This is a genomic window from Streptomyces sp. NPDC005820 (assembly GCF_040630255.1).
Lineage (GTDB): Bacteria > Actinomycetota > Actinomycetes > Streptomycetales > Streptomycetaceae > Streptomyces.
Map to the genome: position 1 here is coordinate 110,859 of NZ_JBEXXE010000016.1, position 57,145 is coordinate 168,003.

Here is a 57,145-nt window from a genome sequence, read left to right on the forward strand (position 1 = left end):
CTGGCGCAAGCTGCCGTTCCGGGACCCCGGACTGCCGCGCGAGGTGCTGGCCGAGGACTGGAGCGGCCCCGCCGCCGTCCAGCTCTTCGAACGGATGGTCACGACCCTGGAGGGCCGGGCCCTCGCCCATGCCGCCTCCTACTGGTCCACACAGCCGAGGACGCCCGACAGAACGAACGCCGCCGAACCGCTCCAGCGGACCCCCTGACCCTCCTGCGACTCACCGCGGGCCGGGGCCCGGATCGCACATCCTCGTACACCTGGACCGACGGTCGGCCGCCCCGGCAGTGTGTCTCCTGCCGGGGCGGCCGTCGGCGCGGGGTCCGAAGCCGCGTCAGCCGACCGGCGTCGGCCGTGCCGCGAGTTCGGCGCGCAGCTTCGCACCGTCCTCGTCCGCGAGGGCCGCGGCGCGCAGGCTCCTGAGCCGTTCGGCGCCGGTGTCCGAGAGCGGGAGTTCGCGGGCGGCCGCCATCAGCAGGTCGAAGCTCTCGCCGCCGTGGGCGTAGGTGGCTCCGTAGCCCTTGAGGACCTGCTGGCACTCGATGATCTCGCGGGCCAGGGCGGCGTCCTTCGCCGCCGTGGTGCGGACGAGCTCCAGCCAGGCGTCGATCGCCTCCTGCTCCCGGACGAACCGCAGCGACCTGGGGCGCAGCGGCCGCATCCGGGCCAGTACCGCGAGCGCGGTGTAGCCGGTGACGGAGGTCGTGTTGAGCACGATGCCGCGGTCGGTGGCGGTGTGCACGAGCCGTCCGAAGAGTTTCGAGCGCAGCAGGATCGACCCGAGGCCGGCGGGGAGGGTGTCGGTGATCTCCTCCACCTGGGGGTGGAGGTACTCGCGGACCTGTGCGAGGTGTCCGTCGCCGACCTTCGCCTCCTCGCGGACCCGCTCCATGCGGCGGTTGCGGGTCTTCTGCAGGGCGACCTGGATGGTGTCCTGGTAGCACATCCACAGCGCGATGTGCCGGGCGGCCTCGCGGGTCAGCGCCGCGTCGCCGTCGGCGTCGGGGTCGAGGGCGGCCACCGCGGCGACCCGGGTGAGGTACTGGTCGGCGTACTCGGGGCTCTGGTAGACGGCCGTGCGGACGACGCCGTGCAGCGCCGTCGAGCGTGCGGCGGCGGGCAGTTCCGCGGCGCGCAGGGCGTGGGCGGTGAGCGCCGGTCCGACGAGGGAGGCCGGGTCGGTCAGCGCGATCCGGGCGCGTTCGCGTTCGGCGGCCTGCTTGCGGTCCTCGGCGGTCTCCGGTCGGCGGCGTCCGATGGTCACCGGGACCGGCCCGCCGGAGCGGGGCGGGGGCCCGGCCGGCGGTTCGGCGGCCGGCTTCGTGCCCTCGGCCACCTGGTTCGCGGCGTCCGTGTAGGCGAGGGCGAAGGCCTCCAGCGACCGCTCCGCCGCCTTGGGGAAGGACCGGATCGGCGCCTCGAACTGTTCCCGGGTGAACGGCAGGGCGCCGGACCCGGCGAGGGCGCCGTAGAGGGAGGCGCTGATGACGCTCCCCACGCTCTCGGCCATGGTGGCGAAGTCGGCCGCCACCAGGGTCTTCGCGGCGCGCTGCGCGGCGGCGAAGAGTTCGTCGGCGTCCACCCGGCCGTCGCCGGGCGCGATCTTCTCGTCGACGGAGTAGGTCCGGTTGGTCGAGGTGATCAGCGTGGTGCGGTCGGGGGTGGCGAACCCGCGCTGGACGGCGCGACCGCACTCCATGAGTTCGGAGGTGATGACGATGTCGACCTCGCCCGGTGTGGGGAAAAGGCTCAGGATCGGTTCGGTGCGGCCGCCCGAGGGCGCGCCCTCGGGGGGCGGGGGAAGGAGCTCCACGTAGTAGACGGTCGCGCCGGTGCGCTGTGCGACGCCGGCGACCGAGGTGTTCTGCGCGGCCCAGCCGGCGTGTTCGCCGACCTCGACGATCCAGTCGGCCAGGACGCCGCCGCCCTCGCCGCCCATGGCGAGGATCGCCAGGGTGATCGGGCGCTGTCCGCCGCGCCGGCTCGTGCCGTACGTGCTCTGCGACTGTGTCGCGGTCATCGGGCTGTCACCTCGTAACGTGCCGCACGGGCCTCCAGGCCCTTGGATGCCATCGCGATCCAGCGGTTGCGGACCGCGGCGAGGAACCGGTCCCACCGGGTCGGGTTCTGCACGACGTCCGTCCGGTAGAACGACGGACACAGGACCGCGGCGTGCGCGTTGGCCCCGCAGACCCCGCAGCCGACGCAGCTGTCGAGCACGGTGGCGACGGGGTCGGTGCGCAGGGGGTCGGGGTTGTCGGTGATGGTCAGGGACGGGCATCCGGAGATACGGATGCAGGCGTGGTCGCCCGTGCAGGTCTCCGGGTCGACGCCGAACCGTTCGCGGACGACGCGCTTGCCCGCCCTGAGGTCGGCGGTCCGCTGTTTCTTCACCCGGCGCTGCCGGTTGAGCTGGCACTCGCTCTGCGCGACGACCACCTTGGGCCCGGGTTCCCTGGTCGTCAGCGCCTCGACGAAGAGGTCGCGCAGCGCGGAGACCTTGTAGGTGTTGGTGACGGTGCGGCTCCAGCGCACGCCGATGCCCCGCACGGCCTTCTCGATCGGGTGCTTGGTCGAGCGGATCGGGTTGTCGGCCTGTGAGGAGAGGACGTCCTGACCGCCGGTCGCGGCGCTGTAGGCGTTGTCGACCACGACGAGCAGCTGATCGTTCTCGTTGAAGACGGCGTTGCCGACGCCGCTGGTGAGTCCGTTGTGCCAGAAGCCGCCGTCGCCCATGATCGCGATGGTGCGCCGGTCGGCGTCCTTGGAGTTGAGTGCCGAGGCGCCCGCGGACCCCAGGCCGTAACCCATCGTGGTCGCGCCGAGGTTGAACGGTTCGTTGACGGCGAAGAGATGACAGCCGATGTCGGCGCTGATGTGGTGCTGCCCGGTCTCCCGCTCGGCGAGCTTCAGGGCGCTGAAGATCGGGCGTTCGGGGCAGCCGGTGCACAGGCCCGGCGGGCGCTGACGCATCTCGGGTGCGGCGATGCGCGGTGCGAAGGGGCTGGCGGGGTCGGACTCCGGGAGCAGCAGCGAGGGTTCGTGCGCGACCGCCGCCGGGAGGTAGGTGCGGAGGAACTCCGCGACACCCTTGGTCATCGCCGTGGAGGTGTACTCGCCCACCGTGGGCACCAGGTCCTTGCCGTGCAGCACGGTGTCGCTGCCGGCGCGGCGCAGGACGGCGTGCAGGTTCTGCTCGATGTAGTCGGGCTGCCCCTCTTCCAGCAGCAGTACGGCCCTCTTGTCGGCGCAGAAGTCCAGGATCTCGTCGTCCACCACGGGATAGGTGACGTTCATGACGTAGAGGGGCACGCTGGTACGGCCGTACGGGTCGGAGGCGCCGAGCAGTTCGAGGGAGCGGTTGAGGGTGTTGTAGAGCCCGCCCTGGACGATGATGCCGACGTCGGCCGCCCCGTTGCCGAAGACCTCGTTGAGACCGCGTTCCTTGATGAAGCGGACGGCGGCCGGCCAGCGGTCCTCGTGCTTCTCCTTCTCGTGGAGGAAGGTGGCCGGCGGCAGAACGACCCGGCTCAGGTCGCGGCGGGGGTTCTCGATGGCGTCCTTGACGGTCATCCGGGGCCGCCGGTTGTCCTTGGCCGTGAACGTGCCGTGCAGATGGCAGGAGCGCAGGCGCAGTTGCAGCATCACCGGCGTGTTGCTGACCTCCGACAGTTCGAAGCCGGCCTCGACCGCGTCCACGATGGCCCCCAGGTTGGGGCGGGGGTCGAGCAGCCACATCTGGGACTTCATCGCGAAGGCGTGCGAGCGTTCCTGCATGATGCTGGAGCCCTCGCCGTAGTCCTCGCCGACGATGACCAGCGCGCCGCCGGTGACTCCGCCGCTGGAGAGGTTGGCCAGCGCGTCCGAGGCGACGTTCGTGCCGACGGTGGACTTGAAGGTGATCGCGCCCCGCAGCGGCTGGTGGACCGACGCCGCGAGCATCGCGGCCGCCGTCGCCTCGGACGCGCTGTTCTCGAAGTACACGTCCAGTTCGGAGAGCACCTCGTGCGCGTCGCCGAGCACGTCCATCAGATGGGAGATGGGCGCACCCTGGTAGCCGCCGACGTAGGCGACGCCGGACTGCAGAAGCGCCTTGGTCACCGCGAGGATGCCCTCTCCACTGAACGTGGATCCCGCTCCTTGCCGCAGCTTTCCGATCTCGGCGGCGAATGATCGCTCCGCCATCGTTGCCTCCTTGCTCTGGGGAGCCGGCCCCGCGGCCCCGGCTCGAAGATCGCAACCGCGCTGCGGCCGTGGGAGGCCGGCTGGGGCGGATTTCGTGCGATGTTGCGGTGACCTTAGGACCGTGTCCGGGTGCGGGCTATCCGTCCAGCGCGGGATCGGTCCGCTGAGCGCGGAGGGGTCTTCGATCGGCGCGTCCGCGCGGTCATGCTCGTCGCCACGCACAGCACTCCTCCCGGAAGGACCACGCGCATGAGCGACGTCATCACCTCCGCTGTCCACCTGGCGGCGGTCGCCGAACAGCTCGCCTCCGGTTCCATCGAGGTCGTCGACCTCACCGCTCCCCTGCACGCCGGGACCCCGATCCTGGAGCTCCCCGAGTCCATGGGCCAGACGGCCCGTTTCGAGCTCGAGGAGATCAGCCGGTTCGACGACCGCGGTCCGGCCTGGTACTGGAACAACTTCCGCACCGGTGAGCACACGGGCACCCACTTCGACGCGCCGAACCACTGGGTGACCGGGAAGGACCTGGACGACGTCTCCCAGGTTCCGGCCCAGCGGCTCGTCGGCCCCGCGGTGGTCATAGACCGGACGGCCGAGGTGTCGGCCGACCCGGCCCACCTGCTCGACGTCGCCGACCTTCGGGCCTGGCAGGAGGAGCACGGCCCGCTGCCGGAGCGTTCCTGGCTGCTGTACCGCACCGGCTGGTCCCGGTACGCCGACGACCCGGCGGCGTTCGCCAACCTCGGTGAGAACGGCCCCCGCACTCCGGGCCTGACCCCTGCCGCCGCCCGGTACCTGGCCGAGGAGACGGGGATCCTGGGCATGGGCGTCGAGACGGTCGGCACGGACGCCGGTGCGGCGATGGGCTTCGAACCGCCGTTCCCCTGCCACTCGTTCCTGCTCGGTACCGGAAAGTACGGGCTGACCCAGCTCCGCCACCTGGACCGCCTGCCGGTCACGGGGGCGGTCCTGATCGCGGCCCCGCTGCCGATCGTCAACGGTTCCGGGTCCCCGTGCCGTGTACTCGCGCTCGTGCCCCCGCAGGAGGGCTGACCCCGACTGCGGCGTATGACGGGGCCGCCGGCATCCTGCGGGTTGCCGGCGGAGTCGTGTCCCGTTCCCACCGTGGAATCCGAGTTTGCCGTCATCGTCCATAAAGCATTTGGACCGCACGTTACATACATGCATGGCACGGCCACCGGACGGTGCTCCTCGAATTGGAGTCGGTCGACGCGGGCGCTCCCTGCACACGAATCGTCTCCGCGCCGGCTGTCGCCCATGGAGCGTTACGACGGCCCCCGAGGCGCCGTCCGTCGGGCGGAGCCGGACTGCGCCACCAGCCCGCACATGGCCCCGGGTCAGCCGCGCAACGTCTGCGAAGGGTGCTCGCCGAACCTCTCCCGGTAGGCGATGGCAAAGCGGCCCGGGTGGAAGAAGCCCCAGCGATAGGCGACATCCGTGACCGTCACCAGGCCCGGAGCGGCCGCCTTGAGCTCGGCCCGCACCCGGTCCAGCCGCACTTCACGGAGATACGACACGGGTGTCGTCCCGACATGCCGGCGGAAGCCCTCCTGGAGGGCCCGCACGCTCACCCCGACCGCCTCGGCCACGTCCTCCACGGTGAGCGGCTCGGCGGCATGGCACTCGATGATCTCCATCGCCTTGCGGACGGCGAGGGGGGCCACCCGGGGCTGCTCGCCGTGCAGGGCGGGGCTGTAGTTGTGCGGCTGGGCCATCAGCAGTTGCGAGGTCAGCAGCGCATCCAACTGCTTGACGATCAGCTGCCGGCCCAGCATGCCACCGGGGTTGTCCGCATCACGACGCAGCAGGTCGACGACGGCCAGCCATGAGCGGGCGGCCGGCGTGGTGAGGTCCATGCCGAGGTCGAACCGCACCGGCTGCCTGGGCTGCCGGCCGAGCAGCTTGCCCAGGTGCTCCTCCAGCGCGGTCCGGCGCACCCAGACGATCAGCTGGGGGGTGCCCTCGTGCCAGCGCATGGCCAGATGATCGGTGGGTGCGGGCACGGACGCCAGACGGGGCGTCGACACGATCTGCTCACGGCCGCAGGCGATCTCGGCGGCCCCCGCGAGCGGGATCTGGACGAGATAGAAGTCCTCGAGCGCACCCGGCGTGATCATCACATCGGCGCCGTAGTCCAGGTAGTACAGGCCGGTGTCGCCGAACGCCACACCGTGCATCCGCGCGTCCAGCCGCGCCGACCGGTTGACCACACGCAGGTCGTGCGGGCAGAAGGCGCGCCCCACCTGCGCCTGCGCCTCCTCCACCTGAGTGGTGCGGAAGCGCTCGTGCCCCGTCAGTGGGAGCACTTCGGTGGACGACATCAGGACCTCCGGGCGACGGGAGCGGGATCTGGACGGTGCGCCGCGTCATCCGGATAGCGGCTCTGCCCGACCAGGCCTAATTTTTCGGCAACTCCCGACAAAGACCAGGAGACAGCATGAGTGGATTGTCGGTCAAGACCGTTCTGGTTACCGGCGGGTCAACCATTATCGGAAAAGCGGTCGTGCGTGCATTTCACGCAGCCGGGGCGAACGTCGTCGTCGCAGACATCGACAAGGACGGCGGCCTCGAATTGGCAAAGGAAATAGGGGACGGTCTCCTCTTCGTGCCGGCCGACATCACCGACGACGCCCAGGTCGCCGATCTGGTCGCGCAGGCGGTCGACAGGTTCGGCCGGCTGGACATCCTGGTGAACCTGGCGTGCTCGTACGTCGACGACGGCTTCGCCTCCACCCGTGCCCAGTGGCTTGAGGCCCTCGACGTGAACGTGGCCGCCGCGGCCGTGCTCGCCCAAGCCGTGCACCCGCACTTCCTCGCCCAGGGCGGCGGCGCGATCGTCAACTTCACGTCGATCTCCGGCAAGGTCGCCCAGCCGGGTCGCTGGCTGTACCCGGTGAGCAAGGCAGCCCTCGTCCAGCTCACCCGCAACATGGCCGCCGACCTGGCCGCGGACAACATCCGCGTCAATTCGGTGAGTCCCGGCTGGACCTGGTCGAAGGTGATGGACCAACTCACCGGTGGAGACCGGGAGAAGACGAACCGGGTCGCCGCGCCCTTCCATCCGCTGGGCCGCGTGGGCGACCCCGAGGAGGTCGCCCGGGTCGTCACGTTCCTCTGCTCCGACGAGGCGTCCTTCGTCACCGGAGCGGACTGGGCGGTGGACGGCGGCTACTCGGCCATCGGACCCGAGGGCCTGGTCCCCGCGATCCCCCGGCTCGCGGAGTAGCCCCGCTGCGCTCCCAGCGACAACGGCTCCCCGTACGAACCCCGCTCATCCCCCTTCCGGACCGGAGGTCCACCACATGCGCAAGATCACCATCATCGGCGCCGGGCAGGCCGGCCTCCAGCTCGGTGTCGGGCTGCTGGACCACGGCTACGACGTCACCGTCGTCACCAACCGCACCGGGCAGCAGATCCGCGAGGGCCGCGTGATGTCCAGCCAGTGCATGTTCGGCACCGCCCTCGCACACGAGCGGAACCTGGGCCTGGACTTCTGGGACACCAAGTGCCCCCCGGTCGAGGGCATCTCGTTCACCGTGCCGGACGGCCAGGGCGGCCGTGCCTTCACCTGGGCGTCCCGGCTGGACGCGGCGGCCCGCTCCGTGGACCAGCGCGTCAAGATGCCGGCCTGGCTGGAGGAGTTCGAGCGCCGCGGCGGCAAGACCGAGCTGCGCGAAGCCGAGGTCGAGGACCTGGAGTCCTACGCCCGCGACTCCGACCTCGTGATCATCGCCGCGGGCAAGGGCGAGATCGCCGGCCTCTTCGAGCGCGACGCCGCACGGTCGACGTTCGACGCGCCGCAGCGCGCCCTCGCCCTCACCTACGTCACGGGCATGGCGCCCCGGGACGACTTCTCGGCCGTCGGCTTCAACATGATCCCGGGCGTCGGCGAGTACTTCACCTTCCCCGCGCTGACCACCTCCGGCCCCTGCGACATCATGGTCTTCGAGGGCGTGCCCGGCGGCCCCCTCGACTCCTGGAAGGGCATCACCTCCCCCGAGGAGCACCTCGAGCACTCCCTGGAGATCGTCCGCACCCATGTCCCCTGGGAGGCCGAGCGCCTCGGCGACGTCCGGTTGACCGACGCGGGCGGCGTCCTGGCCGGCCGTTTCCCGCCCACCGTGCGCAAGCCCGTCGGACAGCTTCCCTCCGGGGCGCCGGTGCTCGGTCTCGCCGACGTCGTCGTCCTCAACGACCCCATCACCGGGCAGGGTTCGAACAATGCGAGCAAGTGCGCGGCCTCGTACCTCGCGAGCATCCTGGAGCACGGCGACCGGCCGTACGACCGGGCCTTTCTGCAGGAGACCTTCGAGCGGTACTGGGACTACGCCCAGTACGTCGCCACCTGGACGAACGCCCTGCTGGGCGCCCCGCCGGAGCATGTCCTCAAGCTGCTCGGCACCGCGGCCGGCAGCCCGCGCATCGCGCGCCGGTTCACGAACGGTTTCGACGACCCCCGTGACTTCTTCCACTGGTTCATGGACCCCGCGTCCGCCGAGAACTACCTCGCCGCCGTCGCGGCCTGACGCAACATCAGGAGTACGGTCATGAGGAGCATCGCCGTCATCGGCGCGGGGCAGTCGGGTACGCAACTGGCGCTCGGTCTGCTGGACCGCGGCTACGAGGTCACCCTGGTCACCGACCGCGGGCCGGACGAGGTCAGGCGCGGCCGGGTCATGTCCAGCCAGTGCATGTTCGACACGGGTCTGCGCACCGAGCGCGCGCTGGGCCTGGACGACTGGCAGGGGGAGTGCCCGCAGATCTCCGGGATCGCCGTGTCCCTCGTGGGGGAGGACGTCTCGTGGAGCGCGTCGCTGGACGCGCCCGCCCAGTCCGTCGACCAGCGGGTCAAGTGCGCCGCCTGGATGGAGCGTTACGAGCAGTCCGGCGGCAGGCTCGTCGTGCGGGCGGCGACCGCGGCCGACCTGGAGGAGTACGCCCGTACGCACGACCTGGTCGTCGTGGCGACCGGGAAGGGGGAACTGGGCCGGATCTTCCCCCGCGACCCCGAGCGCTCCCCCTACGACCGGCCGCACCGCGCGCTCGCCCTCACCTACGTCACCGGGGCACTCCCCCGCCCCGGCGACACGGCCGTCGACCTGAGGATCGTGCCCGGCGTCGGCGAGTACTTCACGTTCCCCGCGCTCACGGTGACCGGCCCCTGCGAGATCATGGTCTTCGAGGGCGTGCCGGACGGACCGATGGACTGCTGGGACGACGTACGCACACCCGAGCAGCATCTTCGGCGCTCGCTGGAGATCCTGGAGCGCTTCTTCCCCGACGAGTACGAGCGCTGTCGTACGGCGAGCCTCACCGACGAGGGCGGCGTCCTGCGCGGACGGCTGACCCCGACGGTACGCCGGCCGGTCGCCCAACTCCCCTCCGGCCGGCATGTGCTGGGGATGGCCGACGCGATCGTGCTGTGCGATCCCCTCACCGGACAGGGCTCCAACAACGCGGCCCAGGCGGCCGAGCACTACCTGGACAGCATCCTGCGTCACGGTGAGGACGACTTCACACCGGCGTGGATGCGGCGCACCTTCGACGGCTACTGGCGCGGCTGGGCGCAGTGGTCCGTGGCGTGGACGAACGCCCTGCTGGCCGGGCTTCAGCCGCACCAGCGGCAGTTCATCGCCGAGGCGGCCGAGGTCCCCGAGGCGGCGGCCGCCCTCGTGAACGGCTTCGACGATCCCCGCACCCTCTACCCCTGGTGGGCCGAGCCCGCGGAGACCGGGCGGCTACTGGCGGAGAAGCGGGCACAGGTGCGCTCCGCGGTGGACGTACGGGCCCTGCGCCAGGCCCTGGGCCAGTACGCCACCGGTGTCACGGTGGTCACGGCGCGCGCCACCGACGGCCGCAGGGTGGGCATGACGGCGAACTCCTTCACCTCGGTGTCGCTGGATCCGCCCCTGGTGCTGTGGTGCCCCGGAAAGAACCAGCCGAGTACCCCAGACTTCACGTCCGCCACGCACTTCGCGGTCAACATCCTCGCCTCCGACCAGCACCATCTCTCCCGCCAGTTCGCCACCCCGGCCGACGACAAGTTCGCCGGCGCCCGGATCGGCGACGGGGTCGCCGGAACGCCCGTGCTGGAAGGGTCCGTCGCCCGCTTCCAGTGCCGTACCGTGCAGTGCCTCGACGCGGGCGACCACGTCATCGTGATCGGCGAGGTCGAACACTACGACGCCCCTGGGGGCGAACCGCTCGTCTTCCATTCGGGCAGCTACCGCCTCGCGGCCAAGCATCCCGACCTGTGAGACCAGGATGAACTCTCCTGCCGTGCCCGTGCGGCCATCCTCGGCGGCTCGTGCCGTGGGCCGGCGCAGCATCACCGCCGACACCCTCTTCACCGGCGGTGCGTCGACCTCACTCCGTCCGGGCGAGTCGATCACGACCGTCCAAAGGCCGTCCCGGGCTCACCGCTCCGGCCGGGCGTGGCCGCCTTCGACCATGCCGGAGTGAAGACCGTGGGCGACGCACACGGTTCGGCGGTCAGCGCAGCCATGGTGCAGCACGCCGTGGACGTCCACGGCGAACCGGCCTTCTCCGCCGAGGCGTCGGGCAGCCGCGTCCGGCGGTCGGCCGAGCTGCCGGATCATCGCCGGGGTGTTCGACACCGCTTCGGTGTACACCGCATCGCCGTACACCGCGCGGAAAGACCGCGAGTCCCGTAGGGTCGCAGTGCCGCCGCGACAGGAGCGGCGTTGCGGTGTGGCCCCAGCGTTCCTTCGCACGTGTCCGAGCGACGAGGAGTGCCCATGTCAGGACGGTTCGAAGCGACGGTCGAGGTGAACCGGCCCGTCGCGGAGGTGTTCGCCTACCTGGCCGACGGCCGCAACGACCCCCAGTTCAGCCCACGGGTCCTCAAGATCGAGCGCATCCCGGACGCCCCGACCTCCGTGGGCACGATCTTCCGCAGCACGGTCAAGGACGCCGGGATGAAGACCGCGCGCGAGTTCCGCATCACCACCCTCGAAGCCCCCGTGCGGCTCCGGTGGGCCGAGGTCTCGAAGAACACCGTGACGGCGCGCGAGGGCGGCTACGACCTGGAGTCGCTGCCCGACGGCGGAACACGGGTCCGGATCTACAACGTCCTCGAGGGCCACGGCCTGGGGAAGCTCCTCGTCGGCCTGGCGCTCGCCGCGGCTCGCAAGGACGCCGACGCGTTCGGCCACCGGATCAAGGCCGCGGCCGAGGCGGCGATTCCTCCCTCTCCCTGACGTCCCTCGTCCTCGGACAAGGAACCGGTCGGGATCGGCCACCATCGGGTGAAGGCAGCAGCCGCCGCATGGATCTCTCAGATCCAGGTGTCGAGCCACATTCTGGCGTGCCAGTCGGCGTACGGGATCGTCTGCCCGGTGTAGATGGGGAAGAAGTAGATGAAGTTCCACGCGATGAGCAGGAAAAGCGCGCCCGCTGCCGTCGCACCCCGTATACGGCGTTTGGGGGTTGCTCCCGGTGGTCCCAGAAGCGCGGCCAGCATCATCGTCACGGCCAGGCAGAGGTACGGCGCGAAGATGACCGCGTAGAAGGAGAAGACCGTGCGGTCCTGGTAGAGGAACCACGGCAGATAGCCGGCTCCCACCGCGCACAGGATGGCGCCGGCGCGCCAGTCGCGGCGCAGTGCCCAGCGGTAGAGCAGGTACACGAGCGCACAGCATGCCGACCACCACAGCAGCGGCGTGCCGAGGGCGAGGACCGTCTGCGAGCAGGCTGCCGCCGTGTGGCATCCGTCCCGGCCCGACGCGGGTGACTCGTACTGGAAGAGCACGGGGCGGCCGAGGACCAGCCAACTCCACGGGTTGGACTGGTAGTCGTGGGGAGCGTGCAGTCCCACGTTGAACCGGTACACCGCGTACTCGTAGTGCCAGAGGCTGCGCAGCGGGGCCGGTATCCATGACCAGGTGCCGCCGCGGCCGTCGGCCCAGTGCCGGCCGTAGCCGTTGTCGGACAGGAACCAGCCGGTCCAGGTCACCAGATAGGTCGCCACGGCGACCGGGACCAGGGACAGAACCGACCAGCCGGCGTCCTTGCGCAGCACCGCCCGGTACGGGTGGCGGGCCCCGGCGAGGCGACGGGCACCGACATCCCACAGCAGAGTCAGGACCATGAAGAAGGCCAGGACGTACAGGCCGTTCCATTTGGTGGAAGCCGCCAGTCCCAGGCAGAGTCCGGCCGCGAGCCGCCAGGGACGCAGTCCCGTACCCGCGTGGTCACCGGTGAGCTCGTGCGGTCGTACATGACCGTCCTCGCCGGCCGGCAGCGCCGCGGCGAGCCGGGCTCGTGCGTGGTCCCGGTCGATCAGCAGGCATCCGAACGCCGCCAGGACGAAGAACATGACGACCAGGTCGAGCAGAGCGCTGCGGCTCATCACGACGTGCAGGCCGTCCATGGCCATCAGCGCGCCGGCCAGGCAGCCCAGCAGTGTCGAACGGAACAGGCGGCGTCCTATGCGGCACAGCATGAACACCGACAACGTGCCCAGGACGGCTGTCATGAAGCGCCAGCCGAACGGCGTGAGGCCGAACAGCCACTCTCCGAGGGCGATCACCCACTTGCCCGTCGGCGGGTGGGCGACGAAGGATCCGGTGTCGGAGAGGGGGATGACCTGGGGGTGGCCGAGTATCTGGGGGTCGGTGATCTTGCGGTCCGGCCAGGTGCCCTCGTAACCGAGGTGCAGCAGGGACCAGGCGTCCTTGGCGTAGTAGGTCTCGTCGAAGACGAGGTCCCGCGGCCGGTCGAGGTGCCAGAAGCGGATCGCTCCGGCCAGGACGGCGACGAGCAAGGGGCCCAGCCAGTGCATCGCCCTCGCCACGCGGTGGACCCGTGCCGGGGCCATGGGTATGAGCTCCCAGAAGCGGGACGGCCGCTTCGGGAAGGGCGGCACCAGTCGCTCGCGGATGTCGGCTGCGGGGCGTGCGACGTATCCGAATCGACGGAGCCGTGCCTGCCAGTGGTCGGGCGCCGCCGTTGCGGGACGAGGGCCGTCGAGGACAGGGGAACGCGTCGCGTTGCTACTTGTCACCGGATGACCTTAGTCGGGGGCTGCGACGCGGCGGATGGTCCGGGGGGCAGCCATTCGGCCCCGCACGGTCGGTCCTTCCGGTGCAGCCACGGTTCGAGAGCGCCCGCGCCGCGGTCGAGGCGCTGCTGGACCCGGGCGTCACCGCGGTGGTGGCAGCCTCCGACACGCCGGCGCTCGGCTGCTACCACGCCCTGCGTGAGCGCGGGGCCGACCCGGGGCCGGACGTTGCCGTGGCGGGCTTCGACGACTCGCCGATCGCGACACTTCTCTCTCCGGGCCCGACCACGCTCGCCCAGGGTTCCGGCCGGGGGTCAGCGGGGTGTCGGGCCGGGCCAGATGGCCGAGGCGTCGTCGCGGAGCGGATCGGGCAGCCGGAGTGGGCGGACGGGGACCGTGCGGGTCCGTCCGTCCGATGCCACCGTCCACGGGGCGGGCTCTCCCGAGTAGCTGAGGGTCGTCAGGACGAAGACGCCGTCCGCGTAGATCTCCACGTACTCGCCGATCGTGAGGATGCGCAAGGAGGCGGCCGGCTCGCGCAGGACGCTCTCGCCGAGCCTGTCCCCGCCCGGTCCGGTGACCCAGAGGTTCTTGCCGTCGCAGCCGACGACGAGGGCGGGGCCGTCGTCAGCGGTGCGCAGGGTGACCTCGACGCGTCCGACGACACCGATGTCACCGACCGCGTGCAGAGCGGGCTGCTCGGTCGTCTCGCCGAGCCAGCCGTCCAGGCCGGGCCACCATTGCAGACGAGGGGCCTCGTCCGGGGGCGCGACCAGGAGTTTGGGCTGCGCGAGCATCCCGCGGCAGCGTTCCCCGGTGTCGGTGAGGCCGACCCGGCGAGGCGTGGTGTGCAGCACCACCCGCGAGCCGTCGGGCGCGGCGATGACCCGGGGCGCGTAGCTGCCGGTCGGCCCGAGCGGGCCGCGGCGGGTCCACGGGCCGCGCAGCCGGGGCGCCGTCCACGCCTCGAAGCCGCGGGTGGCGCCGATCGAGCCGATCAGCAGCCAGCTGCCGTCGTCGAGGCGTTCCAGGACCGGGCACTCCAGCTCGTCGACGTCGCCCGGGGAGACGAGCGGCGGATGCACGGTCCAGTGCTCCAGGTCGTCGGAGGTGGCCCAGGCGACGCAGCCGCTGACCTCCACGGGCCGTGAGGCGTCCTGGGCGCAGACGACCATCACCCAGCCGTCCGACTCGTCGTCGCGTACGACGAACGGGTCGCGCCAGCCCATGCGGTCACCGGTGAGATACCAGCGCGCGTCCGCCTCCGCGACCGGCCCGGTGCCGTGTCGGCGCCAGCCGGTGCCGTCGGTGCGGTCGGAGTACGCCAGGCCGACCGACTGCAGCGGCCAGCCGTCCGGGGTGAGCCCGGACACGCCCGTGTAGAACATCGCCATGCCGGCGCCGTGCCGGACGGGGTGCATGGTCCACACGGCCTGCTGGTCGAAGCGGCCGGGCAGGCCGTTGCCGAAGGCGGTGCCCTCGGGCCGCCAGGCGACCAGGTCGGCGGAGGTGGCCCTGCCGTAGGAGGTCTCCATCCGCAGATGGTCGAACTCGGGCGTCCAGGGGCCCTGCAGATGCAGCACCGCGTAGCCGCCGTCGTCGTCGCGCAGCACGGCGAAGTCGTTCACGCAGAGGCCGGGTGGGGCGTATCGCATGCGCACTTCCTGTCGGATGTACAGCGCTCAAACGTGTGCGCTGATCAGAGGGTCCGGCGATCTCATTCGGAAATCGGCCCAAGTAAAACTCAACGCAAACGCTTGCGCAACGAGAGGGTCGGGTTTACGGTCACGTCACCCCCAGATCACACCGACGTGAAACCCACGGAAGGACTGGCCCCGTGACGGTCAGCATCACCGACGTCGCCCGCGCCGCCGGCGTCTCCGCATCCACCGTGTCCCGCGCCCTGCGCGGGCAGCCGGGTGTCTCCGACGAGGTACGGGCGCAGATCGCGGCCGTCGCCGCACACCTCGGCTACACCGCCTCGCGGTCGGCCTCCAGCCTGGCCAGCGGGCGCACCTTCACCGTCGGGGTCATCGCGCCCCACGTCGGTCGCTGGTTCTTCGGCACCGTACTGGACGCCGCCGAGAAGGTGCTCAGCGCGGCCGGTTACGACCTGCTGCTGTACAACCTGGGCTCACCCGAGGCGCGCAAGCGATTCTTCACCAAGCTGCCGGTGCGCAAGCGGGTGGACGCGGTGCTGTCGCTGCTGATCCCGGACGAGGAGGAGGCCGCCGCGCTGCGCTCCCTCGGGGTGCCGCTGGCCATGACCGTCGGCGGCCCCCGGGCCGGCTTCACCGTGGTCGGCATCGACGACCACGCCGGCGCCACCGGTGCCGTACGGCATCTGGTGAACCTGGGGCACCGAAGGATCGGCATGATCTCGGGAGCGAGCGAACCGCTGCACTGGACCACCCCGATCCAGCGCCGCCAGGGGTATCTGGACGTGCTGGCCGACGCCGGCATCGCCCACGACGCGGCGCTGGAGGCGGACGGCGCCTACACCGTCGAGGGCGGCGAACACGCCATGACCCAGCTGCTGGCCCTGTCCCGGCCGCCGACCGCGGTGTTCGCGCAGTCCGACGAGATGGCGATGGGCGCGCTGCGGGCGCTGCGCCGCCACCGGCTCGCGGTACCGGAGGACGTGTCCGTGGTCGGCTTCGACGACCACGAACTGGCCGAGGTGATCGGCCTGACCACCGTCGCGCAACCGGTCGCCGGCCAGGGCGCGGAAGCCGCCCGGCTGCTGCTGAACCGGCTCGACGAGCCGGACACCGAGCCGCCCGGCCATGTGCAGATGCCCATCCGTCTGATGCTGCGCGAGACCACGGCCCCGCCCCACCCCCGCGGACCCCGCTGACCGGACCCACACCCCCCTTCCCCCACGCCGTGAAACACCCTCACCCCTCACCCGAACCCTCACCCTCACCCTCACCCTGCACGGAGGCACCACAGCCATGAGCACAGCGGCAAGCAGAAAGCTGCGTCACGCGGCCCGTACAAGCCTGGCCCTCGCCCTTCCCCTCGCGGCCCTGGCCGCCTGCGGGGGCGGCAGCGGCGGCGGTGACGGCTCCGCCGACGCCGGCAGCGGCACGGGGACGATCAAGGTCTGGGCCCACCAGGGACAGAAGAGCGAGGACGCCGCGCTACAGAACGCGGTGAAGTCCTTCAACTCCTCCCAGGGCAAGATCAAGGTCGAGCTGAAGCTGATACCCGGCAACGACTACACCAAGACCATCACCGCCACCGACGCCTCCCAGCTGCCGGACGTGATGGAGTTCGACGGCCCGACCATGGCGAACTTCGTCTACAACAAGAAGCTCGCCCCGATCGACGGCTACGTCTCCGCGAAGACCATGGCCAACGCCACCGACGCCATCAAGGCGCAGGGCGAGATCGACGGCAAACACTACGGGCTCGGCATGTACGACTCCGGGCTCGGCGTCTACGGCAACAAGAAGCTGCTGGACGCGGCCGGGGTGAAGTACCCCACCGGCCTCGCCGACGACTGGACGGCCGCCGAGTTCACGGCGGCGCTCAAGGCGCTGAAGGCCAAGGACTCCGACGGCAAGGTCCTCGACATCCAGGAGGGCAACGGCCTGGCCACCGAGTGGGGCACCTACGGCTTCGCCCCGATCGTCTGGTCGGCCGGCGGCTCCCTGCTCAAGGACGGCAAGGCGGAGGGCGCCCTCGACACCCCGGCCGTGGCATCGGCGCTGAAGACCTTCCAGTCCTGGAAGACGTACGTCGACCCCAACACCGACGGCAACGCCTTCGCCAAGAGCCGGGTCGCCCTCAGCTGGGTCGGCCACTGGATGTACCCCGCCTACAGCCAGGCCCTGGGCGAGGACCTGGTCGTCCTGCCGCTGCCCGGCTTCGGCAACGGTCCCAAGACCGGTCAGGGCTCCTGGGCCTGGGGCATCGGCGCGGGCTCGACGAACGGCAAGGCCGCCGGCGCCTTCCTCGACTACCTCCTCAACGACACCAACGTCGCCGCGATGACGACGGCCAACGGCGCCCCGCCCGCCACGAAGACCGCGCTCGCCAAGAACACCCTCTACAAGGAGGGCGGCCCGCTCCAGCTCTTCGCCGACCAGCTCGCCAAGCCCTGCGGCGACAGCGACATCAGCGCGTCCTGCGTCGCCGTGACCCGCCCGGTCACCGCCGGGTACCCCACCATCACCGCCCAGTTCGGCCAGGCCCTGAACTCCGTCTACGGCGGCGGCGACCCCGAGGACGCCCTGTCCAAGGCCGCCCGCGCCATCGACCAGGACTTCTCCGACAACGCCGGCTACAAGATCCCGTAGGACCCCAGCGGCCGGGGCAGGCACAGGGCGACCGTGCCTGCCCCGCCGGGAACAGGACCCACCCGTGAAAACCGTGGAACCCGCGCACTCCGCGCCGTCGGGCCGGGAGAAGGCCCCGCCGGCACCCTCCGCGCAGCCCTCCCAGCCGGCGCGCAAGAACCGCGACTGGGTGCACGGACTGCTCATGTCCGCTCCCGCCGTCGGCGGTCTCATCGCCTTCGTCGGCGTGCCGTTCGTCTACGCCGTCGTGCTCTCCTTCTACAACGTGCGCCTCGGCTCCCCGCTCGCCCCGACGTTCTTCGGTCTGGAGCAGTACCGGCGGCTGTTCACCGACCCCGACCTGTCCGGCCCCTTCCTCAGGTCCCTGCTGAACAACCTGACCTTCGCCGTAGTCGTCGTCCCCGTACAGACCGGCCTCGCTCTCGCGCTGGCGATCCTGCTGAACCGCAAGCTCAAGGCCATCGGCTTCTTCCGGTCCCTGTTCTTCCTGCCGGTCGTCTTCCCGATGACGCTGGTCGCCGTCATCTGGCGGCTCATCCTCGCCCGCAGCGACCAGGGCATGCTCAACTCCGCGCTGCACGCGGTGACCTTCGGGAACTGGGGCGCCTTCGACTGGCTCGGCGACGCCGCCACCGCCATGGCCTCCGTCATCGTGCTGTCCGTCTGGCAGGGCGTCGGCTTCCAGATGGTCATCCTGCTCGCCGGGCTCCAGCAGATACCGGGCGAGCTCTACGAGGCGGCCCAGCTCGACCGCGCCACGCGATGGCAGCAGTTCCGGCACGTCACCCTGCCCGGCATCCGCGGCACCCTCGTGTTCGTCGCGATGCTCACCTCGGTGCTGTCGTTCCGCGTCTTCGACCAGGTCTACGTCCTCGTCCGCGGCGGCGGCCTCGACGAGGACGCCACCCGCACGGTGATGTACCAGGCCGTCACCACCGCCTTCGACCAGAACAACGTCGGCCAGGCAGCCGCGATCACCGTCGTCTTCTTCCTGATCGTCGTCGCCCTGACCCTGATCCAGCGCCGCGTCGTCCGGCCCGACAACGAGGACTGACCATGAGCACCCCGACGGGCCTCACCCGCACTCCCCTGCGCCGCTTCCTCGACTACGCCGTCCTCGGCGTGCTGGCGTTCCTCTTCATCCTGCCCGCGCTGTACCTGTTCATCGGCAGCTTCAAGCCCTCCGACCAGGTGCTGTCCGGCCTGTCCGGCTTCCTGCCCACCCATCTGACCTTCGACAACTACACCAACGTCCTCAACAGCCTGGACTCCGACAGCACCGGATACTTCTGGCGCTTCCTCGGCGTCTCCGTGCTCCTCGCCTTCGTCGTCGTCACGGGCGGACTCTTCGTCAACTCGATGGCCGCGTACGGGCTGTCACGGCTGAAGTGGCGTGGCCGGCAGGCGGTGTTCACGCTCGTGCTGCTGCTGATGCTGGTCCCGTTCGAGTCGGTGGCCGTCCCGCTCTTCTACCTCTTCAACGACCAGCGCAACACGCTCTTCGTCCAGGCGATCCCGTTCATCGCCAACGCCTTCTCCGTCTACCAGTTCCACACGTTCTTCCGCTCGATCCCACCCAGCATCGAGGAAGCCGCCCGCCTGGACGGCGCCGGTCCCTGGCGCACCTTCTTCGCGATCATCGTCCCGATGTCCAAGCCGGTCTTCGCCTCGGTCGCGATCCTGACCTTCCTCACCCAGTGGGGCTCCTTCCTCTGGCCGGTCCTGATGATCTCCGACCCGTCCGTCCGCCCTCTCCCCCTGGAGATGAGCGTCTTCCAGGGCCAGCTGCCCCCGGACTGGGGCCAGATCCTCGCCTTCGGCGTCCTGCTGGTCCTGCCCGTCCTGATCGTCTTCGCCTTCTTCCAGCGCTGGTTCGTCCAGGGCGTGGCAAGCTCCGCGGTCAAGGGCTGAACAGCCGTGATCCCGCCCCCGGATTCCCCCGGGCGAGGGCGGGCAACCTTGGCGCCGGGTCGTGAGTCACACGAGTGTCAACTGTTTCGTTTCCCCTTGGTCCGGAAGAAGCCGCACTCTCTGTGATGACTCGTACCCGGCTGACCGCGCTCGCCGCGACGGCCGCCCTGGCCGCCGTCGGCGGTCTGATCACCGCCACCCCGGCCGCCGCGGCCGTCACCTGCGCCTCACCCCGCTGGAAGGCGCAGTACTTCGGCAACTCCACCTTCAGCGGCACGCCGAAGCTCACCTCCTGCGACTCCGCCATCGCCGAGAACTACGGGTACGGCGACCCGGCAGGCGTCACGCTCCCCAAGGACGACTTCTCCGTCCGCTGGTCCCTGACCCGGGACTTCGGCTCCGGCGGCCCCTTCCGGCTCTCCGCCGCCACGCAGGACGGCATGCGCGTCTATGTCGACGGGGTGCGGAAGATCGACCTGTGGAGGAACGTCTCCACGACCGCCCGCAGGACCGTCGACCTGACCGTCCCGGCCGGAAAGCACACACTCCGCGTGGACTACGTCGCCTGGACCGGCCGCGCCCAGGCCACGTTCACGTACACCCCGCGCACCGGGGCCGCCGTCGACACCGTCAAGCCGCTCGCCCCGACCGGACTGACCGCCGCGTACGACCGGGGCACCGCGAAGACCACCCTGCGCTGGGCCGCGAACAAGGAGATGGACCTCGCCGGTTACCGCGTGTACCGCCGGCTGGGCACCACCGCGTGGGCGAGGGTCAGCGGTTCGTCGCCGCTCGCCGCCCCCTCGTTCGTGGACGCGACGCCCGCCACGGGCCAGACCTTCCTGTACGAGGTCCGCGCCGTCGACAAGTCGGGCCGCGAGTCCGCCGGCAGCCTCGACACCACCGCCGCGACCGTGGACCGCACGGGCCCGGCGGCGCCGACCGGTCTCACGGTCACCGGCGACGCCTGGTGGGCCACCCTGGCCTGGCAGCAGACCGCCGACGCCGCACAGTACGAGGTGTACGCCGCCTCCGCGGCCGGCGGCCCGTTCGCACTGCTGGGCACGACGACCGCGACGTCGTACCGCACCGACGCCCCCGTGAACACCGCCCGGTACTACCGGGTCCGCGCCCTCGACGCGCTCGGCAACCCGTCGCCGTACGCCGCCGTCACCGGCGACGGCGTCGACCGGACGCCGCCGAAGTCCCCGACCTCCCTCGGCTCCGTCGTCGACGTCGGCTCCACCGAGGTGTACTGGGAGCAGCCCGACGGCTTCTACGAGGACTTCTCCAACGGCGGGACCTACCACGTCTTCCGCTCACCCGGCACCACCCTCGACCCGGCCGCGCTCACCCGTGTGACCTGCGCCGAGTCGAGCGACGAGACCAGCACCGGCGGCATCTGCCACGACCAGGACATGCCCGCGGGCACGTACGTGACGTACGCGGTCGCGGCGGTGGACCCGGCCGGCAACGAGTCGGCGCTGTCCGCCCCGCTCGTCGTGCGCACCGGCGACCGCGTCGCGCCCGGCCCCGTGACCGGCGTGCGAGCCACCCCGCGCGCCGACGGCGTGCTGGTGAGCTGGGCGGCCTCGACCGAGGACGACGTCGAGCGCTACATGGCCTGGACCGGCGCCCGCCAGGCCGACGGCACGGTCAAGTGGCTCAGCTTCACCTCCTGCCGGGAGGGCACGAGCGACCCGCTCGCCGTGCTGTGCGGCGATCTGCCGGACGGCGAGACGTACGTGTACGCCGTCGTCGCCAGGGACCGCTGGGGCAACGCGCTGTCCCCGAGCGACGCGAGGGTCACGCTCGTCGAGGCCACCGAGCTGGACGTCCGCCCGGACCTGACGGTCACCCGGGACTGGGACCTCGGCGGCGTGGGCCACGGCACCGTGATCGGCGGACCCGACGAGGACGGGCCGTCCATCGGCTGGCGGTGCGACAAGGCGGCCGAGTGCGACACCGTCGCGGGCTACCGGGTCAGCCGGTGGAACGCGGCCACGAAGGCGTACGAGCCACTGCACGCCGGACTGTTGCCGGCCCAGACGCGTACCTACACGGACACCACCGCCGCGCGCGGGAGCACGCACTTCTACACACTGCAGGCGGTGCGCGCCGACGGCAGCGTCGCGGGCACGTACGTGTGGAACTGCGTCTTCCAGGACCGCGTCTAGCCGCGCGGCCCCCGTCCCTCGTTAGCCTGTTTCGCCGAGCTCCCACGAATCCTCCACCACCGCGGTGCACACCTTTCTGACCTGTGCAAACGCCCATGCGAAAGTGCTCGATACGCCCGCCCGGGCGACGCGTCTGTCGATCCGTCAGGTTGCGGAGCTGACGCAGCGTCGGTTGCCTCGTCAGTGGCGTGCACAGAGCCGCCGCACCGGACAGGCCGGACGCTGCTCAGTTGGAGGGTTCTCGTGGGCATCACACACGTTGGCATCGGTATCGGCCTGATGGCCGGTGCCCTGGCGCTACAGGTTCCCGTCGCTGCCGCCGTCGGCGACTCCGGTCTCGACATCCGGCAGGCCGCCCACGGCTCCACGGTCACCGTCAGCACCACCGCCTGCGGTGCGGACGTGACCTACGGCAAGGGCGAGTCGGAGGTGGCAGGGGCGTTCCACCTCTTCGAAGGCGAGAGCAAGGGTGTGCTCACCGGCGAGTTCACCCTGCCGGAAGGATCTTCGGCCGACACCGACACCGTCACCGTCAAGTGCCCGCCGCGGATCAGGATCACGGACTCGTACCAGCTCGCCGCACGCCGACCCGACGGTGCCGTCGAGGCCGGTTTCGGACCGACGGGGAGCACGGTCCCGCAGCTCGCCCTGGGCGCGGCGCTGGTCGCCGCGGCAGCGGCCGGGGGGCTGGTGAGGATGCGTCACCGCTCGAGCGCGCAGCGCAACTGACCGCCCGCCTCCTCGCCGCTTCCCGGGCCGGGCCCTGCACCGACCCGGGAGCCACGAGGATTTCAACCGCCTCGCCCACTCCCCCACTCCCCCACTCCAGGCAAAGACCCGACCCCGATGGCCCCCAGGCACACCACCGCCCCTTCCTCTTCCTCGTTCGTCCCTTCAGCCGGGCTTCTCGCCTGGACACTCGTGGCAGGTACCGTGCTGGTGATCGGCGCGCTGCACTACGAGCAGCCCCCACAGCCGTCGGCGGACCAGGCCTTCTCTCCCCTCCCGGGCCCCACCGCGCACCGGGCCGTCGCCCCGGCCGACCCCGCCCTCCCCCCGCTCCCCCGCGCGGAACCACTCCGGCTGCGGATCCCCGCCCTCAACGTCAACGCCCCCCTCACCAAGCTGCACCTCGACTCCTCGGGAGCGCTCGCACCGCCGCCCGCCGACCGTCCCGACCTCGCCGGCTGGTACAGCGAGGGCACGGCTCCGGGCTCGGTCGGAACAGCCGTCACCGCCGGTCATGTGGACCTGCGTACCGGCCACCCGGGCGTCTTCTTCGGGCTCGGCGCCCTGTCCAAGGGCAACATGATCGAGGTCAACCGGGCGGACCGGCGCACAGCCGTGTTCACCGTCGAGGCCGTGGAGGTCTACGACAAGAAGCGCTTCCCGAGCGAGAAGGTGTACGGGAACTCCGGGCGGGCCGAGCTACGGGTGATCACCTGCGGCGGCGGCTACACCCGGCAGAAGGGATACCAGGGCAACGTCGTGGTGTACGCGACGCTCACCGCCGTCAGATGAGGCGGGCGGTCGGAGCGGCGCACGGCGGTCCCGTCAGCCGAGGCCCAGGCGGGTGAGCGCGGTCGTCCAGTCCGTGACGATGGCGCGTTGCGCGGCCGCGAGGGTGACCCTGCCGGAGCAGACCGCGGTGTGCAGCTTCGTCTCCACCGGGTCCTTCAGGTTGTTCACACCGGAGCCCTTCCGGTGGCCGGGGTCGGCCGGCTCCACCCACAGGTTGCGGTAGTCGTTGGGGTCGCCGCCGAGCTGCAGGCTGATCAGGTGGTCGTACTCGGCGTCCCCCATGCGCCCGGTGTAGCCGTAGGAGGCGGCGTTCAGCTTCTTCTCCTTGCCGGTGACGTAGGTGGAGGGGCGGACGCCGGAGGTGTAGCCACCCTTACGGCATATCGTCGACTTCAGATTGGCCTGCGTCACGGCCGGGGAGATCGCACCCGGGGTGCACGCCGGGTCCTCCAGCGGCTCCCCCTTCTCGTACCGATAGTGGCAGCTGCCCGCGGGCGGCTGCTGCTGCACCGTGTACTTCTTCTGCGGGCCGGCGCCGACCGCGATCGATCGCCCCGCCCCTGCGTCACCCGACGCGGAGGCCGACGGCCCCGAAGCGCCGGATGCGGAGGGGTTCGCCGCATCCAGCGGCGAACAGCCCGCCAGGAGCAGGCCGGCCAACAGCGTGGGCGGAGCAATCCGGCGGATGGAGCGCATGACATCCCCTCACGGGCAGGCGACAGCTGAGCAAATGCTGCCCTACGGGGAATTCCACCCGCTGCTCGGGGTGGGGGTCGCCTGGTCGCCCGGCATCCGGGCCCTTTGCGGCCCGGCGGTGTCGGTCACGCCGGTGGTTCGATCGCGAACGTGCCCGGTGCCGGGCGCCTCTCGGCCAGTGCCTCGCCCCCGGCGAGCCGCGCCCGCAGACGGATGACGGTGCCCGGTGTCAGGCCCCTCACCAGGTCGCTCGGTACGGCGAGGCCGAGACGGTGTCCGACCTGCCGGGTCAGCAGGTCGGCGTAGCCGGGGACCGGCCGGGCGTCGAGGACGTCGACGCCCAGCAGGTCCCAGCCGTTCAGCCGTGGGTGCGGGGCGGCCGTGACCAGACGGACGGTCAGCGCGGTGCGGTTCTCGATCGCCTGCACCATGGGCCCTCGCCCTCCGTCCGTCCTCGGTCGCCGGCGGCCCCGAGCCGCGTACCCGTCGCGCGGCAGGGTGCCGCGGGGTCCTAGCCCCGACGGTAGCCGCGGCCGAAGCCCGTGGCGGGTTCCGCGCCCTCCGGCTTGCCGTCGTGCTCCTGGCGCAGACCGCCTTCGAGGAGCGGCTCGGCGCCCCTGCGTCCCTCGCCCGCCATGGCTGTCTCCAGCGCCTCCAGCCGGATCTGCAGGGCGTGGATCATCTCGGCCAGCCCGACCTCGCCGACCGCCTCGGGGCGTGCCGCGGTCAGCCCGACGGGCAGATGGACCGGTCCCGGTACGGTGACCGCGACCGTGGCGGTCATGGTGGGCCCGGACGCGGAGATGCCGGTGACGGAGACGCCGGTCGGGGCGCCCGAGTGGGAGTGGGAGTTCGGGGTGCTCGTGGGGCCGAAGGAGGAGTTCCCCGTCCGTCCCGGGTAGGGGTCGCCGGTGTCGCCGCGGTTCGCCCCCCACTCCAGATCGTGCTCGTTGTCGGCCTGCACCAGCCCCACCATGTAGTGGGTCTCGTCGGAGTTGTCCGGCTGGTGCTCGTCGACGTGCCAGATCAGCAGGCCGTCGCCGGGCAGCGAGACGTCGTAACCGGTGCGCTGGCGGTTCTCGACCAGGAAGTACTCGCTGCCGGGGAGGCCTCCGGTCCACAGCCGGTGCACTTGGTGGCTGTTCTTCACGTCGGGGATCGACAGCGTGGTCGGTCCGGTGACGTTGGACACCGTCGCCCAGCCCTGACCGAGCTTGCACCACGCCGAGGGGTGCGTCGGCACGTTCCCGTCGCCGCCCCATGAACCGCCGCCCATCAGGCACCAGTTGCCGACGCCCTCCGAGGTGCCGTCGATGTCGTACAGGTCGGGGAAGCCGAACAGCAGGTGCCCCAGCTCATGGGCGCAGACGCCGATCCTGGCGTCCTCGGGGATGGTCAGGTAGGCGAAGATGCGGGCGCCGTCCGCGTTGTAGGCGTTCGGCAGGGTCCACTTGTGCGACCAGATGTCTCCCGGGTCACCGGTCTCCTCGCCGCCCTGACCCGCGTGCACCACGATGAAGGCGTCGACGAAGCCGTTGCCGTCGTTGTCGTACGGGGCGTAGTTGATCTGCGGATCGGCGGCCATGGCGGTGTCCCTGGCCATGAGGTGCGCCCGGGGCTCGCCGGACGGCCGGCCGATGCCGAAGTTGCCGTTGGCGTACCAGGAGAGGGCCTTCGGCAGCCGGACGGGGCCGACGACCTCGCCGACGACGTCGACCAGACCGTGGGTCACCTCGCGGTAGTACTCGCGGACGCTGCCGTGCTGCAACACGCCTTCGGAGAAGAAGAGTTCCTCGAAGTGCTGCTTCTCGTGGGTCATCGGCTTGTCCTCGAAGTCGGCGAGGACGACGACGACGCGTACGGCTCCGGTGAGCGGCCGGCGCTCGGCGGCAGCGCCGGCGATGGTGGCCCGCGGGGTGCCGACGGGGAAGTCGCCGGGCGGGATGATCGTGCCGTCGTCGAAGCCGAGGTGGCGCGGAGCGCCGCTCACGACGAACTGACCGCCGAGCGGCGAGGCGCCGCGGATGCGCTGCTGTGCGTCCTGGAGCCGCTCACGCAGTTCCGGACTGGGGCACACGGCGCAGAAGTCGGACCAGACGGCGACGGCACCGGCGCGGCGGGAAACGGAATTGGTCATGACGAGTCCCCTTGAGCGGAGTACGGGGTCTCCACCAGTCACACACGCCGCAACGGCACCCGCAACTGCATACGAACCAGCACAATTTTCAACTTCGTGGGTGACGGGCGGTGCCGCATGCCGCGGCCCGGTAGCTGCCGGGTGTCCGGCCGGTGGTGCGGGTGAAGGTGTCGATGAAGGCACTCGTCGTCGCCCATCCGCAGCGACGGCCGGTCTCGGTGACGGTTGCCCCCTCGGCGAGCTGGATCATGGCGTGGAACACCCGGGTGAGGGTTCTCCACTGCGGGTACGTCATGCCGAATTCGGTCCGGAACAGCCGTGACAGGGTGCGTTCGCCGACACCGGACTGCCGGGCCAGCCAGGTCACCGTGCGCAGCTCGGCCAGATTCTCGGCGGCCAGGCCGCAGGCCCGCACCAGCCTGGGGTCCTGGGGTGTGGGCAGAGTGAGGGGTTGGACGTGAGAGCGCCGCAGCCTGTCGCGCACGACCGCCTGCAGGCGGTCCGATTCCGGCGCCGACAGGCCGGGATCGCTGCGGGCCATGAGGAGCTCGCGCAGCAGCGGCTCGACGGAGACGACGGTGGGTGTCGCGGTCGACAGCGGGGCGTCGTCCGGAGCGAATCCGATGGTGTGCACACGAGTCGGGCCGTAGACCCGGTGCTGGTGCCAGGTGTCCGCCGGAATCCACATCGCCTGGGTGCTGGAGGCGACCCAGGACGCCTCTCCCGTCTGGACGGCGACAACGCCGGTGCTGACGTAGACGAGTTGGTGGAACGAGTGGCGGTGGCGGCCGATGACCTGTCCGGCGAGGTGTTCGTGCCGCGTGATCGTCGGGCTCGTCGCTGTGTGGCTGTTCTCCGACATTGTTCGGCAGATTATCGGAAGCGCGGCATCCTGGCTGCCTGCGAGCGTGAGGTCATGAGCACTACACGATCGTCTCCGCCGGGCCATCGCGGGCACCACGAGGACGGGCTGTCCACGCGCCTGGCGCGGAGGTTGCGCGCGGCGGCCCTGGACCCGCGTCCCTTGACCGTGGCGGCCTTTCGGCGCCTCCTGCTCGCGCAGGCAGCCTCCTACGTGGGCACGATGGTCACCGCTGTGACCGTGCCGGTGCAGGTCTACGCGCTGTCGCACTCGTCCTTGCAGGTCGGACTCACCGGGCTGGCCGGACTGCTTCCGATCGTGGTCTTCGGCCTGTACGGCGGAGTCGTCGCCGACCGCGTCGACCGCCGTCTGCTCTATCTGTCCGCGTCCGGCGCCACGTGGTTGATCACCCTCGCCCTGCTGGCACAGGCGCTGGCGGATCTGCGCTCGGTGCCCTTCATCATCGTGCTGGTGTCCGGCCAGGCGGCGTCCTTCGCCATGGCGTCCGCCGCGTGCGGCGCGATCATTCCCCGTATCGTTCCCCCCGGCATGATCCCTGCGGCCAACACCCTGTACTTCACCGTCGGGAACTTCGGCCAGGTCGCCGGCCCGCTCTGTGCGGGAATCCTCCTGGCGCTGCCGGGCGGGTTCGCCTGGGCCTACGGCGTCGACGCCGTCCTCTTCACCTTGCTGCTGTACTCGGCGTATCGCCTGCCCGCGGTGCGGCCGATCGAGACGCCCTCGCCACGGGGCGGGTTCCGCTCGGTGTGGGACGGGCTGCGTTTCATCGGCGCCCGCCCCGTGCTGTGGACGTCGTTCGCGCTCGACATCGCGGCCATGGTGCTGGCCATGCCGACCGCGCTGTTCCCCCAGGTGGCCGACTCCCGCTTCCACGGCGGCGTGGGCCTGCTGTACGCCTCGATCGCCATCGGTTCTCTCGCGGCCGGACTGTGCAGCGGGTGGATCGCGAAGGTACGCCGTCAGGGCATCGCTCTGGCGGTGGCCGTGGCGGGCTGGGCCGCAGCGGTCGGCCTCGCGGGAACCATGTCCTCGCTGTGGGGCACGGTCGCCCTGCTGGCCTGCGCCGGCGCCGCCGATCTCGTCAGCGCGGTCTACCGGGAGACCATTCTGCAGACCTACGCTCCCGACTCCATGCGGGGCCGCCTGCAAGGCGTCTTCACCGTCGTCGTCGCGGGCGGGCCCCGGCTGGGTGATCTGCGCGCGGGAGCCATGGCGGCCACCATGGGTCTGGGCCTGGCCTGGTCGGGCAGCGCCTTCGTGTGCCTGGCCCTGGTCATGGCCACCGCCGTCCTGGTGCGACCGTTCCGGCGCTATGACGCGGGCTCGCCACAACTCGAGACACCCGTTCCGGTCAGTCGACCGGGTGGCCGGGGCTGATGTCGTCGCAGTCGTCGAGTCGCAGCAGGCGTCGCCCGGCCCCCGCCCCCCACTGCGCGGGCTCGAGGACGAAACCCACATGATCGCCCCCGTCGACGTGCGCCTCGACCTTCCCGACGAACCACGCGGCCGTGTCCTCCAGCACGACCGCCCCGCCGACGCCCCCCGTCCAGCGAGTCTGCGCGAACTTGTCGACGCTGTCTCCCGTCTCCCCGCCGAAGAGGGCCGCCAGCGCGTGCTGGTCGGGGGTCAGCAGATGCACGGCGAGGTACGGTGCCGCGCGGGCCACCGCGTAGGTGTGGTTGACCTTGGACAGCCACACGGCGAACCGCACCGGCCGGATGGAGCATTGCGAGGAGAACCCGACCAGGCATCCCGACCGCTCCTCGCCCACGGCAGCCGTGACCACGCACATCTCCGGGTTCAGCCGGTCCATGAAGACGTCGGCATCCACCACGGTTCCGAAGTTCATGACTGAAGTGAACACCGCACAGACCGCCCAGGCCGCTCAGAGCGAGACCGTCGGCGGGGCGGCGCAGGGTGTGGCCCGTGGCATCGACGCGGGCCTCCGGACACTCGTCGCGACGACCGGCCAGGTCGCGGCCACAGCGAAGACGGCCTGGACGGTGATCGCCCACCGGAAGCTGCTCGCCGCCGGTGTGGGCGCGGGTGTCACCGCGCTGACGGCCGCCTCGTACGCGATGGGCCGCCGCTCCGGCCACCACACCCACGGCCCGATCACCCGCTTCACCGGCGGCCGGATCTGACGCCCGGAGCTCCTGATCCTGTTCGGGCCGCACACCGGGGTCCGAAGGCCTGTGACGGCAACATCCGCAGCTCATGCGTTCAATACCGGCCAGGAGTGCTCCGGTAAGGCACTGCTGTGGTCCTGTTCGTCATGCGCTCGGACAACCGCGCAAGGGGGACCGCGCACACAGGGGTGGATCGGTACAGTCGCGACTCGCGTTCCGACCGGTCGGGGGATATCGGATGAGTCATGACGGCACGACGTCGTGTGCGGGGCTGGGGTGTCTCGGGCTGGTGCTGCTCCATGTCTGGGTCCCGGTCGGGTACCTGCTCGCCGCGCCCGTGACCGTGCCGTCGCTGCTCGCCGCCCAGTCGCCCGCGGTCCGCACACCGTTCGCCGCTCCCTGGCTGCTGGTCACCATGGCCCTGCTCGTGGCGGCCCTCGTGACGTGGCGGGCCGGCCACCGTGGCCGGGTACGGCCGTGGCTGCTGCTCGCCCAGTCCGCGGGGCTGGTCTCCCTCTCCGTCGTGGTGGCCCTGTGGGTGCGGTCGCAGGTCGAGCCGCCCGCGCTGCGCATGGCCAAGGGGGACACCGACGGCGTCTGGACCGTGGTGTCGGAGGCCCAGACGCTGGCGGTCATGCTGGTGGCGGTGGTGTTCTTCCTCGTCGTCCGCAAGGTGAGCCCCGCGCCGCCGTCCCGGTGGGCCGCCGGTATGCGGCCCCTGGGGCGGCCCTCCCCCAGTCCTGGCGAGATCTGGTTGTTCGAACAGACCGTGAAGAGCGGTGACCGCAAGCGCCGGCCGTGTCTGGTGATCGACCGCGACGATGAACGGGCTCGCGTCCTGTGGTTCGACTGGCATCCGAGCGAGACTCCCGGCGCTTCCGTGGCCGTACTGGACGGCGCCTGGAACGCGGGGTGGAACGGGGACACCAGGTGGGTGAACGTCCGCCGGCCGAGAGACGTCCCCCTGACCGACGGCAGCCGAATGCTGGGACAGTGCCCCTTCAAGACCTGGCTCCAGGTCCGCAAGGCCGTCCGCGCCACGTCCGGGGGCCTGTGGCACCGGACTCCGGTGTCGTACCGGAAAGCCGGGCGTCGGCAGCCGTTGCGCCGGACGGGTCGTGACGCGCCCCGCCCCGCGATGGGGGACGGGCCGAGGACATGGGATCCCGAGGGCGCGGGCGCGGCCCCGGATCCGTCGGCGTACACCGCGCCGCGCCCCTCGGAACCCATGACGGACGCTCCCGTACGACGGGCCCGGCGGCGTTTCCCACGGATCGGCCGTGCGCCCGGGCGGCCCTGAGGGCGGTGGCCCGGTCTCCGCGCGGCATCACCGCTCTCTCCCACCCGGGTCCCCCCGACACATCCCACGAGTCCCCCATTCACCGACTGGCGCAGGTACCGAAACATGCACGCTGTCGTCGACGTCTCGAACGTCTGCTGGTCCCAGGAGATCGGACCGGCCTCGAAACTCCCTCTCCTGCCCCGGCTGGACCGCGTCACCGAGGCGTGGCGCGCGCTGCACGGGGACGGGGCCGTGCTCGTGGCGATCGCCGACCAGTCGCTGTTGCACCAGGTGCCCGAGGAGCAGCGCGACGAGTTCGAGCGCCGACGCAGCCAAGGCGTCCTGCGGGTCGTACGCCAGGCCGATCCGGTGCTGCTCTCCCTGGCTCTGGAGCGCGACCTCCACGTGATCAGCCGGGACCGGTTCGTGGATCTGCGGCGGGCCCACCGCTGGATCGAGGAGCGGCCCGAGCGTTTCCACAGCTGGCGCCGGGAGGGTGACGGACTGCGGTTCGTCCCCAGTGGCATCGTGCCGGTGTCGGGCCAGGCCAAGTCTCGGGCGGAGGAGGAGAAGGAGCTGGTCCACATCGGGCTGACGCGCCGGAAGGACGTGCTGCGCTCGGTGTGGCGGTGCGACTCCCGCTGCCCCCTCGCCCAGTCGTGGCCCGACGGCATCCGGCTGTGGCCGCAGCTGGACGTGCGCACGGGGCGGCCCGTGTGTCCCGAGGAGCGCTGTGGTCGTCCGCTGGTGCGGGTGGGCGACCGCCGGCCCATCCGTGAGGTGCTGATCGAGCGTCTCGACCGCACCGAGGAGGAGGCGGTGATCCTGCGTTTCCCGCTGGAGGCCGACAGTTGTCTGGAGATCGGTCGTGGGGCTCTCGCCCATGGGATCAACCTCGACGGCATCGGCCGCGAGCACCGCGCGTCGGTGGCCCGGGTCAGCCGCAAGCACCTTCTGATCGAGGCGGATGCCGCTCTGGCGGTGTCGGTGCGGGACCTCGGTTCCTCGCACGGCACCGCGGTACGGCGGTGGGAGCACGACGCGCTGGGGCGGCCCCGTCCGCTGACACCGGGCGAACCGGTGCGCCTGGAGGGCCTGGACCAGGTGGTCCTCGCCGGCGCGGTGGCCCTCAGACTGTCCGGCCGCCGACACAGTCACCATCTGGAGACACCGGCCCTCGGTGACGAGGGCGGCGCGAGGACCGTACTGGAGTGACGCCCGCGGCCGGCCGAAGCATAGTCGTATGCGACCAATAAATGCTGAAGTATGGAGATTTCATACTTCACGTCCTCTTCTGTGGCTAGGGTGCTGGGTGTGTTGGTGAGTCTGACGAGGGTGGGGGCGGCGCGGCAGGCGCTGGCCAAGGGACTGGCGGTGCAGGGTGCCGATCGGGACGCGGTGGTGGCGGCCGTCGAGCGCGGCGGGCTCCCCGAACTGGGGTCCGGCAGGCTGCGGTTGCGGCCCGGCCGACGCCATCCGGCGTTGCTCCGGCTGGTGACGCCGCCCGCGTGGTGGGGCACCCGCGGAGCGCGTGCCGACGGATTCGGCGTGCTGGCAGGCGCGATCGAGGTCGTGGCGGACGCGGCGCGCAGGGCCGGCGGTGTCCTGACCGTGCCGGGCGTCTCGCTGGACGGGACCGCGGTGCCCCCGGACGGGGACCTGTACTGGCTGGAGACGATCGATCCGGTGGAACGGGAGCTGCTGTACGCGCTGTTGCGCCGGCACTCCCCCGCGTTGATCGCGCTCGCCGGCCGGGGTTCCTTCTCCCGCGAAGGGCGCCGGGACCGCGTCGGCTCCCGGTGGCTCGCGGACTCCGGAGAACATCTGGCGGCCCGGAACATCGGCCCGGTGACGGAACGTCATCTGGAGCAAGTGCGCGCCGAGTTGCGCCGCCGGGACGGTATCGGCGACCTGGACCGCATGGACGTGGCGCCGGTCGAGGACGACGGCACCGTGCTGGTCCGCTGCCTCGACGCGCAGACCACTCTCGCCGAGGTCCGCGCCCACATGCTGCTCCTCGACGCACTCGCCCTGCGGGCCCGCGGGCAGGCCAGAAGGGGCGACCGGTGCGCGTTCGTCCGGCAGGACCTGCTGGACGACAACCGCGCCCGCGCGGTCACCGAGGGACTGCGCGCCGTTTTCGTCGAGGACCATGGTCCCCGAGCGGGCGCGGGCCGCGACGAGCAACGGCAGGCCGGCCGGCCGCGAGAGCGCTCCGAGCGGCGCCGCCCCGCCCGGCAGGCCGCTCGGGCCCTCCTCGCCGACCTGGTGCCGGAGTTCGCCAAACTGGACGCGACCGCCGAGGAGCTCGCGCCGCTGTTGGGTCTGGTCGAACTGCCGGGCCGCACCCGGCCGCCGAGCGGGCAGGACCTGCTGCGGTGCGACACGGGCGGCCGTCCGCTGTCCGACACGCTCCGCGCGGCCCTCACGGACACCCGGCCGGGAGGTGCGCTGCTGCCGTTGATCGTCGAAGGTCACCCCGGAAGCGCCGCCCTCATGCTCCAGGCCTGGGGCCAGGCCCTCAGCACGGGTGAGCCGCTGCGGGAACGCTGTGGACGCGACGAGCCGGGCCGAGCGGGACCGCGCCGTGGGAACGGACCGCCCTCGCACCGGCGTCGACGGCCGGCCGACAGGGCGCCGGGCGCGGCACCGGACGGCCGCCGCGACCCGAGGCCGACCCGGGGAGGGAACCCGCAGTGACCATCGCACCGCCCCGGATCCCCGCGGGGGACGTGGAGGTCGTCCTCGACCTGCGGGAGGCCGATCTCGGCCTGACCACCGCCCAGGCCTACGGCGAGTTGTGGCAGCAGTTGGAGCCGACCCTGCTGGGGCGCCCGCTGCACACCGGCGTCCCCTTCCGGTGGGAGTCGCCCACCGGGGACATCGTCCTGGAGGTCCTGCGCTGCGCTCCGGGCGTCACGCTCGTCCGTGAGGACACCTGCTTCGACATCGTCGCCGTACGCGAACGGCCCGACCTCACCCGCACGGCCTGCACGGCCTGCGCCGGAGGCGGGCGGACCGCGTACGGGGCCTTCACCTGCGAGCCGTGCGGGAAACAGGATGTCCCCGCGCGCCTGTGCGACGACCACGTGGTCCTCCTGGACGGATCCCTGACCGCCACCTGCGCAGCCCATCACCCGTCCTGCGCGGAGTGCGGGCGACCGGCGTCCTTCCGCTGCGCGGGGCCCGGCTGCGCGACGGCGACGGCGTGGTGCGACGCGCACCGCCATCCCCATCCGGCCGACGCGGACCTGGACTACTGCCCGGCCTGCCACCAGCGCCAGTTCCCCGTCTGCGAGCAGGGGGGCTGCCGCGGCGCCGGGCAGGTCCGGTGCGACTGGGCGGACCCGGCGGGCAAGCCCTGCGGCCGGCAGATGTGCTCCCGGCACGTCCACCGCTGGCAGGTCTTCGGCCACGAGAAGGTCGGTCTGGGCCTGTGCCGGGAACACCACCGCACGCCGCGCACCGCGCCCGCACCCGAACTGGTGCGGCAGATCGTGGCCATGGCGGTACGGCGCCGCGGCGGAGCCCGGGTGTCGCTGGCGCTGCTGGGACACAACCTGCGCAACACCGGCCACCGCGAACTCGCCGTGGACTACGGCGGGATACACGCCCTGCTGCGGCGGCTCGCCGACGACTCCGGTGGTGGCAACGCCGCCCGGCGGCTGGCGGAGCAGGTACGCCGGGCCGAGCCGGACTGGCAGCGCGAGATCGCCCGGCTCGGCGACACCGCGTCGGAGGGCCGCCGGCTGTTCGAACGGCTGCGGGCGCTGGTGCGCGAGCAGGAGACGGGCCGCGCGGAGATGGCGGACGCGCTGCGGTTCGTGGAGTACAAGGCCCCGCGTCAGCGCGACGGCGTCACGGAGCGGCCGGGCCTGCTCTTCGTCGATCTGCCACAGCCCCTGCGCGGGCGGTTCATCGGCGCGAAGGGGGCGCATATGGCCCGGTACCGGCAAGCACTGGGTGCGGACGTGAGGTTCGAGGGCGATCGGAGCCGACGATGAGGGGGACGACGACGGATCCCCGGCTCACCCGGGGCGTGGTGGTACCGGCGGGCGGAGTGCTCACCGGGACCCGGGTCGGGGTGTGCGGGGCCGAGTGGGAGCGGGCCGTCGGGCCGTCCGCAGGAGAGCGGTACCGGCTCCTGAGCGTGGGTGCCGGGTACGACGCCACGGCCGTGGCCGTTGAGGTCGTACCCCTGGCCGAGGTGCCGTCGGGGCTGCTCGCGGTGCCCGAGGACCTGGCCAGGGCGACCGACTTCGATGCCGGCGAGGCCGGCGCGTGGCGGCTTGAGACGGCACCGGTGGTGGTGGCGCGCTCCGTGCAACTGGAGTCGCCCACCGAGCGTTCCCTGGAAGAGGCCGGCCGGGAGCTGGCCGCGGCCGGGCTGGCGGGACGGGCGTTGTGGGTGCCCGCCGACGATCAGGAGCTGTGGCTGCACACCGGCTCGGTGCCCTATCGCGCACGGCAGTTCGACGCCGACGGGCGGCGCGAGGTGATCATCACCATCCAGGAGCGCACCGCCGTCGACCTGTTCGTGCCCGGCGCCCGGAGCGGTGTCGACATCGTGGTCCTGGCGGACTGCAGTGGCTCGATGAAGTGCGAGGACATCGTCCCGTTCGCGGAGTACGCGGCCGCGACCGCCGCCACCTCGCGCTGGCGCGGTCTGATCGGCTCGCGCACCCGTGCTTCCCGGGCCGGTCTGAGCCGGATGCGCGCGCTGCAGGACGCGTTGCGCCACCTGTTGGAGGCACGGCTCCAGGCCGGCGGGCGGGTGTCCCGGATCGCCCTGCTGGAGTTCACCCACCACACCCGCCAGATCTTCCCGCCGGGCGGCGGCATGGCCCAGATCGACGCGGGCACCCCCGCGGAGGCCGACCTGTTCCGCAACGCCCTGGGCGTGCTCAAGGCCCAGAACGCGGGCACCGACATCGGCAACGCGCTGCACGAGGCGGCCAACCTCCTCTACCACCATCACAAGCCGGGCAACGAGAAGCTGATCGTGCTGGTCAGCGATGGCGCGCACTGGACGCCCAAGGGTGAGCAGGGCTCGGGGGAGGTGGTGATGGCCACCGAGGAGCCGGTCAGTCTCATGGAGCATCTGCACGCCGACACGGGCATCCGGCTGCACACCATCGGCATCAGCACCCCGCAGCTGTACCAGGACTGGCTGACCCGCGCCCAGGTGCAGGACCACGTCTCCCTGCGCCCCGACCACGCGCTGCTCGCCGAACTGGTCAAGGTCGGCGGCGGCGACCCGGCGGCCATCGGCGGCCACGAGGTGCTGGACGAGTACTTCTCCGGCCTCGGCGCCGGTCTGACCCGGCGGGTCCAGGTGACCCGGGCCCGGGCCGCCGGGCTGCCCGCCGCGACCGCGGAGGCGCTCAGGGAGTGCCGGGACCGGCTCGCGCACACCACCGGACACCCCGCGTCCCCGGACGAGGGTCCCGGCCGGGAGGCGGCCCGCGAGCGGCTGTCCCTGGCCGCCAGTCGCTGCGCGGAGGCGGCCCAGACCGCGCTGCGCACCCCGCTGCTGGACCTGATGCGGGTGCGGGACGCCATCGACCGCGGTCTGGAGGGGGAGCACGGCGTGCCCGACCCCCGCGCGTTCGTCCGCACCGTGGGGCGGGCGCTGCCGAGCCGCCGGCCCGACGCCGACCCCGTGCCCGTGGCGGTGCGGCCTCATCTGGACGAGACGGAGCGGTTCCTGGCCGGGCTCTCGCAGGAGTTCGACCGTCTCACGGCCGCCGGTCCGGGACCGGACACGGTGTGGGTGGTGGGCCGCTGCGACCTGTTCGCACAGCTGCTGGAGTCCCTGACCGCGGCGCTGGAGGCCGTTCCGGCGCCCGTCCCGGGGGCCGTCCCCGATCCGGTGCCGGCCGGGAGTGCGCCGCCGAAGTGGCAGGTGCCCGTCGACGAGGACCCGTACGACGTGGAGGCGGCGTACGGCACCGCGGGTGTCGGGGCGGGCGGGATGTCCGTCTCGGCGGGGTCCCCCTTCCGGCTGAGGGAGTGAGGCGTGCGCGGGGAGCCGACGCCCGACGGGGCCGGTATGTGCGTGGGGAGCCGGGAGAACCCCGACCAGTACACGTTGGAGCACCGCATCGGGGTGGCGAGCGCGGAGGGCGAGTGCTGGCGGGCCCGTCGCGTCGACCGGAACGGCCAGGTGTCGTGGTGGATGGTGAAGGTCCTCACCGCGCACAAGGACGACGACGACCTGCGGCGCTGGCAGTCCCGGTGGGAGGACTGCGTCCACGACGCGAACCGGCTGGCGATCGGCGGCCTGATCGCACCGCTCGTCCTGGTGGGACCGGCGCCGCACCCGCCCGGCGCCACCGCGAAGTCCCTCTGCTCCTACCTGGTGTCCCGCTGGTTCGACGGCTGCGAACTGCGGGAATGGGCGGCCCGGGGCCCCGATCCCCTGGCAGCCGCGGACGTTCTGGTGCGTCTGTGCTCCATCGTGGACCGGATGCACGACAGCGGCTGGGTGCACGGGGACGTGTCGGCGCGCAATGTCATGGTCGGCCGGGACGGCTCGGTCCAGTTGATCGACCTCACCTTCCTGCACGAGGCGGGACGGCGGCGGCAGACCCTGGTGTACTCCCCCGGGCACGTCGCGCCGGAACGCGAGCTGGACATGTACCTGCTCACCGTGGAGGGCGAACGCTACGCGATCGGCGCGGTGGCCAGGACCGCGCTGCTCGGCCGGCCCTCCGCACTGCCGAGCGCGGGGGGCGGGGCCGCCGCGCGGTTCCGTGACGAGCTGCTGCACGCGGGTTTCTCGGTGGAGGTCGCCGCCCACGCCGCCCAGCTTCTCTCCGACCACCCGGCCGACCGGCCGCGGCTGCTGCCGTGGGCGAGGAGACTCGCGGACCTGCTGCGCGCGAACGGGAGTCCCGCACGGCACTGCTGCGTGGACGTGCTCGCCGACGGCGGCGACGGTCCGGTCGTCGTCGCGGGCGGCGTGGGGGGCCTGGAGTACCTGCGGGTGCCCGGCCCCGGCCGGGGCATCCCGGACACGGTCCTGCCGCCGCTCGCCGACGCTCCCCGTTCCCTGCGGGAGGTGGCCGCCCGTCGCACGGGTGCGGGGCGGCCGGTGATCGCCGCCCTGGACGCGGTCGGGACCCTGCACATCGGCACGGCCACCGGCTGGAGCAAGGCCTTCGACGACGCCGAGGGAATCGCCGCCCTGCGCTCCGCGTCGGGAGAGGTCGTCGTATGGACCGCGCATGACGGGGCGTTGTACGCGGTGCACTGCCCGGCGGAGGGCGGTGAGCCGGACATCCGCCAGGTGACCGGTTCCCCGGCGGCTCGGGTGCTCGGGGCCGCTCAGGACATCGACGGCGGGGTGGGCGTGCTGGTCGAGAACGGCGGCGCCCTGTCGTGTCTGCGGCTGCACCCGGGCCTGGAACCCGTACGGGAGACCGTCCCGGCCGGCCCGACGGACCGGGCCGCCCTCGCACTGAACCGGTGGGGGCATCTGGAGGCCGTGCTCACCCCGCGGGACGGACAGCCCGTACGCGCCGAACAGGACACCGGGCTCTGGGAACTCGAGACGCTCCCCGACATGGAGGGCGTCCGGGACGTCTCGGCCGTCGGCCACCGCGGCGGCCCGACACTGGCACTCGCCGGCCCGGGAGGCATCCGGGTGCTGTCCCATGGCGCCGGAGGCTCGGAATGGCACCTTCTGAGGGACTCCGCCTCCGCGACGCGGGTGCGCGTCACGGAGGGGCCGGGCTGGCGGCTGTGTGTGGCAGCCGTGGTGGACGGCGCAGCACAACTGTGGTTCGAAAAGGTCACCCGCAACGGCTGGGACCGCCCGGCGGTTCTCGTGTGACCCGCGGAGCCTGGGGCGACTCGGGGTGAGACGGCCGCTGTGGCGGGTCGCCCTCGTCCGGCTCCGTCCGCACGGACGGGCGCGGAGTCCACATGCCGCTCACATGTGGACGACGGGGCCGGCATCCGCCTCGGGCGCGCCGCGGCGGTGGAGGAGCAGGGTGATCACCGGGGTCCGTCGGAATGCTGCGGCCGTCCGGGCTCGAGGCGGACGATCACGCTCTTCGACGTGGGCGTGTTGCTGATGTCCGCGACGCTGTCGAGGGGGACCAGCACGTTGGTCTCGGGGTAGTAGGCGGCGGCCGAGCCCCGGGGTGTCGGGTAGGCGACGACGCGGAAGGCCTCGGCGCGGCGCTCCGAGCCGTCGGTCCAGACGCTGACGAGGTCGACGAGGCTGCCGTCGTCGAGGCCGAGGTCCGTGAGGTCGGCGCGGTTGACCAGGACGACGCGCCGGCCGCCCTTGATGCCCCGGTAGCGGTCGTCCATCGCGTAGGGAATCGTGTTCCACTGGTCGTGCGAGCGCAGTGTCTGCAGGACCAGGTGGCCCTCGGGCGCCTGGAGCATCGTGAAGTCGTTGGCGGTGAAGACGGCCTTCCCGGCGGGGGTGCGGAACACCCTCTCGTTGACCGGGTTGGGCAGCCGGAAGCCTCCTGGGCGGCGTACCCGCTCGTTGAAGTCCTCGAAGCCGTCGACGACCCGGGCGATGCGGTCGCGAACGAGGTCGTAGTCGGCTTCGAAGTCGGCCCAGGGGATGTCCGCTCCGGTGTCCGTTCCGGCTCGCAGGGTCTTGCGGGCGAGGCGGCTGATGATGGACACCTCGCTCAGCAGGTGCGGGGAGGCGGGGGCGAGGCGGCCGCGGGTCGCGTGGACCTCGCTCATGGAGTCCTCGACCGTCATGAACTGCTCGCCGCCCGCCTGGACGTCGCGGTCGCTGCGGCCGAGCGTGGGCAGGATCAGGGCCGTGCGTCCGCACACCGCGTGGGAGCGGTTGAGCTTGGTCGAGACGTGGGCGGTCAGACGGCAGTTGCGCAGGGCGCGCTCGGTGGCGTCGCTGTCGGGCGACGCCCGGACGAAGTTGCCGGCGACGCCGACGAACAGCTTGGCCCGTCCGTCCAGCATGGCCCGGATGGAGTCGACGGAGTCCAGCCCGTGCTTCGTCGGGGCGGTGAAGCGGAACTCCTGTCCGAGCCGGTCCAGGAACGGCTGCGGCACACGCTCCCAGATGCCCATGGTGCGGTCGCCCTGGACGTTGCTGTGCCCGCGCACCGGGCACACGCCCGCCCCGGGCCGACCGATGTTGCCGCGCAGGAGCAGGAAGTTGACGACCTCGCGGATGGTGGGCACGCCGTGCTTGTGCTGGGTCAGGCCCATCGCCCAGCAGACGATGACGCTGCGGCTGGCCAGCACCCGCTCGTGGACCTGCTCGATCTCGTCCCTGGTCAGGCCGGTGGCCTCCAGGACCGCGTCCCAGGACGTCTCCCGGATGTGCTCGGCGAAGGCGTCGTAGCCCGTGGTGTGCGCCTCGATGAAGTCCCGGTCCAGGACCGTGCCCGGCTCCTTGTCCTCCGCCTCGAGCAGCAGCAGGTTCAGCGCCTGGAACAGGGCCAGGTCGCCTCCGGGCCGGATCTGCAGGAACTGGTCGGCGATGTCCGTGCCGCGGCCGATGATCCCGCGCGCTTTCTGCGGGTGCTTGAAGCGGAGCAGTCCGGCCTCGGGCAGCGGGTTGACGGCGACGACGTGGCCGCCGCGGCGCTTGGTCTCCTCGAGCGCGGAGAGCATGCGCGGGTGGTTCGTACCGGGGTTCTGTCCTACGACGAAGACCAGGTCGCAGTCGTAGAGGTCGTCGAGGCTGACGCTGCCCTTGCCGATGCCGAGGGTCTCCCCCAGCGCCGAGCCGCTGGACTCGTGGCACATGTTGGAGCAGTCCGGCAGGTTGTTGGTGCCGAAGGCCCGCGCGAAGAGCTGGAGCAGGAAGGCCGGCTCGTTCGCCAGCCGCCCGGAGGTGTAGAAGAGCGCCTCGTCCGGGTGGTCGAGGGCGCGCAGTTCGTCGGCGAGCAGGTCCAGGGCCTCGTCCCAGCCGATGGGCTCGTAGTGGGTGGCACCCTCGCGCAGCACCATCGGTTCGGTCAGCCGGCCCTGCTGGTTGAGCCAGTAGTCGGACCTTCGGCTCAGCTCGTCGACGGAGTGCTGCCGGAAGAAGTCGGCGGTCACCCGCCGGGAGGTGGCCTCGTCGGCGATGTGCTTGGCGCCGTTCTCGCAGTACTCGTTGCGGTGCCGCTTGCCCGGCGCGGGCTCCGGCCAGGCGCAGCCCGGGCAGTCGAAGCCCTTGGCCTGGTTGATGTTGAGCAGCGTCAGCGCGGTGCGCGTCGGGGAGGTCTGTCCGAGGGCGTACTGCAGCGCGTGCACGACCGCGGGAGCACCGGTCGCCCATGTCTTGGGAGCCGACACCGACAGCTCGGCCTCGTCCGGTTCGTCGAAGTCCCGCATCGCCCACCACGCCCTCTCCGTCCAGGGCGGCGAGGGTGCTCACCGGCGTCCGGCGCATCCGTTCGGGAGCGGGGCGACCCGCGCGTCCTCGGACCCGCACGGGCGCGGCCTGCCCCGCCCACCGTTCGGGCCACACTCTCCGCCTCCGCGCCGGGGCAGGTCAAAGCGGTAGTTCCTATCGGCTGACAGGCAGCACCGATCAGCGCAGCGTGGCCCGTGCCGGGACGGCCGGGAACGAGGGATCATTCAAGGCGTGCTGCTGCGCCAACTCGAATACCTCGTCGCCCTCGCCCGCGCCCGCCACTTCGCGAAGGCGGCCCAGGCCTGCTATGTCTCCCAGCCGACCCTGTCCGAGGGCATCCGGAAACTGGAGGACGAGCTCGGCATCCCGCTGGTCCAGCGCGGGCGCCGGTTCGACGGCCTCACGCCCGAGGGCGAGCGGGTCGTCCTGTGGGCGCAACGCATCATCGCCGACCGCGACGCCATGCACAGCGAGATCCAGGCCCTGCGCGCGGGCCTGAGCGGCCGGCTGCGCATCGGCACCGTCCCGACCGCCTCCACCGCGGTCGCGCTGCTGACCCAGCCGTTCTGCGCGGCCAACCCGCTGGCCACCGTCCAGGTCTTCGCCGACCTGCAGGCCGAGGACATCGTGAACCGGCTACGGGCGTACGAGCTCGACGCCGCCGTGACCTACCAGAGCTCCGTCGTCGCGCACGACTTCACGTTCGTACCGCTCTACCGGGAACGCTATGTGCTGCTGACCCAGTGGTCCACGCCCGAATCCCAGCCCGCCAGGATCTCCTGGGCGGAGGCCGCCCAGTACCCCCTGTGCCTGCTGCACCCCATGATGCAGGGCCGTCAGGTCCTCGACGCGGTGTTCGAGACCGTGGGCGTCTCCGTGACGCCCCGGATCGAGACCGACTCGATCGCCTCGCTCTTCGCGCAGGTCAGAACCGGTCAGTGGGCCAGCATCGTGCCGCACGCCTGGCTCCACGTCTTCGGCGTCCCCACCGGTATGCACGCCGTCCCTCTGGTCAGTCCCCAGCGCACCGAGCGCATCGGCCTGGTCCTCCCGGGCCGCGAACCCGTCTCCATCATCGGGCAGGCACTGATCGACGCCGTGCGACAGGCCGACATCGCGGCCACCCTCGAACGACCGCCCCACCAGGACACGCCGGCCGCCCAGCCGCCGCCGACGACATGAACCGGCCGCCTCGAGGAGGCCTAGGGCCTGTCGTTTGGATCAGGCCGCAGACGCGGGGGCTGGCACGCGCATCTGCCGCGTTGTCGTCGGTTGCCGACGCTCCGCGTCGACGGCCTCCTCCGCCTTGCAGCTGCACGCACCAGCCCCCGCTCACCGGCACCGAACAGACCCGTCGATGTCCTGCGACCTGATCCAAACGACAGGCCCTAGCCGTCGATGTCGAGCGCGGTGCCGTACAGGCGGTTCACCTTCAGCCGTACGACCACCCGGCGCTCGGCGACCGATTGCTCCAGGAAGGCGGCCTCGTCCTCGGGCCGCGCGGCCTGGGGGATCATCCCGAGCAGTTCCCGCCCGATCGCGTCGCCGGGAACCGTCGTGGGCTCGGAGACCTCGGCCTCGCCCTCGGCGACGGCGAACGACCACACGTCGCCCCCCGGCACATGCAGCGCCGCCCGCGGATCGCGCCGCAGATGCGCGACCTTGACCCGGTCGGCCGTCGTCGAGAACCGCACGATCCGGGCTTCGGCGTCCCAGCTGTACACCATGGTGGTCAGGTGGGGATGGCCACTGCGCCTGACGCTGGCGAGCGTGCCGAACTGCTGCCGACCGAGCAGGCTGGAGAGGGCTTCGTCGGACAGTGAGCGGGGCGCTGGTCTCTGAGCCATGAAGTGATCAACACCCTTGGCTGTCCAGTAATTTCGCGGACGGGGAGGTACCTCGGGGCGGCCCCTAGGGGATCAGCACCAACCGCCCCCGCACCCCGCCCTCCTCCAGACGGGCGTGTGCCTTGGCCGCCTCCTCCAGGGGGTAGGTCTCGGCGACCCGGAGAGTCAGTGCTCCCCGGTCCACCAGTGCCGCCAGCTCGGCCAGTCGCGCCCCGTCGGCGGTGACCGCGACGGACGTCGTCCGCACCCCGCGCGCCGAGGCGGGATGCGCGCCGGGCCGGACGCCCACATAGACGCCCCCGTCCCGCACCCACTCCAGGGCCGGCTCACCGACCATCGCCGCGTCCAGCACGGCGTCGACGCCGCCCGCGCCGACCGCGCCGGAGGTGAAGTGCGCGGCCCCCAGCGATCGTACGAACTCCTCGTCGCCCGGCCTGGCCAGAGCGGTCACCGAGATCCCGCGCCGGGCGGCGAGCTGGACGGCGAAGCCGCCGACCGCGCCCGCCGCGCCGGTGACGAGGAGCGACTGCCCTTCGGCCGGCTCCAGCAGGTCCAGGGCCTGTACGGCGGTCAGGCCGTTCAGCGGCAGCGTGGCGGCATGCACGGCGTCCACCGTGCGCGGCGCCTTCGCCACCGCGTCCGTCTCGACGACGACGTACTCGGCGTGCGTGCCCGCGGGCCGCACCATGCCGGGGTCCAGCGCCACCACCTCGTCGCCGACGCTCCAGGCGGTGGCCACCCCGGTCGCGTCCACGGTCCCGGCGACATCCCAGCCGAATCCGATCTGCTGGCCCGCACCCCCGAAGAACCCGGCCCGCACCCCCGCGTCCACCGGGTTCAGCGCGGCCGCCGCCACCTTGATCCGCACCTGCCGGGCACCCGGCTCCGGTATCTCGGTCTCCACGACCTCCACGGCCTCGGGCCCGCCGAAACTCCGTACCACCGCAGCACGCATGACAGTCAACTCCCCTGGTTTTGAAGGCTGTTCGTCGATTGATTCGCTCTGCTGTCCGGTCAGCCGTCCGCAATCCTAGGAAGAGCTACTATCTTTGGGTAAGTAGTTACCTGAGAGTGCGTACGTACCCCGGAGGGAAGCCATGGCGACCATGACCGCGGTCCAGCGGCGCGAGCAGGCGCGCGTCGAGTACGACGCGTTCATCCGGGCCTGCCCCACCAACCAGCTCCTCGACCGGCTCAGCGACAAATGGGTCAGCCTTGTCGTCGCCGCCCTCTCCGCGGGACCGATGCGCTACGGCGACCTGAGCCGCAAGATCGCCGGCGTGAGCCCCAAGATGCTGACCCAGACCCTGCGCGCCCTCGAACGCGACGGCATCCTCACCCGCACCGTCACCCCGTCCGTCCCGGTCCGCGTCGACTACGAACTCACCTCACTGGGCGGCAGCCTGGCCGTCCTGCTGACCGCGGTGAAGGACTGGGCGGAAACCCACATCGAACAGGTCCACGAGGCACGCGAACGCTACGACACCGCCCGCGAGGACGACGTCTAGGGGCGATGCCGCCGACTGCCCCGATGCCGATGCCGATGCCCGCCCGCCCGCCACGGGCAAGGGCCGTCAGCGTGCGTTCTCGTGACGCGATGTGGCCGGCGCAGGGCGCGGTGTCGTCGTGGTGGGGCGGGCGGCGGCGCGGGCGCGGGCGTCCGGGAGGGTGAAGGCGAAGGCCGCGGTCGCCGCCGCGACGGCGGCCAGGGCGAGGTAGGTGTACTGGTAGGCGGTGACGGGCGGATCGGCGGCGGACGCGGCGGGGGTGCCGAGGACCAGGGCCGTGGTCACCGCGGCCGGTGCCAGGGCTCCTCCGGTCTGGCGTACCACGGTGTTGAGCGTGGACGCCTGGGCCAGGTCCCGGCGGGCGACGTTCGCGAGTGAGGCCACCGTCGTCGGCATGAAGACGCCGCCCATGGCGATGCCCAGCAGGAACATGTAGGCCCGGAAGGTCCACAGCCCGGTGTCCTCGTCGCAGGTGGCGAAGAGCAGCAGAACCACGCTGACGCCGGCCAGTCCGCATCCGACGATGATCCGCGGCCCCACCCGCGCGTAGAGGACCCCGGCGACCTGGACGGTCAGCAGGACGCCGAACGCCTCCGGGAAGGTGGTGGTGCCCGACTCCAGGGCGGTGCGGCCCTGGGCCTGCTGGAGGAAGAGGGGGCCGAGGTACATGGCGCCGAGGATCGGTATCAGGCCGACCAGGTTGATCAGGTTGGTGTCACGGAAGAGCCGGTCCGCGAAGAGGCGGAGTTTCAGGAGCGGTTCGGCGGCGCGCAGTTGGTGGACGGCGGTGGCGGCGAGCAGGATCGCGCCGAGGCCCAGGGAGACGAGCACGGGGACGGAGGACCAGCCGCGGCCGGGGCCCTCGGAGATCCCGAACATCGCGACGCCGAGTCCGGCGGCGCTCAGCAGCAGGCCGGGCAGGTCGAAGCGGCCGGGCAGCCGGCCGCGGTGCTCGGTCAGGAACAGCAGGCCGAACACGACGACGGGCACGCCCACCGGCACGTTGACGTAGAAGACCCAACGCCAGGACAGGTGGTCGACGAGGACGCCGCCGAGGACGGGAGCGGCGGCCGGGGCCATCTGCTGCGGGATGATCATGAAGCGGGAGATCCGCACCTGCTCGGAGGCGTTGAAGGTGGCGAAGAGCAGGGCGGCGGAGGCCGGGAAGAGCACCCCGGCGGACAGTCCCTGCACCGCGCGGAAGGCCACGAGCTGGGCGAGGTCGGCGGCCATGCCGCACAGCAGGGACGAGCCGAGGAAGGCGGTGAGCGCGGTGAGCAGGACACGCTTGCCGCCGAAGCGTTCGACGAGCCAGGCCGAGGCGGGGATCGTCATGGCCAGACACACCGGATAGACCACGACCACCCCGTCGAGGGCGGCCGTCGTCAGCCGGAACTGTCGGGCGATGGCGGGAAGGGCCACGGTGGTGATCGCCCCGTCGACGATCGCGATGAAGGTCACGCTGACGCACATCACGGGGACGACGAGACGCTGGCCGAGACGGCGGGAGCGGAGGTACGGGCGGGAGCGGCGGAGGAACGGCGACACATGCTGAGCATACTCACTATGTCGATGCTCATAGAATCGGCTTTCCGGTGGAACGCGCGACGGGGAGCAGCACATGGCAGTGCAGGGCAGCAGCGACGTCCTGGTCGACGAGCTCTACGAGACGACGCAGCAGCTGCGCCGGTTCGTGGAGGCCCGCCTGCGGACCGGTGGCGCGTCGGTCGCGCGACTGCGGGCCATGCGGATGCTGGCGCGCAGCGAGCGGCCGCTGCGGATGCGGGACCTGAGCGAGATGACGGGCGTCGCGGCGCGCACCACGACCAGCATCGTCGACAGCCTGGAACGGGACGGTCTGGTCGAGCGCGTCCGCCACCCGGACGACCGTCGCGCCTTTCTGCTGCGTCTGACCGACGAAGGGCTGCGGTGCCATCGCGAGGCGGAGGAGGTGGACCGTGTCGCGCTCGCGGAGGCGACGGCCGGCCTGACCGCGGAGGACCGCGCACGGTTCCGGGCCCTGCTGACGGTCATCCGTGAGGCGACGGCCTATCGGGACTGACTCCGCCCGAGCCGTAATCCCCTTTCGTGACCTGCCGGGCGGTGGCTAGGGTGCGCAGCGAGTGACTCACGAGGAGAGCGAGGACATGGTCGGTCGTCCGAGCACGCGTTGACGTCGAAGGCCGTACGCGGCCGTCTGTCATCGTGTGCTGCCCTTGATGCGCGGCACAGCGAGCCTTCCCTTCACCCTGCCCGACATCGTCGGCGGGGCTCGTCTCCGCTCGTCCGAGGGGTCCCCCGTGCCGTCCTCTTCCTCCCCGTCAAGTCTGTGGCGGGACAGCGACTTCCGCAGGCTCTGGTTCGGCCAGACCGCCTCCCAACTCGGTGAACACACCAGCCTGGTGGTTCTGCCGCTCTTCGCCGTCCTGACCCTCGACGCCGGTGCCGGCCAACTGGGCGCCCTGCGTGCGGTGGGGCAGGCTCCGGTCCTGCTGCTGTCGCTCTTCGCCGGCGCGTGGGTGGACAGGTGGCGGACCCGTACGGTGATGGTGCTGACGGACGCGGGTCGGACCCTGGCGCTGGGCGCCGCAGCCGTGGCCGGCCTCCTCGGGTGGCTCGTCCTGCCGGCGCTGCTCGTGGTCGCGTTCGCCGTCGGGGCGCTCTCCGTGTTCTTCGACGTGGCGTACCAGGCGTCCTTGGTACGGCTGGTGCGACGCGACCAGTTGGTGCGGGGCAACAGCGCGCTCGAAGGCAGCCGGTCCGCGGCGCAGATCGGCGGTCCCGCGCTCGGCGGGGCGTTGGTGTCCCTGCTGTCGGCGCCGATCGCCGCCGCCTCCAGCGCGTCGTTCTTCGCGCTGTCGTTTTTGACGTTACGACGGACCGGTCGCCGCGAATCCCTCCCGGAACGCTCGGCACGTCCCCCTCGGGTCTGGCGGCGGATCCACGAAGGCCTCCGTTTCGTCGCCGGCGACACCGCGCTGCGGACCGTGTGTCTCGCGTCGGCCGCCTTCCAGTTCTCGTTCGCCGCGGTGATGACCGTCTATCTGCTGTTCCTGCCACGGGACCTGCACCTGTCGGGCACCGTGGTCGGGCTGGCGCTGGCGGCGACGGGGCCGGGCGCACTCCTGGGCTCGCTGCTGGCGGCCCGTCTGCCGAGCCGGTTCGGACATGGCGCCGTACTGGTGTCCGCGGCGGCGCTCGGCGACGGCGTGTTCCTGTGCGTGCCCGTGCTGCACGGCTCCTCCGCGGTGACGGTTCCCGCGCTCTTCACGGTCAACTTCGTCTTCGGGACCTTCGGCCAGCTGGTGAACGTCACGGTCATGGCCGTCCGGCAGGCTGTCACGCCGGACGGGATGCAGGGCCGCGTGGCCGCGACGATCACCTTCGTCGGCATGGGGCCGACCCCGCTCGGCTCGCTGCTCGGCGGTCTTCTCGCGGAGGCGTGGGGGACGCGCACCAGCCTCCTGGTGACAGCCGCGGGCATGCTGCTGTCGCCGGTGCTCATGGCCCTGTCCCCCCTCGTCCGTCTGGGGCGGACGCTTCCCGCCCCGCCAGAGGGTTCTCAGCATTTTTACTAATTTTTACCTCTTTGGCAGACAGGCCATATGTGTTACTCATGAGATGTGCGGTGAGGCATCTCGGGCTCGGCCGCACGGCCCTCGGGAAGCACTTTCCGGCGTGTGCCGGAGTCAGCGAGCTGCGTGAGACGCATGAACGCCACATCGTCCTCCTCCCCCGCTTCGCCGTTCGACATGGTCAGCGGCGCTCTGGCGGACTACATCCCGAGGGGCGGAACGACGCAGGCCGCAGGGCGTGCCGCCGCGCCGGACGAGGACGACGCGCGTCCGCCCGCAGGCGGCGTCGGGGAGAGCGACGACCGGGAGCAGATCCTCGGGGCGGTCAACCTCGACCGGGATCTGAGGATCACCAGCGGCAATGTGGACGCGGCCCCATTCGCGGGGGTGGACGTCGCACCGGGGGCCGCCTTCGCCGATCTGCTGCCCCCCGCGGACGTGCCGACGGTGACGCGACGGTTGCAGAGGGTTCTCGACACCGGAGAGGCGCACGTCGCCCGGGTCCAGCGCCTGCGGCGCAACGACGGGACCGAGCTGGTGGTGTCGATGAGCATCCTGCCGGCCGCCACACCGCAGGAGGGTCTGACCGTCTCCCTGATCGCCATGGCCAAGCGGCTGCACCTGTACGCGTCCGCCGCCATGATCGGGACGTCCCTGGACATCGGGGAGACCGCGCAGTCCCTGGCGCAGTCCCTGCTGGCCTGGGGGGACGTGGCCGCCGTCGACCTCGATTACGCCGTATGGACGGGTGAGGCGGTCACCGAGCAGGTGCAGGAGCGCATCCGGCTGCGGCGGGCCGCCCTGGTGCCGGACCGGGGCTGGCCCGAGGGGTACCTGACGCCCGGGGACAACCTTCCCCCGGAGGCGAGCCGTCTCCTGGCCGGTGCGGTCACGCGCGACGACGTACCGCAGGCCATCGTCCTGCGCGACCGCGACACGATCGAGCGGGCACTCGGCGATCCGCGGCTGGTGCGTGCCCTGGTGCCCGGCCACCAGCCGGTGAGTGTCGCCTGCATACCGCTGATCGTGGAAGGGCCACCGGGCTCGTCGGGCCCCATCGTGCTGGGCGTGACGGAGGTCTGGCGTCGCCCGGAGTGCCCCTTCCTCGACGGTGAGCTGCTCGACCTGCAGGAACTCGTGGCCAAGACCGCCCGTCATGTGGACCTCGCCCGCCAGCATCAGCGTGAGCACGCCCAGGTCCTGGCGTTGCAACGCCGCCTGCTGCCGCGGGTCGGCAGCGACACCATCGAGGTCGCCAGTGTCTACGAGCCCACCACTCCCGACAGCGCGGGCGTCGGCGGCGACTGGGTGAACAGCTTTCCGCTGCCGGGTGACCGCACCGCGCTGGTGGTCGGTGACGTCGTGGGGCACGGCCTGGGGGCCGCGGCGGCCATGGGCCAGCTGAGCATGGAGGCCCGCGCGCTGCTGTCCGCCGGGCTGGGCCCCGGGGAGGTGCTGGAGCGCCTGGACGAGACGGTCACCCTGCTGGACGACACGGACGCGGGCCTGGCGGCCGGATACAGCGCGCTGGGCTCGACGTGCTGCATCGCGGTCTACGATCCCGTCGACCACCGGGTGGTCATGTCCAACGCCGGCCATCTGCCCCCCGTCCTCGTCCATCCCGACGGATCCGCCAAGACCGTCGCCGCGCAACCGCACCCGGCGCTGGGAGCCGAATTCGCCGTACGGGAGCCGTTCGAGGTGCACGAGTTCGCCGCGCCGCCCGGATCACTTCTCGTCCTGTACACCGACGGCCTGGTGGAGGATCCCGCGGCCTCGATCGACGACGGCATCGGCCGGCTGACGGACGTGGTGCGCGAGGTGCACCCCTGGGACGATCTCTCCCAGGCCGCGCGTCGCGTGGTCACCCGGCTGGCCCCGCAGGAACCCCTGCGCGACGACGTGACCCTGCTGCTCGCCCGGATGGCCGGCCGCCGCGGCCGGGACACCGCCACCTGGCAGCTGTCCGCCCGCGACGACACCGCAGCCCGCGCCCGCGCCCTGGCCTCCCCCGTCCTGCGCCGATGGCACACGGGCGGCCAGGCCCGGGACGGTGCGCTGCTGGTGATCAGCGAACTGGTCACCAACGCCGTCCAATTCGGCACCGGACCCGTCACCGTGCGGCTGGTGCGGGCCGGGAGCCGACTGTCCTGCGAGGTCGGCGACACCAGCAACGGCCGGCCGCGCCTGCACCGCGGTGAGCCGCTCGACGACCATGGGCGGGGGCTCCACGTCGTCCACAAGCTCACCACCCGCTGGGGTGTGCGGTGGACCGAGACCGGCAAGGCCGTCTGGGCGGAACTGGAGATCTAGGGCCCGGTCCGGCATGAGGGTGGCGAGCTACAGCCACTCCCCCTCCACCGCCGTGGCGGTCAGCCCGGGCGCGGCCGCGTACAGCACCGTGCGGCTGCCCGGCTTCTGGCCGGCTTCGTGCGCGCGGCGCAGGATGTCGAGCACGGCGGCGCCGCCGCGGTTGCCCGTGGTGTAGCTGTCCCGGCTGTAGGCCAGGAGGCCCGTCGGCCACCCGTCGGGCATGGTCTGTTCCATGTACTCGAGCACCCGTGTCCCACCGGGATGCGCGAGCAGCAGGTCGGGATGCCACGCGTGCCCGTCGTCCTGATGACGCACGCGCAACCACGTCCACATCGCGGCGACCGTCTCCTGTACGGCGCGCGGCCCACGGCGGTCCATCACGAAATGCGTGCCGTCGGCCCGGGTCTCCAGCCGGTGCAGGTCCATGGTGCCGGGCAGGGTGTGGTGCCAGACCGCGTCCAGTCTCAGGACCGACTCCGGTCCGGGGCGCCCTGTGACCACCACGGCGACGGCGGTGTCGGCGAACAGCAGCCGGACGATCAGCGACTCCAGCGTGTCGTCGGCGGGCTGGTACGTGGTGCTCAGCGCCTCCGATATCACGACGAGCACCACCCGGTCGGGGTCCCTCGCGACCAGATCGGCCGCCAGCGCGAGCGATCGGGTGCCGGCGATGCAGGCCCACTGGGTGGCCGGCAGCAGCAGCACGTCGCTCCGCAGCGGGAGGCGGTTGAGCAGCGAGAGGTCCAGCCCCGGCAGGGCCGGGGTGGTGGAGTGACTGGTGATCAGACAGTCGACGTCGGCGGCGTCCAGTCCGGCGGCGCGCAGGGCCCGGCGCGCCGCGCGCTCCCCGTACGACTGCACGGCCGCCCAGGCCGACGCGGTGCGCTCCTGGATGGTCTGCGGCGCCGGTATCGCCTCCAGTACGGCGATCGCGCGGTTCACCTGCGCGTCGCCGAACCCGCCACGGGCCAGTGCCTCACGGGCCGGGCCCGCGCCCGGAGTTCGCAGGCCCCTCCCGCTGCTGGGTGCGGTGGCCGACTCCAGCGGCACCATCCACCCGCGCGAGGTGATCCCCGTACTAGCGGCGATGCCGTCCATCCTCGGCAGCCACGGCGCCTGCGGGAGGCGGCTTCGCACCTCCGCCAGGATCTGGCCGGTGTTCACGACATGTTCGCCTTGCACCACGGCAGGAGGACACAGGTAAGCGCCCATGGCACGCATCTTTCTCAGGAACCCGTGGGATGACATCCCGTGGCTGAAACCTGCCCGATGCAGCAGACCGGGGTCAAGAGTCTTTCATCGCAATCTACTTCGCATTAGGCCCATCTTTGTCCAAATGAGGAGTCGCGAGACAGGTCGGGTTCTGTGTGGTTCTCCCCTGGGCATCGGCTCCGGAGCCGCTTCGAGAACTCGAGAGCGGTGTGCTACGCATGGGGCCATGGATCATCCCTTTCCCTTACGTCGCCGCACCTTGCTCGCCGCCACCGCCCTCGCCCCGGTAGGTGCCCTCGCCACCGGTGTCGGTCTCGCGCCGGCCGCCCACGCGGCTCCTTCGGCCACCCGGACCCAACTCGCGGAGCTGGAGCAGGAGTACGCCGCCCGCCTCGGTGTGTTCGCCTACGACACCGCCACCGGGCGCGTCCTCACGCACCGCGCGGACGAGCGCTTCCCGATCTGTTCGGTGTTCAAGACGCTCGCCGCCGCCGCCGTCCTGAGGGATCTCGACCATGACGGCGAGTACCTGGCCCGGCGGATCCGCTACACCGAGGAGTACGTCACCGCGGCCGGCTACGCGCCCGTCACCAGCAGGGACGAGAACGTCGCGAACGGCCTGACCGTCGAGGAACTCTGCGCCGCCGCCGTCTCCGAGAGCGACAACGGCGCGGCCAACCTCCTCCTGCGCGAGCTGGGCGGACCGACCGCCGTCACCCGGTTCTGCCGCTCGCTCGGCGACGGGCTGACCCGCCTCGACCGCTGGGAGCCCGACCTGAACTCGGCGGAGCCGTGGCGGGAGACCGACATCACCAGCCCCCGCGCGATCGGGCGGACGTACGGCAGGCTCCTCCTCGGCGGTGCCCTCGCCGCCGACGACCGGCGGCGGCTCACGCGCTGGCTCGTGGCCAACACCACCAACATCGCCCGCTTCCGCGCCGGCCTGCCCGCCGACTGGGTCCTCGCGGACAAGACCGGAGGCGGATCGGCGTACGGCGTCGCCAACGACGTAGGTGTCGTTTGGCCGCCGAACCGGCCGGCCGTCGTGCTCTGCGTCCTGTCCACGAAGTACGACCCGGCCGGGCCCACGGACAACCCCCTGGTCGCCAAGGCGGCCGCCGTCGCGGCACAGGGCCTGCGCCTCATGTGATCCGCTCGGAACCCATGGCCGTCGGGCCGGCCCCGGTCAGGCGGTCGTGGGCCGTGGGAATGCCGGGGCGTTACGGGCACACCGGTCGGCGAAGGTGCGGGGTATGCGGCCGAGCAACCGTTCCAGAGCAACTCGCCGCCGGTGAGGGTGTGCTCCTGCCCCTGGCGGCCGGCCTCGGTCATGCCGAGCGCGGCGGCCATGCGGCGCCGTGGACCGCAGAGGAACGGCAGCTGATCGAGGAGAAGGTCACCACGACCTCACCGACGGGCGAACTGCGGAACGGTCCCGACGATCAGGGCAGCTCGCCCGTCACCCGATCCCCGTCACTTCAGGTAGGGGCCGTCGGTGCCGATCTTGCCCGGGCCGTTCAGCACGTACACGCGGAGGTTGCCCTTGCCCGGTGCCGCGACGGACAGGGATCCGTTGGAGACCGTCTTGGTGTCGCCGGTGACGGCGTCGGTGTAGGTGCCGTTCGGGATGCCGGTGAAGGTGGCGTCGCCCGTCACGGTGATCAGGGCGAAACTGTCCGTGCCGCCGCCGGTGTAGCGGCGTTTGAACGCCATCTGGCCGCTGACCCCTGCGGTGGAGTACTGCCCCATCTGCAGAGCGGGGACGGCGCGGCGGATCCGGTTGAGCCGCTGGAGGTGCTTGACGAGGGGCTGTGCCAGGGTCGTGGCGACCTCGCCGCTCGCGGAGTCGGCCCTGCCGAAGTCGGATGCGGTGACGGAGCCGGCGAGGTGGTCGCCGTAATACGCCCGTCCGGTGCCCGCCAGCGGGCAGGTCGGGCCGCAGTCGATCTGCTTGCCCTTCTGGAACTCGATCTCCGACCCGTAGTACAGGGTGGGGATACCGCGGAAGGTCCACATCAGGGACATGTTCTCGGCCCAGGCGTCGGTGCCGCCGCTGTAGCGGGTGCTCGACTTGTTCGGGCCGTAGTCGTGGCTGTCGACGTAGACGACGTTGTAGGTGGCGTCGTTGACGCTGTCGTCGGAGTCCTTGCCGTTGTTGTAGGCGTTCTGCGCGTCGCTGAAGTTCATGTGCATGCGCATGTCGATGATGTTCATGCCGGAGAACCGGCTGCGGTCCGGTGTGTGGTACGTGTTGCCGTCGAGGAAGGCGTTGGTGGACGTCGGCTGGTTGCCGGTGCCGAGCTGTTCCTCGTAGGTGTACTGCTCGAGAGCCGCCGTCGTGTCGTCGGCGCTGTACTCCTTGCGTTCCGTCCAGGTGTAGAACTGGGCCGAGTGGTTGACCGACCCGCGGTTCCACTTGTCGTTGACGAAGGCGCCGACCTCGCCGAACACGAAGAAGTTCTGTGCGGCCGTGGCGCCGAACCGCTGGGTGACCCGGTCGTGGATCGCGGGCAGGAAGCGGCGGTTCCAGGTGACGCGCGGGATGTGGACGGCCGTGTCGACACGGAAGCCGTCGACGCCCATGTCGATGTACTTGTCGTAGGCGCCGATGAGGTAGTTCTGCACGGGCGTCGACTCGGTGTTGAAGTCGGCGAGGTCCTCATGCAGCCAGCAGGAGCGGGAGTCCTCGCCCTCCCAGTTGCCGATCCAGCACTGGTGGTAGTACGTCTTCGGGAACATGCCCGAAGTGGGGCTGGGCCACTGGCAGTTGTAGAGGGTGTAGCCCTCGGCGCTCTTGCCGCCCGTGGGCTTGCCCCAGTTGAGGCAGGTGTTGCCGGTGGGCTCGGCGGTCGACCACAGGTCGCCGTTGTAGTACGACTTGCCGGACTTGGGCTCGACGGTCAGACCGTCGTAGGCGAAGTCGTCGTTCCGCTCGTCGTAGTACCAGCTCCACTGGGAGTCGCGGACGCCGTACACGGTGGGGGTGAACAGGCCCTTGGCGCCCCAGCGGGAGCTGTGGTTGTAGACGACGTCCTGGTAGATCTTCATGCCCTTGGCGTGGGCCGCGTTGATCAGGTCCTGGTAGGAGGCGCCGGCCGACTCCAGGCGGGGGTCGACCTTGTAGAAGTCGTAGCCGTGGTAGCCGTGGTAGTCGTAGTCGGAGCGGTTGAGGACGACGGGGGTGATCCAGACCGCGGAGAAACCGAGGGCCTTGATGTAGTCGAGTTTCTCGACCAGGCCCTTGAAGTCGCCGCGGAACATGGGGTCGTCGTTGGCCGCGTTGCCGGACTTGACGTGCTGGCTGCCGCCGCGGTCGTTGGCGGTGTCGCCGTCGAAGAAGCGGGCGGTGAGGACGAAGTAGATCGGGTCCTTGCGCGGGTCGGTGCCGAGCGGGGTGCCGGCGGCCGGTTCCGGGGCCTTCTCGCCGGTGGTGGCGGTGACGGCGGCGGAGGCGGACGAGGTGTTCCCGGCCGCGTCGACGGCCTTCACCGTGTACGTGTAGGTGGTCTTCTCCTCCAGCCCGGTGTCGGACAGGACGGTCGAGCCCACGTCCGTGACGACCGTGCCCTTGGTGCCGCCGGTACGGGTGACCTGGTACTTCGTCACGCCCTTGTTGTCGGTGGCCGCGTCCCAGCTCACCACCACGGAGGTGTGGGTGGTGCTCGCGGCGACCCCGGTGGGCGTGGTCGGCGCCTCGGTGTCCGGTGCCGCCGTCGCGCAGGGGTCCTCGGCTCCGGCGGTGACGGTGCGGTCCTTCACCGTGGTGGTGCCGGTGGTGATCGTGTAGTCGGCGCTGTTGTTGTTGTCCCAGACGCCGTTGCCGTTGTTGAAGGCGGCTTTGAGAGATGTGGCGGTGCCGATGTCGAGCTTCTTCCTCCACCAGCCGGTGCAGGCGGCCTCCATGCCGAGGCCGGGGACGGTGGTCCAGGAACCGCCCGCGGGGGCGTAGTGGATGTTGGCCGTGGTCCAGCCGGAGGTGGCGGTCGAGTAGTAGACGGTGGCCTGGTTGCCGGATCCGCTGCCCGAGCCGGCACACGGATCGCTGTGGGCGATCACTCCGTCCTTCACGGTCAGGGCGCCGGTGCCGAGCGCGTAGTTGTTGCCGCCGTTGTTGTCCCAGGTGCCGTTGCCGTTGTTGAAGGTGGCCTGCAGCCCGGTGGCCGAGCCGAGGTCGACGGTCCTCTTCACCCAGTCCGTGCAGGCGGCTTCCATCCGCACACCGGGGACCGTGGTCCAGGAACCGCCGTCGGGCGCGTAGTGCAGGTAGGTCGACGCCCAGTTCTTGGTCTTCGTGTAGTAGAAGACGGTCGCCGTGTTCGAGGCGTCCGCCGCCGTCTCCAAGAGGGCGGGGCGGTGGGCGTGTTGGGCCGTCAGCAGGCCGAACACCGTTGCCGAAGCGGCGGCGAGGGCGAGCGCGCGCGACGGGGGGAACGTGCGTCTCATGGTGTGTGTCTCCCAGCGGGCCAGCGGGGCGGGGGAACGCCCTGAAAGGTGAACCGGCAAATTGCTGCAAGTTTTTGCACCGCGAAAGCTACAGGTACATGTCATCCACGTGAAGGGATGTGACGCAAAGGGATGTGACGCAGGGATCCCGTGCACAGGCGCCCGCCGGGCCTCGGCCCGGCGGGCGCCTGTGCGGCAGGGTCACCGTTGCCGTGCGCCTCCGGCATCCGTCCGGTGCCGATGGTGCGGGACGTGCTCGTGCGCGCGGTGGTGCGGGCGGCTGTACGCGACCACCGCCAGGACGGCCAGGACGGCCACCCCCGCCGCCTCGACGTACAGGGTCGGCCGGACCAGTTCCGCGTCCGTCGACTCGACGAATCCGAACAGACCCGTGGTGAGGCTGAGCACCAGGGCGCCCAGGGTGCCGGCCGTGAAGAGGGCGGTGACCGCGGCCACCGGGGCCAGCCCGCGCACGGGGGTGACCAGCAGCGCCACGGCCAGCAGGATGCCGACGACGCCGTTCAGCAGGAACAGCGGCCCGATGGTGACGAGGCCCCGGTAGCCCTCGTCCCACAGGCGCAGATGGATCACGGCCATCGTCGCCGTCAGCCCCGCGCCGGCCAATCGCAGGACGAGCGTCACGGCCGTTCGCTCAGTAGCCATTGCTCGTGCCCGTCGACGTGTGGGTGCTGCCGGTCGACGCCGGGGTTCCGGCGACCGTGATGTGCGTCTTCATACCGAGGTCCTTGTGTCCGTCGACCGGGCAGTACACCTGGTAGGAGCCGGACTTCAGCGCCACGGTGAGGGTCGTGGACTGCCCGGGCTCCAGTGTCTTGCTGCGGCTCTCGCCGCCGGGGCCCTCGAGCTCCAGGGCGTGTTCGTGGTGGCCCATGTTCTGCGCCGTGAAGGTGTACCGGCCGGGGTGATACGTCTGCGTCGAGAGCTGGATGTGGAAGTCGGTCAGCTTCGCCGTGACCGGGGTCCCGGAGGCCGCGGCCTTGGACGGGGCCGGAGCGGTCGTCGTACCGGAGCCGCTGCTGCTGTTGCTGCCGCCGCCTCCGCAGGCGGCGAGCACGGCGGTCAGTCCGCCGGCGGCCACGCCGAGGAGCACGCGGTTTCGGATGTGCGGGATGGTCATGAATCGGTCCTCCGGATCGTCCCCCTGCAAGGGGTACGGCCACGGCGGGCGAAGGGATTGCGGATCGGCCGAGGGAGAATTGCTCCGGAGGGAGAATTGCCGTGGAGCGCAATCCCTTCCGGGCGTAGGAACGTATTCCTGGTATGTGGCGCATCGGCCTATCCTTCGGGCGGGTGCCCGACGAGGCACTGCTCACCGGTCTGACGACGGGCGATCCCGAGCTCGCCGTGGCGTTCGTGCGCCGTTTCCAGAGCACGGTCTACGGGGTGGCCCTCGCGGTCCTGGGCGACGCCCAGCTCGCCGAGGACGTCGCCCAGCAGACCTTCGAGCGGGCTTGGCGGCACGCCCAGGTGTACGACCCGCGGCGGGGATCGGTACGGGCCTGGCTCACGACGATCGCGCACAACCTGGCGATCGACGCGGTACGGGCCCGGCGGGCGAAGCCGGTCGCGCCGGAGGACCTGGACGCGTTGCTCGACGTCGTGACCGAGACGCC

General features: G+C 71.5%; 46 protein-coding genes and 2 pseudogenes (2 of these 48 only partly in view). 29 read left to right on the forward strand and 19 right to left on the reverse strand.

Annotated features, from left to right (window positions below):
* On the forward strand, positions 1-208 hold the end of the coding sequence (locus ABZ464_RS21275) for a PaaX family transcriptional regulator C-terminal domain-containing protein (RefSeq protein WP_359279172.1). It extends 692 nt beyond the left edge of the window; only the last 208 of its 900 coding nucleotides appear in the window; its start codon lies beyond the left edge, outside the window; the stop codon is at positions 206-208.
* A gap of 126 nt (positions 209-334) precedes the next feature.
* On the opposite strand, the gene ABZ464_RS21280 is transcribed toward ABZ464_RS21275, so the two are convergent.
* Both ABZ464_RS21280 and ABZ464_RS21285 read right to left on the reverse strand, forming a co-directional pair.
* A complete protein-coding gene (locus tag ABZ464_RS21280) occupies positions 335-2,020 on the reverse strand; it encodes an indolepyruvate oxidoreductase subunit beta family protein (protein ID WP_359279173.1) in 1,686 nt (561 codons plus the stop codon).
* A complete protein-coding gene (locus ABZ464_RS21285; protein ID WP_359279174.1) occupies positions 2,017-4,185 on the reverse strand; it encodes an indolepyruvate ferredoxin oxidoreductase subunit alpha in 2,169 nt (722 codons plus the stop codon). Before ABZ464_RS21285 ends, ABZ464_RS21280 begins: the two co-directional genes overlap by 4 nt.
* 249 nt (positions 4,186-4,434) lie before the next feature.
* Here ABZ464_RS21285 and ABZ464_RS21290 point away from each other — a divergent pair, with 249 nt between their 5' ends.
* On the forward strand, positions 4,435-5,238 hold the full coding sequence (locus ABZ464_RS21290; RefSeq protein ID WP_359279175.1) for a cyclase family protein: 804 nt from the start codon (positions 4,435-4,437) through the stop codon (positions 5,236-5,238).
* Positions 5,239-5,543: 305 nt separating this feature from the next.
* Here ABZ464_RS21290 and ABZ464_RS21295 read toward each other — a convergent pair whose 3' ends face one another.
* Positions 5,544-6,527, reverse strand: coding sequence for an AraC family transcriptional regulator (locus tag ABZ464_RS21295; RefSeq protein WP_359279176.1), 984 nt, complete (start codon positions 6,525-6,527; stop codon positions 5,544-5,546).
* A 116-nt stretch (positions 6,528-6,643) separates the two neighbouring features.
* Here ABZ464_RS21295 and ABZ464_RS21300 point away from each other — a divergent pair, with 116 nt between their 5' ends.
* From ABZ464_RS21300 to ABZ464_RS21310, 3 genes are all read left to right on the forward strand, one after another.
* Positions 6,644-7,432: an SDR family oxidoreductase gene (locus ABZ464_RS21300; RefSeq protein WP_359279177.1), complete on the forward strand. Its 789-nt coding sequence runs from the start codon at positions 6,644-6,646 to the stop codon at positions 7,430-7,432.
* Between the two features lie 76 nt (positions 7,433-7,508).
* Positions 7,509-8,732, forward strand: a complete 1,224-nt coding sequence (locus ABZ464_RS21305) for a styrene monooxygenase/indole monooxygenase family protein (protein WP_359279178.1) — start codon at positions 7,509-7,511, stop codon at positions 8,730-8,732.
* Between the two features lie 21 nt (positions 8,733-8,753).
* A complete protein-coding gene (locus tag ABZ464_RS21310; protein WP_359279179.1) occupies positions 8,754-10,463 on the forward strand; it encodes a styrene monooxygenase/indole monooxygenase family protein in 1,710 nt (569 codons plus the stop codon).
* A gap of 159 nt (positions 10,464-10,622) precedes the next feature.
* Here the strand turns inward: ABZ464_RS21310 and ABZ464_RS21315 are convergent, their stop codons facing one another.
* Positions 10,623-10,823: a hypothetical protein gene (locus tag ABZ464_RS21315; RefSeq protein ID WP_359279180.1), complete on the reverse strand. Its 201-nt coding sequence runs from the start codon at positions 10,821-10,823 to the stop codon at positions 10,623-10,625.
* A 141-nt stretch (positions 10,824-10,964) separates the two neighbouring features.
* Here ABZ464_RS21315 and ABZ464_RS21320 point away from each other — a divergent pair, with 141 nt between their 5' ends.
* Complete coding sequence (locus ABZ464_RS21320; protein ID WP_359279181.1) at positions 10,965-11,426, forward strand: SRPBCC family protein; 462 nt, start codon at positions 10,965-10,967, stop codon at positions 11,424-11,426.
* A 77-nt stretch (positions 11,427-11,503) separates the two neighbouring features.
* Here the strand turns inward: ABZ464_RS21320 and ABZ464_RS21325 are convergent, their stop codons facing one another.
* Positions 11,504-13,231 carry a phospholipid carrier-dependent glycosyltransferase gene (locus ABZ464_RS21325; RefSeq protein WP_359279182.1) on the reverse strand — a complete coding sequence of 576 codons (1,728 nt, stop codon included), beginning with the start codon at positions 13,229-13,231 and terminating at the stop codon, positions 11,504-11,506.
* 80 nt (positions 13,232-13,311) lie between these two features.
* Here ABZ464_RS21325 and ABZ464_RS21330 point away from each other — a divergent pair.
* Positions 13,312-13,515 (forward strand): annotated as a pseudogene (locus ABZ464_RS21330) (substrate-binding domain-containing protein); the annotation flags it as partial.
* A 27-nt stretch (positions 13,516-13,542) separates the two neighbouring features.
* Here ABZ464_RS21330 and ABZ464_RS21335 read toward each other — a convergent pair.
* The gene (locus tag ABZ464_RS21335) at positions 13,543-14,883 is read right to left on the reverse strand and encodes a mucin-1 (protein WP_359279183.1); all 1,341 of its coding nucleotides are present in this window, start codon (positions 14,881-14,883) and stop codon (positions 13,543-13,545) included.
* Between the two features lie 182 nt (positions 14,884-15,065).
* Between ABZ464_RS21335 and ABZ464_RS21340 the strand changes: the two genes are divergently transcribed.
* From ABZ464_RS21340 to ABZ464_RS21370, 7 genes are all read left to right on the forward strand, one after another.
* The gene (locus tag ABZ464_RS21340) at positions 15,066-16,085 is read left to right on the forward strand and encodes a LacI family DNA-binding transcriptional regulator (RefSeq protein WP_359279184.1); all 1,020 of its coding nucleotides are present in this window, start codon (positions 15,066-15,068) and stop codon (positions 16,083-16,085) included.
* A 97-nt stretch (positions 16,086-16,182) separates the two neighbouring features.
* Positions 16,183-17,532, forward strand: coding sequence for a sugar ABC transporter substrate-binding protein (locus ABZ464_RS21345; RefSeq protein ID WP_359279185.1), 1,350 nt, complete (start codon positions 16,183-16,185; stop codon positions 17,530-17,532).
* 64 nt (positions 17,533-17,596) lie between these two features.
* Positions 17,597-18,586, forward strand: a complete 990-nt coding sequence (locus ABZ464_RS21350) for a sugar ABC transporter permease (RefSeq protein ID WP_359279186.1) — start codon at positions 17,597-17,599, stop codon at positions 18,584-18,586.
* A 2-nt stretch (positions 18,587-18,588) separates the two neighbouring features.
* Positions 18,589-19,443: a carbohydrate ABC transporter permease gene (locus ABZ464_RS21355; RefSeq protein ID WP_359279187.1), complete on the forward strand. Its 855-nt coding sequence runs from the start codon at positions 18,589-18,591 to the stop codon at positions 19,441-19,443.
* A gap of 125 nt (positions 19,444-19,568) precedes the next feature.
* Entirely contained in the window at positions 19,569-21,620 is a 2,052-nt protein-coding gene (locus ABZ464_RS21360) for a PA14 domain-containing protein (protein ID WP_359279188.1), read from the forward strand.
* Between the two features lie 243 nt (positions 21,621-21,863).
* Positions 21,864-22,349: a sortase gene (locus ABZ464_RS21365; protein ID WP_359279189.1), complete on the forward strand. Its 486-nt coding sequence runs from the start codon at positions 21,864-21,866 to the stop codon at positions 22,347-22,349.
* Positions 22,350-22,541: 192 nt separating this feature from the next.
* Positions 22,542-23,141, forward strand: a complete 600-nt coding sequence (locus tag ABZ464_RS21370) for a class F sortase (RefSeq protein WP_359279190.1) — start codon at positions 22,542-22,544, stop codon at positions 23,139-23,141.
* Between the two features lie 33 nt (positions 23,142-23,174).
* On the opposite strand, the gene ABZ464_RS21375 is transcribed toward ABZ464_RS21370, so the two are convergent.
* The 4 genes from ABZ464_RS21375 to ABZ464_RS21390 all read right to left on the reverse strand — a co-directional run bounded on the left by ABZ464_RS21375 (position 23,175) and on the right by ABZ464_RS21390 (position 26,836).
* Positions 23,175-23,837, reverse strand: coding sequence for a hypothetical protein (locus tag ABZ464_RS21375; protein ID WP_359279191.1), 663 nt, complete (start codon positions 23,835-23,837; stop codon positions 23,175-23,177).
* 125 nt (positions 23,838-23,962) lie between these two features.
* On the reverse strand, positions 23,963-24,268 hold the full coding sequence (locus ABZ464_RS21380; protein WP_359279192.1) for a hypothetical protein: 306 nt from the start codon (positions 24,266-24,268) through the stop codon (positions 23,963-23,965).
* A gap of 80 nt (positions 24,269-24,348) precedes the next feature.
* On the reverse strand, positions 24,349-25,974 hold the full coding sequence (locus tag ABZ464_RS21385) for a M6 family metalloprotease domain-containing protein (RefSeq protein ID WP_359279193.1): 1,626 nt from the start codon (positions 25,972-25,974) through the stop codon (positions 24,349-24,351).
* A gap of 88 nt (positions 25,975-26,062) precedes the next feature.
* Entirely contained in the window at positions 26,063-26,836 is a 774-nt protein-coding gene (locus ABZ464_RS21390) for a helix-turn-helix transcriptional regulator (RefSeq protein WP_359279194.1), read from the reverse strand.
* A gap of 54 nt (positions 26,837-26,890) precedes the next feature.
* Here ABZ464_RS21390 and ABZ464_RS21395 point away from each other — a divergent pair, with 54 nt between their 5' ends.
* Positions 26,891-28,234, forward strand: a complete 1,344-nt coding sequence (locus ABZ464_RS21395) for an MFS transporter (RefSeq protein WP_359279195.1) — start codon at positions 26,891-26,893, stop codon at positions 28,232-28,234.
* On the opposite strand, the gene ABZ464_RS21400 is transcribed toward ABZ464_RS21395, so the two are convergent.
* Positions 28,209-28,706, reverse strand: coding sequence for a flavin reductase family protein (locus tag ABZ464_RS21400; RefSeq protein ID WP_359279196.1), 498 nt, complete (start codon positions 28,704-28,706; stop codon positions 28,209-28,211). The two genes, ABZ464_RS21395 and ABZ464_RS21400, sit on opposite strands and share 26 nt — an antisense overlap.
* A 73-nt stretch (positions 28,707-28,779) precedes the next feature.
* Between ABZ464_RS21400 and ABZ464_RS21405 the strand changes: the two are divergent.
* The 7 genes and pseudogenes from ABZ464_RS21405 to ABZ464_RS21435 all read left to right on the forward strand — a co-directional run.
* Positions 28,780-29,001: pseudogene (locus ABZ464_RS21405) on the forward strand (hypothetical protein); the annotation flags it as partial.
* Positions 29,002-29,224: 223 nt separating this feature from the next.
* On the forward strand, positions 29,225-30,286 hold the full coding sequence (locus ABZ464_RS21410) for a hypothetical protein (protein WP_359279197.1): 1,062 nt from the start codon (positions 29,225-29,227) through the stop codon (positions 30,284-30,286).
* Between the two features lie 105 nt (positions 30,287-30,391).
* Complete coding sequence (locus tag ABZ464_RS21415; RefSeq protein ID WP_359279198.1) at positions 30,392-31,483, forward strand: FHA domain-containing protein; 1,092 nt, start codon at positions 30,392-30,394, stop codon at positions 31,481-31,483.
* 105 nt (positions 31,484-31,588) lie between these two features.
* On the forward strand, positions 31,589-32,968 hold the full coding sequence (locus tag ABZ464_RS21420; RefSeq protein ID WP_359279199.1) for a hypothetical protein: 1,380 nt from the start codon (positions 31,589-31,591) through the stop codon (positions 32,966-32,968).
* Positions 32,965-34,272, forward strand: a complete 1,308-nt coding sequence (locus ABZ464_RS21425) for a hypothetical protein (RefSeq protein ID WP_359279200.1) — start codon at positions 32,965-32,967, stop codon at positions 34,270-34,272. The genes ABZ464_RS21420 and ABZ464_RS21425 overlap by 4 nt, the downstream gene beginning before the upstream one ends.
* Positions 34,269-36,284: a vWA domain-containing protein gene (locus tag ABZ464_RS21430; RefSeq protein ID WP_359279201.1), complete on the forward strand. Its 2,016-nt coding sequence runs from the start codon at positions 34,269-34,271 to the stop codon at positions 36,282-36,284. The genes ABZ464_RS21425 and ABZ464_RS21430 overlap by 4 nt, the downstream gene beginning before the upstream one ends.
* A 3-nt stretch (positions 36,285-36,287) precedes the next feature.
* Positions 36,288-38,105, forward strand: coding sequence for a hypothetical protein (locus ABZ464_RS21435; RefSeq protein ID WP_359279202.1), 1,818 nt, complete (start codon positions 36,288-36,290; stop codon positions 38,103-38,105).
* Between the two features lie 164 nt (positions 38,106-38,269).
* Here the strand turns inward: ABZ464_RS21435 and ABZ464_RS21440 are convergent, their stop codons facing one another.
* The gene (locus ABZ464_RS21440) at positions 38,270-40,591 is read right to left on the reverse strand and encodes an FdhF/YdeP family oxidoreductase (RefSeq protein ID WP_359279203.1); all 2,322 of its coding nucleotides are present in this window, start codon (positions 40,589-40,591) and stop codon (positions 38,270-38,272) included.
* Between the two features lie 253 nt (positions 40,592-40,844).
* On the opposite strand from ABZ464_RS21440, the gene ABZ464_RS21445 reads away from it, so the two are divergent.
* Positions 40,845-41,795 (forward strand): LysR family transcriptional regulator, encoded by a 951-nt coding sequence (locus ABZ464_RS21445; protein WP_359279204.1) that lies wholly within the window; start codon positions 40,845-40,847, stop codon positions 41,793-41,795.
* Positions 41,796-42,001: 206 nt separating this feature from the next.
* On the opposite strand, the gene ABZ464_RS21450 is transcribed toward ABZ464_RS21445, so the two are convergent.
* Positions 42,002-42,460, reverse strand: coding sequence for a TIGR03618 family F420-dependent PPOX class oxidoreductase (locus ABZ464_RS21450; protein ID WP_359279205.1), 459 nt, complete (start codon positions 42,458-42,460; stop codon positions 42,002-42,004).
* A 64-nt stretch (positions 42,461-42,524) separates the two neighbouring features.
* Positions 42,525-43,415 (reverse strand): NADP-dependent oxidoreductase, encoded by an 891-nt coding sequence (locus ABZ464_RS21455; protein ID WP_359279206.1) that lies wholly within the window; start codon positions 43,413-43,415, stop codon positions 42,525-42,527.
* Between the two features lie 142 nt (positions 43,416-43,557).
* Here ABZ464_RS21455 and ABZ464_RS21460 point away from each other — a divergent pair, with 142 nt between their 5' ends.
* Positions 43,558-43,968 carry a helix-turn-helix domain-containing protein gene (locus ABZ464_RS21460; RefSeq protein ID WP_359279207.1) on the forward strand — a complete coding sequence of 137 codons (411 nt, stop codon included), beginning with the start codon at positions 43,558-43,560 and terminating at the stop codon, positions 43,966-43,968.
* A 66-nt stretch (positions 43,969-44,034) separates the two neighbouring features.
* On the opposite strand, the gene ABZ464_RS21465 is transcribed toward ABZ464_RS21460, so the two are convergent.
* Positions 44,035-45,516 carry a DHA2 family efflux MFS transporter permease subunit gene (locus ABZ464_RS21465; RefSeq protein WP_359279208.1) on the reverse strand — a complete coding sequence of 494 codons (1,482 nt, stop codon included), beginning with the start codon at positions 45,514-45,516 and terminating at the stop codon, positions 44,035-44,037.
* 73 nt (positions 45,517-45,589) lie between these two features.
* Here ABZ464_RS21465 and ABZ464_RS21470 point away from each other — a divergent pair, with 73 nt between their 5' ends.
* From ABZ464_RS21470 to ABZ464_RS21480, 3 genes are all read left to right on the forward strand, one after another.
* Positions 45,590-46,030 (forward strand): MarR family transcriptional regulator, encoded by a 441-nt coding sequence (locus ABZ464_RS21470; protein WP_359279209.1) that lies wholly within the window; start codon positions 45,590-45,592, stop codon positions 46,028-46,030.
* Positions 46,031-46,268: 238 nt separating this feature from the next.
* Positions 46,269-47,546 (forward strand): MFS transporter, encoded by a 1,278-nt coding sequence (locus ABZ464_RS21475; RefSeq protein WP_359279210.1) that lies wholly within the window; start codon positions 46,269-46,271, stop codon positions 47,544-47,546.
* Positions 47,547-47,678: 132 nt separating this feature from the next.
* Complete coding sequence (locus tag ABZ464_RS21480) at positions 47,679-49,856, forward strand: SpoIIE family protein phosphatase (RefSeq protein ID WP_359279211.1); 2,178 nt, start codon at positions 47,679-47,681, stop codon at positions 49,854-49,856.
* A 27-nt stretch (positions 49,857-49,883) separates the two neighbouring features.
* Here ABZ464_RS21480 and ABZ464_RS21485 read toward each other — a convergent pair whose 3' ends face one another.
* Positions 49,884-51,068: a type III polyketide synthase gene (locus tag ABZ464_RS21485; RefSeq protein ID WP_359279212.1), complete on the reverse strand. Its 1,185-nt coding sequence runs from the start codon at positions 51,066-51,068 to the stop codon at positions 49,884-49,886.
* Positions 51,069-51,294: 226 nt separating this feature from the next.
* Between ABZ464_RS21485 and bla the strand changes: the two genes are divergently transcribed.
* Positions 51,295-52,218 carry a class A beta-lactamase gene (gene bla, locus ABZ464_RS21490; protein ID WP_359279213.1) on the forward strand — a complete coding sequence of 308 codons (924 nt, stop codon included), beginning with the start codon at positions 51,295-51,297 and terminating at the stop codon, positions 52,216-52,218.
* A gap of 323 nt (positions 52,219-52,541) precedes the next feature.
* Here the strand turns inward: bla and ABZ464_RS21495 are convergent, their stop codons facing one another.
* The 3 genes from ABZ464_RS21495 to ABZ464_RS21505 all read right to left on the reverse strand — a co-directional run bounded on the left by ABZ464_RS21495 (position 52,542) and on the right by ABZ464_RS21505 (position 56,649).
* On the reverse strand, positions 52,542-55,511 hold the full coding sequence (locus ABZ464_RS21495; protein ID WP_359279214.1) for a carbohydrate binding domain-containing protein: 2,970 nt from the start codon (positions 55,509-55,511) through the stop codon (positions 52,542-52,544).
* A 201-nt stretch (positions 55,512-55,712) separates the two neighbouring features.
* Positions 55,713-56,174 carry a hypothetical protein gene (locus tag ABZ464_RS21500; RefSeq protein ID WP_359279215.1) on the reverse strand — a complete coding sequence of 154 codons (462 nt, stop codon included), beginning with the start codon at positions 56,172-56,174 and terminating at the stop codon, positions 55,713-55,715.
* On the reverse strand, positions 56,164-56,649 hold the full coding sequence (locus ABZ464_RS21505; protein ID WP_359279216.1) for a copper-binding protein: 486 nt from the start codon (positions 56,647-56,649) through the stop codon (positions 56,164-56,166). Before ABZ464_RS21505 ends, ABZ464_RS21500 begins: the two co-directional genes overlap by 11 nt.
* 143 nt (positions 56,650-56,792) lie before the next feature.
* On the opposite strand from ABZ464_RS21505, the gene ABZ464_RS21510 reads away from it, so the two are divergent.
* On the forward strand, positions 56,793-57,145 hold the 5' portion of the coding sequence (locus tag ABZ464_RS21510; RefSeq protein ID WP_359002596.1) for a sigma-70 family RNA polymerase sigma factor. It continues 223 nt past the right edge of the window; the window shows 353 of its 576 coding nt (coding positions 1-353); it begins with the start codon at positions 56,793-56,795; the stop codon falls past the right edge of the window.

Excerpts from the sequence above, each read along its gene's own strand:
- ABZ464_RS21280 (WP_359279173.1), bottom strand. The coding sequence starts at position 2,020 with ATGACCGCGACACAGTCGCAGAGCACGTACGGCACGAGCCGGCGCGGC.
- ABZ464_RS21285 (WP_359279174.1), bottom strand. The coding sequence starts at position 4,185 with ATGGCGGAGCGATCATTCGCCGCCGAGATCGGAAAGCTGCGGCAAGGA.
- ABZ464_RS21290 (WP_359279175.1), top strand. The coding sequence starts at position 4,435 with ATGAGCGACGTCATCACCTCCGCTGTCCACCTGGCGGCGGTCGCCGAA.
- ABZ464_RS21295 (WP_359279176.1), bottom strand. The coding sequence starts at position 6,527 with ATGTCGTCCACCGAAGTGCTCCCACTGACGGGGCACGAGCGCTTCCGC.
- ABZ464_RS21300 (WP_359279177.1), top strand. The coding sequence starts at position 6,644 with ATGAGTGGATTGTCGGTCAAGACCGTTCTGGTTACCGGCGGGTCAACC.
- ABZ464_RS21305 (WP_359279178.1), top strand. The coding sequence starts at position 7,509 with ATGCGCAAGATCACCATCATCGGCGCCGGGCAGGCCGGCCTCCAGCTC.
- ABZ464_RS21310 (WP_359279179.1), top strand. The coding sequence starts at position 8,754 with ATGAGGAGCATCGCCGTCATCGGCGCGGGGCAGTCGGGTACGCAACTG.
- ABZ464_RS21320 (WP_359279181.1), top strand. The coding sequence starts at position 10,965 with ATGTCAGGACGGTTCGAAGCGACGGTCGAGGTGAACCGGCCCGTCGCG.
- ABZ464_RS21335 (WP_359279183.1), bottom strand. The coding sequence starts at position 14,883 with ATGCGATACGCCCCACCCGGCCTCTGCGTGAACGACTTCGCCGTGCTG.
- ABZ464_RS21345 (WP_359279185.1), top strand. The coding sequence starts at position 16,183 with ATGAGCACAGCGGCAAGCAGAAAGCTGCGTCACGCGGCCCGTACAAGC.
- ABZ464_RS21355 (WP_359279187.1), top strand. The coding sequence starts at position 18,589 with ATGAGCACCCCGACGGGCCTCACCCGCACTCCCCTGCGCCGCTTCCTC.
- ABZ464_RS21360 (WP_359279188.1), top strand. The coding sequence starts at position 19,569 with ATGACTCGTACCCGGCTGACCGCGCTCGCCGCGACGGCCGCCCTGGCC.
- ABZ464_RS21375 (WP_359279191.1), bottom strand. The coding sequence starts at position 23,837 with ATGCGCTCCATCCGCCGGATTGCTCCGCCCACGCTGTTGGCCGGCCTG.
- ABZ464_RS21380 (WP_359279192.1), bottom strand. The coding sequence starts at position 24,268 with ATGGTGCAGGCGATCGAGAACCGCACCGCGCTGACCGTCCGTCTGGTC.
- ABZ464_RS21385 (WP_359279193.1), bottom strand. The coding sequence starts at position 25,974 with ATGACCAATTCCGTTTCCCGCCGCGCCGGTGCCGTCGCCGTCTGGTCC.
- ABZ464_RS21390 (WP_359279194.1), bottom strand. The coding sequence starts at position 26,836 with ATGTCGGAGAACAGCCACACAGCGACGAGCCCGACGATCACGCGGCAC.
- ABZ464_RS21395 (WP_359279195.1), top strand. The coding sequence starts at position 26,891 with ATGAGCACTACACGATCGTCTCCGCCGGGCCATCGCGGGCACCACGAG.
- ABZ464_RS21400 (WP_359279196.1), bottom strand. The coding sequence starts at position 28,706 with ATGAACTTCGGAACCGTGGTGGATGCCGACGTCTTCATGGACCGGCTG.
- ABZ464_RS21410 (WP_359279197.1), top strand. The coding sequence starts at position 29,225 with ATGAGTCATGACGGCACGACGTCGTGTGCGGGGCTGGGGTGTCTCGGG.
- ABZ464_RS21415 (WP_359279198.1), top strand. The coding sequence starts at position 30,392 with ATGCACGCTGTCGTCGACGTCTCGAACGTCTGCTGGTCCCAGGAGATC.
- ABZ464_RS21430 (WP_359279201.1), top strand. The coding sequence starts at position 34,269 with ATGAGGGGGACGACGACGGATCCCCGGCTCACCCGGGGCGTGGTGGTA.
- ABZ464_RS21440 (WP_359279203.1), bottom strand. The coding sequence starts at position 40,591 with ATGCGGGACTTCGACGAACCGGACGAGGCCGAGCTGTCGGTGTCGGCT.
- ABZ464_RS21450 (WP_359279205.1), bottom strand. The coding sequence starts at position 42,460 with ATGGCTCAGAGACCAGCGCCCCGCTCACTGTCCGACGAAGCCCTCTCC.
- ABZ464_RS21455 (WP_359279206.1), bottom strand. The coding sequence starts at position 43,415 with ATGCGTGCTGCGGTGGTACGGAGTTTCGGCGGGCCCGAGGCCGTGGAG.
- ABZ464_RS21460 (WP_359279207.1), top strand. The coding sequence starts at position 43,558 with ATGGCGACCATGACCGCGGTCCAGCGGCGCGAGCAGGCGCGCGTCGAG.
- ABZ464_RS21470 (WP_359279209.1), top strand. The coding sequence starts at position 45,590 with ATGGCAGTGCAGGGCAGCAGCGACGTCCTGGTCGACGAGCTCTACGAG.
- ABZ464_RS21480 (WP_359279211.1), top strand. The coding sequence starts at position 47,679 with ATGAACGCCACATCGTCCTCCTCCCCCGCTTCGCCGTTCGACATGGTC.
- ABZ464_RS21485 (WP_359279212.1), bottom strand. The coding sequence starts at position 51,068 with ATGGGCGCTTACCTGTGTCCTCCTGCCGTGGTGCAAGGCGAACATGTC.
- bla (WP_359279213.1), top strand. The coding sequence starts at position 51,295 with ATGGATCATCCCTTTCCCTTACGTCGCCGCACCTTGCTCGCCGCCACC.
- ABZ464_RS21495 (WP_359279214.1), bottom strand. The coding sequence starts at position 55,511 with ATGAGACGCACGTTCCCCCCGTCGCGCGCGCTCGCCCTCGCCGCCGCT.
- ABZ464_RS21500 (WP_359279215.1), bottom strand. The coding sequence starts at position 56,174 with ATGGCTACTGAGCGAACGGCCGTGACGCTCGTCCTGCGATTGGCCGGC.
- ABZ464_RS21505 (WP_359279216.1), bottom strand. The coding sequence starts at position 56,649 with ATGACCATCCCGCACATCCGAAACCGCGTGCTCCTCGGCGTGGCCGCC.